Source organism: Rhizobium sp. 18055 (assembly GCF_902706285.1).
Lineage (GTDB): Bacteria > Pseudomonadota > Alphaproteobacteria > Rhizobiales > Rhizobiaceae > Rhizobium.
Genome location: NZ_CACSKD010000014.1, coordinates 55262 through 112326, shown reverse-complemented (window position 1 = coordinate 112326; position 57065 = coordinate 55262). Strand labels below are relative to the sequence as shown.

At 62.5% G+C, this 57065-nt stretch carries 53 protein-coding genes and 2 tRNA genes (2 of these 55 running past the window's edge); 31 read left to right on the top strand and 24 right to left on the bottom strand.

Annotated elements, in window-relative coordinates; genetic code table 11:
- Positions 1-237, bottom strand: partial view of a trimeric intracellular cation channel family protein gene (locus GVL52_RS21580; RefSeq protein WP_160010941.1) — the start only. The gene continues 399 nt to the left of window position 1, outside the view; 237 of the gene's 636 nt are visible here — the first part of the coding sequence; it begins with the start codon at positions 235-237; its stop codon lies beyond the left edge, outside the window.
- Between the two features lie 133 nt (positions 238-370).
- Between GVL52_RS21580 and GVL52_RS21575 the strand changes: the two genes are divergently transcribed.
- The gene (locus GVL52_RS21575) at positions 371-853 is read left to right on the top strand and encodes a hypothetical protein (RefSeq protein WP_160010939.1); all 483 of its coding nucleotides are present in this window, start codon (positions 371-373) and stop codon (positions 851-853) included.
- Between the two features lie 7 nt (positions 854-860).
- Here GVL52_RS21575 and GVL52_RS21570 read toward each other — a convergent pair whose 3' ends face one another.
- From GVL52_RS21570 to GVL52_RS21555, 4 genes are all read right to left on the bottom strand, one after another.
- Entirely contained in the window at positions 861-1646 is a 786-nt protein-coding gene (locus tag GVL52_RS21570) for a YdcF family protein (RefSeq protein WP_160010937.1), read from the bottom strand.
- A 64-nt stretch (positions 1647-1710) separates the two neighbouring features.
- The gene (locus GVL52_RS21565) at positions 1711-2427 is read right to left on the bottom strand and encodes a YoaK family protein (RefSeq protein WP_160010935.1); all 717 of its coding nucleotides are present in this window, start codon (positions 2425-2427) and stop codon (positions 1711-1713) included.
- Between the two features lie 229 nt (positions 2428-2656).
- A tRNA-Ala gene (locus GVL52_RS21560) sits at positions 2657-2732 on the bottom strand.
- A gap of 153 nt (positions 2733-2885) precedes the next feature.
- Positions 2886-3278, bottom strand: coding sequence for a TIGR02300 family protein (locus tag GVL52_RS21555; RefSeq protein ID WP_160010933.1), 393 nt, complete (start codon positions 3276-3278; stop codon positions 2886-2888).
- A gap of 258 nt (positions 3279-3536) precedes the next feature.
- On the opposite strand from GVL52_RS21555, the gene GVL52_RS21550 reads away from it, so the two are divergent.
- The 3 genes from GVL52_RS21550 (at position 3537) to rpsA (ending at position 6751) form a co-directional block, all read left to right on the top strand.
- Entirely contained in the window at positions 3537-4181 is a 645-nt protein-coding gene (locus tag GVL52_RS21550) for an FMN-binding negative transcriptional regulator (protein ID WP_160010931.1), read from the top strand.
- A 52-nt stretch (positions 4182-4233) separates the two neighbouring features.
- Positions 4234-4881 carry a (d)CMP kinase gene (gene cmk, locus GVL52_RS21545; RefSeq protein WP_160010929.1) on the top strand — a complete coding sequence of 216 codons (648 nt, stop codon included), beginning with the start codon at positions 4234-4236 and terminating at the stop codon, positions 4879-4881.
- Positions 4882-5050: 169 nt separating this feature from the next.
- Positions 5051-6751, top strand: coding sequence for a 30S ribosomal protein S1 (gene rpsA / locus GVL52_RS21540; protein ID WP_160010927.1), 1701 nt, complete (start codon positions 5051-5053; stop codon positions 6749-6751).
- A 115-nt stretch (positions 6752-6866) separates the two neighbouring features.
- Here the strand turns inward: rpsA and GVL52_RS21535 are convergent, their stop codons facing one another.
- From GVL52_RS21535 to GVL52_RS21520, 4 genes are all read right to left on the bottom strand, one after another.
- Positions 6867-8498: a hypothetical protein gene (locus GVL52_RS21535; protein WP_160010925.1), complete on the bottom strand. Its 1632-nt coding sequence runs from the start codon at positions 8496-8498 to the stop codon at positions 6867-6869.
- A gap of 229 nt (positions 8499-8727) precedes the next feature.
- Positions 8728-9354, bottom strand: coding sequence for a ribonuclease D (locus GVL52_RS21530; RefSeq protein WP_160010923.1), 627 nt, complete (start codon positions 9352-9354; stop codon positions 8728-8730).
- A gap of 104 nt (positions 9355-9458) precedes the next feature.
- Positions 9459-9902 (bottom strand): PACE efflux transporter, encoded by a 444-nt coding sequence (locus GVL52_RS21525; protein ID WP_160010921.1) that lies wholly within the window; start codon positions 9900-9902, stop codon positions 9459-9461.
- Positions 9903-10015: 113 nt separating this feature from the next.
- The gene (locus GVL52_RS21520) at positions 10016-10225 is read right to left on the bottom strand and encodes a SlyX family protein (protein ID WP_160010919.1); all 210 of its coding nucleotides are present in this window, start codon (positions 10223-10225) and stop codon (positions 10016-10018) included.
- Positions 10226-10404: 179 nt separating this feature from the next.
- On the opposite strand from GVL52_RS21520, the gene uxaC reads away from it, so the two are divergent.
- From uxaC to GVL52_RS21505, 3 genes are all read left to right on the top strand, one after another.
- Entirely contained in the window at positions 10405-11820 is a 1416-nt protein-coding gene (uxaC, locus tag GVL52_RS21515; protein ID WP_160010917.1) for a glucuronate isomerase, read from the top strand.
- On the top strand, positions 11817-13271 hold the full coding sequence (locus GVL52_RS21510) for a mannitol dehydrogenase family protein (protein WP_160010915.1): 1455 nt from the start codon (positions 11817-11819) through the stop codon (positions 13269-13271). The genes uxaC and GVL52_RS21510 overlap by 4 nt, the downstream gene beginning before the upstream one ends.
- 272 nt (positions 13272-13543) lie before the next feature.
- The gene (locus GVL52_RS21505) at positions 13544-14293 is read left to right on the top strand and encodes an SDR family oxidoreductase (protein ID WP_160010913.1); all 750 of its coding nucleotides are present in this window, start codon (positions 13544-13546) and stop codon (positions 14291-14293) included.
- Between the two features lie 192 nt (positions 14294-14485).
- Here GVL52_RS21505 and GVL52_RS21500 read toward each other — a convergent pair whose 3' ends face one another.
- The 7 genes from GVL52_RS21500 to GVL52_RS21470 all read right to left on the bottom strand — a co-directional run bounded on the left by GVL52_RS21500 (position 14486) and on the right by GVL52_RS21470 (position 23216).
- The gene (locus GVL52_RS21500) at positions 14486-16936 is read right to left on the bottom strand and encodes an FAD-dependent oxidoreductase (protein ID WP_160010911.1); all 2451 of its coding nucleotides are present in this window, start codon (positions 16934-16936) and stop codon (positions 14486-14488) included.
- Positions 16937-16940: 4 nt separating this feature from the next.
- Positions 16941-17813, bottom strand: a complete 873-nt coding sequence (locus GVL52_RS21495; protein WP_160010909.1) for a phosphotransferase — start codon at positions 17811-17813, stop codon at positions 16941-16943.
- A gap of 65 nt (positions 17814-17878) precedes the next feature.
- Complete coding sequence (locus GVL52_RS21490; RefSeq protein ID WP_160010907.1) at positions 17879-18958, bottom strand: ABC transporter ATP-binding protein; 1080 nt, start codon at positions 18956-18958, stop codon at positions 17879-17881.
- 24 nt (positions 18959-18982) lie between these two features.
- Positions 18983-20056: a Gfo/Idh/MocA family protein gene (locus GVL52_RS21485; protein WP_160010905.1), complete on the bottom strand. Its 1074-nt coding sequence runs from the start codon at positions 20054-20056 to the stop codon at positions 18983-18985.
- 34 nt (positions 20057-20090) lie between these two features.
- Positions 20091-20975 (bottom strand): carbohydrate ABC transporter permease, encoded by an 885-nt coding sequence (locus GVL52_RS21480; RefSeq protein WP_160010903.1) that lies wholly within the window; start codon positions 20973-20975, stop codon positions 20091-20093.
- Positions 20968-21924, bottom strand: coding sequence for a carbohydrate ABC transporter permease (locus GVL52_RS21475; RefSeq protein WP_160010901.1), 957 nt, complete (start codon positions 21922-21924; stop codon positions 20968-20970). The genes GVL52_RS21480 and GVL52_RS21475 overlap by 8 nt, the downstream gene beginning before the upstream one ends.
- Before the next feature lie 5 nt (positions 21925-21929).
- Positions 21930-23216, bottom strand: coding sequence for an ABC transporter substrate-binding protein (locus tag GVL52_RS21470; protein ID WP_160010899.1), 1287 nt, complete (start codon positions 23214-23216; stop codon positions 21930-21932).
- Positions 23217-23418: 202 nt separating this feature from the next.
- Between GVL52_RS21470 and GVL52_RS21465 the strand changes: the two genes are divergently transcribed.
- From GVL52_RS21465 to GVL52_RS21420, 10 genes are all read left to right on the top strand, one after another.
- Positions 23419-24087: a TetR/AcrR family transcriptional regulator gene (locus tag GVL52_RS21465; RefSeq protein ID WP_160010897.1), complete on the top strand. Its 669-nt coding sequence runs from the start codon at positions 23419-23421 to the stop codon at positions 24085-24087.
- Between the two features lie 133 nt (positions 24088-24220).
- Positions 24221-25369, top strand: coding sequence for a Gfo/Idh/MocA family protein (locus GVL52_RS21460; RefSeq protein ID WP_160010895.1), 1149 nt, complete (start codon positions 24221-24223; stop codon positions 25367-25369).
- A gap of 3 nt (positions 25370-25372) precedes the next feature.
- Positions 25373-26536, top strand: a complete 1164-nt coding sequence (locus tag GVL52_RS21455; RefSeq protein ID WP_160010894.1) for a dihydrodipicolinate synthase family protein — start codon at positions 25373-25375, stop codon at positions 26534-26536.
- Positions 26537-26557: 21 nt separating this feature from the next.
- Positions 26558-27385 carry a sugar phosphate isomerase/epimerase gene (locus GVL52_RS21450; protein WP_160010893.1) on the top strand — a complete coding sequence of 276 codons (828 nt, stop codon included), beginning with the start codon at positions 26558-26560 and terminating at the stop codon, positions 27383-27385.
- 53 nt (positions 27386-27438) lie between these two features.
- Complete coding sequence (locus tag GVL52_RS21445; protein WP_160010892.1) at positions 27439-28713, top strand: Gfo/Idh/MocA family protein; 1275 nt, start codon at positions 27439-27441, stop codon at positions 28711-28713.
- 203 nt (positions 28714-28916) lie between these two features.
- Positions 28917-29939, top strand: coding sequence for a LacI family DNA-binding transcriptional regulator (locus GVL52_RS21440; RefSeq protein ID WP_160010891.1), 1023 nt, complete (start codon positions 28917-28919; stop codon positions 29937-29939).
- A gap of 44 nt (positions 29940-29983) precedes the next feature.
- Positions 29984-31222 (top strand): sugar ABC transporter substrate-binding protein, encoded by a 1239-nt coding sequence (locus tag GVL52_RS21435; RefSeq protein WP_160010890.1) that lies wholly within the window; start codon positions 29984-29986, stop codon positions 31220-31222.
- 74 nt (positions 31223-31296) lie between these two features.
- Entirely contained in the window at positions 31297-32214 is a 918-nt protein-coding gene (locus tag GVL52_RS21430) for a carbohydrate ABC transporter permease (RefSeq protein WP_160010889.1), read from the top strand.
- Positions 32211-33074 (top strand): carbohydrate ABC transporter permease, encoded by an 864-nt coding sequence (locus GVL52_RS21425; RefSeq protein WP_160010888.1) that lies wholly within the window; start codon positions 32211-32213, stop codon positions 33072-33074. Before GVL52_RS21430 ends, GVL52_RS21425 begins: the two co-directional genes overlap by 4 nt.
- 52 nt (positions 33075-33126) lie before the next feature.
- Positions 33127-35052, top strand: coding sequence for a glycoside hydrolase family 127 protein (locus tag GVL52_RS21420; RefSeq protein WP_160010887.1), 1926 nt, complete (start codon positions 33127-33129; stop codon positions 35050-35052).
- A 94-nt stretch (positions 35053-35146) separates the two neighbouring features.
- On the opposite strand, the gene GVL52_RS21415 is transcribed toward GVL52_RS21420, so the two are convergent.
- Entirely contained in the window at positions 35147-35884 is a 738-nt protein-coding gene (locus tag GVL52_RS21415; protein WP_160010886.1) for a type 1 glutamine amidotransferase, read from the bottom strand.
- Positions 35885-35996: 112 nt separating this feature from the next.
- Here GVL52_RS21415 and GVL52_RS21410 point away from each other — a divergent pair, with 112 nt between their 5' ends.
- A complete protein-coding gene (locus GVL52_RS21410; RefSeq protein ID WP_160010884.1) occupies positions 35997-36293 on the top strand; it encodes a SelT/SelW/SelH family protein in 297 nt (98 codons plus the stop codon).
- A gap of 2 nt (positions 36294-36295) precedes the next feature.
- On the opposite strand, the gene GVL52_RS21405 is transcribed toward GVL52_RS21410, so the two are convergent.
- Positions 36296-36778, bottom strand: a complete 483-nt coding sequence (locus tag GVL52_RS21405) for a BA14K family protein (RefSeq protein WP_160010882.1) — start codon at positions 36776-36778, stop codon at positions 36296-36298.
- 184 nt (positions 36779-36962) lie between these two features.
- Here GVL52_RS21405 and GVL52_RS21400 point away from each other — a divergent pair.
- Together GVL52_RS21400 and GVL52_RS21395 are read left to right on the top strand one after the other, a co-directional pair.
- Positions 36963-37049 (top strand) — tRNA-Leu (locus GVL52_RS21400).
- Between the two features lie 458 nt (positions 37050-37507).
- Positions 37508-37726, top strand: a complete 219-nt coding sequence (locus tag GVL52_RS21395) for a hypothetical protein (protein ID WP_160010880.1) — start codon at positions 37508-37510, stop codon at positions 37724-37726.
- 42 nt (positions 37727-37768) lie between these two features.
- On the opposite strand, the gene GVL52_RS21390 is transcribed toward GVL52_RS21395, so the two are convergent.
- From GVL52_RS21390 to GVL52_RS21375, 4 genes are all read right to left on the bottom strand, one after another.
- Positions 37769-38404 (bottom strand): NrsF family protein, encoded by a 636-nt coding sequence (locus tag GVL52_RS21390; RefSeq protein ID WP_160010878.1) that lies wholly within the window; start codon positions 38402-38404, stop codon positions 37769-37771.
- The gene (locus tag GVL52_RS21385; protein ID WP_160010876.1) at positions 38391-38960 is read right to left on the bottom strand and encodes a sigma-70 family RNA polymerase sigma factor; all 570 of its coding nucleotides are present in this window, start codon (positions 38958-38960) and stop codon (positions 38391-38393) included. Before GVL52_RS21385 ends, GVL52_RS21390 begins: the two co-directional genes overlap by 14 nt.
- Positions 38961-39143: 183 nt before the next feature.
- Positions 39144-39485 carry a hypothetical protein gene (locus GVL52_RS21380; RefSeq protein WP_160010874.1) on the bottom strand — a complete coding sequence of 114 codons (342 nt, stop codon included), beginning with the start codon at positions 39483-39485 and terminating at the stop codon, positions 39144-39146.
- A 102-nt stretch (positions 39486-39587) separates the two neighbouring features.
- Positions 39588-41225: a GumC family protein gene (locus GVL52_RS21375; RefSeq protein ID WP_160010872.1), complete on the bottom strand. Its 1638-nt coding sequence runs from the start codon at positions 41223-41225 to the stop codon at positions 39588-39590.
- 133 nt (positions 41226-41358) lie between these two features.
- Between GVL52_RS21375 and GVL52_RS21370 the strand changes: the two genes are divergently transcribed.
- The 11 genes from GVL52_RS21370 to GVL52_RS21320 all read left to right on the top strand — a co-directional run bounded on the left by GVL52_RS21370 (position 41359) and on the right by GVL52_RS21320 (position 55997).
- Complete coding sequence (locus GVL52_RS21370) at positions 41359-42420, top strand: glycoside hydrolase family 5 protein (RefSeq protein WP_160010870.1); 1062 nt, start codon at positions 41359-41361, stop codon at positions 42418-42420.
- A 4-nt stretch (positions 42421-42424) separates the two neighbouring features.
- Positions 42425-43687, top strand: coding sequence for a hypothetical protein (locus GVL52_RS21365; protein ID WP_160010868.1), 1263 nt, complete (start codon positions 42425-42427; stop codon positions 43685-43687).
- A gap of 169 nt (positions 43688-43856) precedes the next feature.
- The gene (purU, locus tag GVL52_RS21360; RefSeq protein ID WP_160010866.1) at positions 43857-44741 is read left to right on the top strand and encodes a formyltetrahydrofolate deformylase; all 885 of its coding nucleotides are present in this window, start codon (positions 43857-43859) and stop codon (positions 44739-44741) included.
- Positions 44742-44861: 120 nt separating this feature from the next.
- Complete coding sequence (locus tag GVL52_RS21355; protein ID WP_160010864.1) at positions 44862-47789, top strand: aminotransferase; 2928 nt, start codon at positions 44862-44864, stop codon at positions 47787-47789.
- Between the two features lie 523 nt (positions 47790-48312).
- Positions 48313-48507 (top strand): hypothetical protein, encoded by a 195-nt coding sequence (locus tag GVL52_RS21350; protein WP_160010862.1) that lies wholly within the window; start codon positions 48313-48315, stop codon positions 48505-48507.
- Positions 48508-48667: 160 nt separating this feature from the next.
- Positions 48668-49663: a P1 family peptidase gene (locus GVL52_RS21345; protein ID WP_160010860.1), complete on the top strand. Its 996-nt coding sequence runs from the start codon at positions 48668-48670 to the stop codon at positions 49661-49663.
- Positions 49664-49707: 44 nt separating this feature from the next.
- Positions 49708-50652, top strand: a complete 945-nt coding sequence (locus GVL52_RS21340; protein ID WP_160010858.1) for a LysR family transcriptional regulator — start codon at positions 49708-49710, stop codon at positions 50650-50652.
- Positions 50653-50824: 172 nt separating this feature from the next.
- Positions 50825-52354 (top strand): ABC transporter substrate-binding protein, encoded by a 1530-nt coding sequence (locus tag GVL52_RS21335; protein WP_200847874.1) that lies wholly within the window; start codon positions 50825-50827, stop codon positions 52352-52354.
- Between the two features lie 392 nt (positions 52355-52746).
- Entirely contained in the window at positions 52747-53694 is a 948-nt protein-coding gene (locus GVL52_RS21330; protein WP_160010854.1) for an ABC transporter permease, read from the top strand.
- A gap of 1 nt (position 53695) precedes the next feature.
- A complete protein-coding gene (locus tag GVL52_RS21325) occupies positions 53696-54559 on the top strand; it encodes an ABC transporter permease (protein ID WP_160010852.1) in 864 nt (287 codons plus the stop codon).
- A gap of 46 nt (positions 54560-54605) precedes the next feature.
- Positions 54606-55997, top strand: a complete 1392-nt coding sequence (locus GVL52_RS21320; RefSeq protein WP_160010850.1) for an amidase — start codon at positions 54606-54608, stop codon at positions 55995-55997.
- On the opposite strand, the gene GVL52_RS21315 is transcribed toward GVL52_RS21320, so the two are convergent.
- Together GVL52_RS21315 and GVL52_RS21310 are read right to left on the bottom strand one after the other, a co-directional pair.
- Complete coding sequence (locus GVL52_RS21315) at positions 55990-56847, bottom strand: NlpC/P60 family protein (RefSeq protein ID WP_160010848.1); 858 nt, start codon at positions 56845-56847, stop codon at positions 55990-55992. The genes GVL52_RS21320 and GVL52_RS21315 overlap by 8 nt on opposite strands.
- 16 nt (positions 56848-56863) lie before the next feature.
- Positions 56864-57065, bottom strand: partial view of a MarR family winged helix-turn-helix transcriptional regulator gene (locus tag GVL52_RS21310; protein ID WP_160010846.1) — the 3' portion only. The gene runs 143 nt beyond the window's last position; only the last 202 of its 345 coding nucleotides appear in the window; its start codon lies beyond the right edge, outside the window — the gene reads right to left on this strand; it ends in the stop codon at positions 56864-56866.

The window sequence follows — 57065 nt, the reverse complement described above, 5'->3', positions numbered from 1 at the left end:
GGTGAAGAACACCACGATGCCGGCAGCGCAGCAGATCAGGAGATAGGTCGGGTTGAGCACCCAGAACACGGGCACCCGCCCGAGAACGATGTCGCGCACCGTGCCGCCGCCGGTACCTGTGATGACGGCGAAGAACAGGAAGCCGATCAGATCCAGCTGCTTGCGCGACGCAGCAAGCGCGCCTGTCGCCGCAAACAGGCCAACGCCGGCATAATCCAGATAAACGAACGGCGACATCCAGTGCTCCAGTGCCGGTACTCAGGTCCCGGCGCGATATTTCCCTCGAATAATCATGGCGGCAAGGGCGGCGCAAGCCGGATCATCCAAACTCGCCAACCAAGACCGTCCTTGTCCGACGAAAAGAGAACCTGTGAAAACGCTCCTGATCGCCCTGAACCTCGTTGCCCTGCTGGTCGCACCCGTTGCTGCCCATGCCCAGCAATCGCTGATCTCCGACCCGGAGATCTACGAAAAGACCCATTTCCAGAAGCAATGCACCAAGGCCGAGTTCTCGGACGACTTCGTCATCCGCAAGGACATCAACAATGACGGATTGGTCGATGCCGTCGTCAACGAAGGCGGCCTGACCTGCGATGGGGTGAAGGGGCCGCAGTGCGACGAGGATGGCTGCATCTACAATTTCTATCTGCAGGTCGCCGAAGGCGGTTACTTCATGATCGCCACCGCCAAGATCTATGGCTTCGATTTCGTCCAGCGTTTCGGCAACCAGGTACTGGCCATGAAAATGCATCCGCGCTTCTGCGAGCGGCCGGCCGGTGATGAAAACAAGGAACCTTGCATCGTCACCACCCGCGTCCGTGGAACGAAATTCGTGACCATCTCGAAAAAATAGCCGGACTTCACGCCGGATAAAGCGCCGAGGTGCGCCCGGCGAAATAATAGCCGACCAGGCCGAACCACTCGCGGATCGCTGTCGCCATGTTCTGCGAATTCCGGCTCGGCTGGGTAAAATCCAGCGCCAGTCGCTCGTGCCCGTCGGTCCGGTAGTCGGTCGGCCATGGCACGACATCGATGCCGAGCTTGCGGAAGATGCCGACCGAGCGCGGCATGTGATAGCCTGATGTGATCAGCAGGCAATTGGATAGTCCCTGGCTCGCCAGCAGATCCTTGGTGTTGACGGCATTTTCGAATGTCGTGCGCGACGTCGTCTCTTCGACCAGGCGCTCCTTGGCGACGCCGAACAGCGGGAAGAAGCGGCCGGACATCACCGCATCGCCCTCGTAGACCCCAGACATCGACCCATCGCCGCCCGAAACCAGAATGCGCGACTGAGGATATTTCTGCGCCAGCCGCAGCGTCTCGATGAACCGGTCGCCACCGGCATTCATCTCGATCCCGTGGCGCGCGGTGTTCACCTCGTTCTCGAAGCCGCCGCCGAGTACGATCATGCATGTCAGCGTTGCGGGATCTTCCGGCTTGGCAAAGCGATCCTCCAACCCCTGCAGCATGTAGTTGCCGACGGTCGTATAGAGCGTCACGAACAGGATCAGGCATGCGCCGGCAGTCGAGAGCAGACTGATCACCCGCAAGCGGATCAGGCCGGCGATCAGCGCCAGAAGCACCAACAGGAAGGCAAGCGACAGCGGCTGCCCGAAAACCCAGACGAGTTTTGAAAAGAGAAACACGCGATCCGCTCCATCATCCGTTTGGCGAAGGTCTAGCTGATTCGCAGGCTCGAGAGTGCGACGATCACCTGGCGCGCGCTACCGGCCGCGGCGTGGCATTCTGGTTGAAGCGCCGGTGCAGCGGCTTGGGGATCAACAGCGCCGCAAACGCGATCATTATCGCAAAGGCGGCGATCAGCCACAGCGTCGCAGCGCCGGCGATCTGCACCAGCAGCGCGCCGGTAATGGCGCCGGCCAGCATGCCGAGCCACGGAACGATCTGGATCGTCCATTCGAAATGCCGGTCGCCAAGCATCCAGCGCCCGATACCGCGCCCGAAGCGCGACAGCGCCCCGGTTACATAGGTCAGCCCGATCGGCAGCCCCTCGATGTGCTCGACCGCGGCGTTCACCATGCCCATCGACGCGACGATCAGGTAGAACCGCGGCAAAACCAGCCCGGCATTGGTCATCACCGATGCCAGCGCCAGCGTCAGCCCGACGCAGCCGAGCACCACGAAGATCCGCCTGTCGGCAAAATGCGCAATCACGATGCCGGCGGCATTGCCGAGCACGAAGACGGTGATGGCCGCAATCAGAACCGCCGCATGCTGGAAATTTCCGTCACCGAGCGACAGCGCCGTGCGCGTGGTATTCCCGGTCATGAACGAGACGAAATCGCCGCTCAGAACGAGCCCGGTCGCATCGGTCATCCCCGCCAAAAACGAAATCGCCCCCGCCAGCGCAAGCCCCGTGGCCCTCCGGCGCGTATGAATGATATGCCGTCGTCTCTGTCGTGTCACGGATGGGTTCCAGACTTTGGCCGCCCGACGCTCGCGCAAATCAGGCTTCGGCCTGCAATGCAGACGATCCGGCAGGACGCGAAATGCGTCGGGGGTTGCCGGAGCCCGCGGATTGAAACGGATTCTCTTAAAATGGATAGGCAAACCAGCATAAGACCTGCCGCACACGAAAATCAATTCGTGTATTTCACGCTTGTTAGTCTAGCCGCAATTTCATGGAAAAAAGATTTGGTGGAGCTAAGCGGGATCGAACCGCTGACCTCTTGCATGCCATGCAAGCGCTCTCCCAGCTGAGCTATAGCCCCATCAAGGTAGTCCCGGATTTCTCCGGTCCTGGGATGCTTCGCAAGGCGCTGTGCCTTGCGGAGTGGCGGCTTAATACGTGCGGTTTTCGCAGATAGCAAGCCTAAAAAATCGGCCCGGTGATTTTTCTCGCCCGGGCCGATCCGCAATCGAAATCAGACGTCTTCTTCGTCGCCGGTCACGCCGATGATGTCGCTCATGTCGTCATCATCGTCGTCTTCGTCGGCTTCGAGGAAGGTGTCGTCGTCGTCATCGCCTTCGATTTCGACGTCGTCATCGCCCATGTCAGGGATGTCGTCGCCGGATGCGCCTTCATCGGCGTCCTCGAGCGAAACCAGTTCGACTTCCGTGCTTTCGGTATCGACTTCGGCGACCTCTTCCTCTTCCTGGGCGGCTTCAGCTGCTGCAGCAGCCGAGGTTTCCACGAAATAGGAGAGGGGATAGGACTTGCCCGTGTAAGGAGAAACGATCGGGTTCCGGTTCAGGTCGTAAAACTTCTTGCCGGTTTCCGGATCGGTACGCTTGGTTCCAAGTTCAGCTTTCGCCACTGTTGAGCCTCGTGATCGTGAGAATAGCCGAACCTAAGATTCGGCAAATGCCGTTGAAACCGGCGTTCTATTCGGAATTTATAAGCCGGTCCCCATAATCGTTGCAGCCGTCCATGTCAAAGCCAAACTTCATATGCCGCCGATGCAGTGCCTGCCGCAGGCTGGATGACCGTGCCGGTGCTTTGTGCTAATGAGCCGCGAAATATCCATGTCCAACCCAATGCCGGCCGATCCGGCAGCCGAAACAGGCAGGCGACGATGTACCAGCCACCGCATTTCAGGGAAGACGATCTCAAGGTTCAGCACGCGCTGATCCGCGCCCATCCGCTGGGTTTGCTGATCACGGCAGGCGCCTCCGGGCTGATGGCGAACGCCGTGCCGTTTCACCTGGATGCCGATGCCTCCGAAAAAGGGACCCTGCGCCTGCATGTCGCCAGAGCCAATCCGCAATGGCGCGATCTCGAGGCGGGCGCCGAGCCGCTGGTAATCTTCCAGGGCGCCGACAGCTATGTGACGCCGTCGTGGTGCGAGACCAAGCGCGAGACCGGCAAGGTCGTGCCGACCTGGAATTATGCGATGGTGCAGGTGAAGGGCGTGGCCCGTGTCATCGACGACGCCGACTGGCTGCTGGCGCAGATCACCGCGCTGACCGCTGAGCACGAGGGCCCCCGCGAAAAGCCGTGGGCGGTCGATGATGCGCCCGACGCGTTCATCCGGGCGCAGATGCGGGGCATCATCGGCATCGAAATCGAGATCGCCGCGATCGAGGGCAAATGGAAGGTCAGCCAGAACCGACCGGTCGCCGACCGGGAGGGCGTGGCCGCAGGGCTCGGTGAAGCCGCCGATCAGGCCGAGATGACCGGGCTTGTCCGTCGTTACGGCGGCCTGCCGGATGCCGACTGAAAAACAAAGCCGACCGAACAATCGCGATAGAATAGAGAAACGACACACGCCGATGAATTCCAACGCCTTCGTCATTGCCATCGATGGACCGGCCGCTGCCGGCAAGGGCACGCTGTCGCGGCAGATTGCCGATGTCTACGGCTTCCATCATCTCGACACCGGCCTGACCTACCGCGCCACCGCCAAGGCGCTACTCGATGCCGGCCTGCCGCTCGATGACGAGGCCACCGCCGAAAAGATCGCCCGCGAGGTTGAACTCGCCGGCCTCGATCGCGATATGCTCTCGCAACACGAGATCGGCGAAGCCGCCTCGAAGATTGCCGTGATGCCGGCCGTGCGTCGTGCGCTGGTCGAGGCGCAACGCCGGTTTGCCGAAAAGCAGCCCGGTACGGTGCTTGATGGTCGCGATATCGGAACGGTGGTCTGCCCGCAGGCGCCGGTGAAACTCTACGTGACGGCGTCTGCCGAGGTGCGCGCCAGGCGCCGTTTCGACGAGATCCTTGGCCGCGGCGTTACGGCTGATTTCGAGGCGATTTTCGAGGACGTCAAGCGGCGTGACGAGCGCGATATGGGCCGCGCCGACAGCCCTTTGAAACCAGCCGAAGACGCGCACTTGCTTGATACGTCGGAAATGAGTATAGAGGCCGCGTTTCAAGCAGCAAAATCGGTCATCGATTTGGCCTTGAGCCGAAATACATGAATTCAAGCGATATGCCTGGGCCTTGCCCGGGTCGCTTTTAGAAGACAAGCCTGAAATTCCGTCCAAGCGCCGGATTGCCTTCCATGAGAGGGCGGACTGGGTTCAGGCTCATTCAACACGAACCAACCGGTGCATACGTGTCCAGGTTTTAGGACACGCAGGAGATTTCATGTCTGTAGCTACTCCATCTCGCGAAGATTTCGCGGCCCTTCTGGAAGAATCCTTTGCCAAGAACGATCTGGCTGAAGGCTATGTAACCAAGGGTATCGTAACGGCAATCGAGAAGGACTCGGCCGTTGTCGACGTCGGCCTCAAGGTCGAAGGTCGCATCCTGCTCAAGGAATTCGGCGCCAAGGCCAAGGACGGCACGCTCAAGGTCGGCGACGAAGTCGAAGTTTATGTTGAGCGCATCGAAAACGCGCTCGGCGAAGCAGTTCTGTCGCGCGAAAAGGCTCGCCGCGAAGAAAGCTGGATCAAGCTCGAAGCCAAGTTCGAAGCTGGTGAGCGCGTTGAAGGCGTTATCTTCAACCAGGTTAAGGGCGGCTTCACGGTCGACCTCGACGGCGCGATTGCCTTCCTGCCACGTTCGCAGGTCGACATCCGCCCGATCCGCGACGTTACCCCGCTGATGCACAACCCGCAGCCCTTCGAAATCCTCAAGATGGACAAGCGTCGCGGCAACATCGTTGTATCGCGTCGTACGGTTCTGGAAGAATCCCGTGCCGAGCAGCGTTCTGAAATCGTTCAGAACCTCGAAGAAGGCCAGGTTGTTGACGGCGTCGTCAAGAACATCACCGATTACGGTGCGTTCGTTGACCTCGGCGGCATCGACGGCCTGCTGCACGTCACCGACATGGCATGGCGCCGTGTGAACCATCCTTCGGAAATCCTGAACATCGGCCAGCAGGTCAAGGTTCAGATCATCCGCATCAACCAGGAAACCCACCGCATCTCGCTCGGCATGAAGCAGCTCGAGTCTGATCCTTGGGATGGCATCCAGGCCAAGTATCCGGAAGGCAAGAAGATTTCCGGTACCGTCACGAACATCACCGACTACGGTGCGTTCGTCGAGCTGGAGCCAGGCATCGAAGGCCTGATCCACATCTCGGAAATGTCCTGGACCAAGAAGAACGTACACCCCGGCAAGATCTTGTCCACAACGCAGGAAGTCGAAGTCGTCGTTCTCGAAGTCGATCCGTCCAAGCGTCGTATTTCGCTCGGCCTCAAGCAGACGCTGGAAAATCCGTGGGCGGCATTCGCTCGCAATCATCCGGCTGGCACTGAAGTCGAAGGCGAAGTCAAGAACAAGACCGAATTCGGCCTGTTCATTGGTCTCGACGGCGACGTTGACGGCATGGTGCACCTCTCCGACCTCGACTGGAACCGTCCGGGCGAACAGGTCATCGAAGAGTTCAACAAGGGCGACGTCGTCAAGGCTGTCGTTCTCGATGTGGACGTCGAAAAGGAACGCATCTCGCTCGGCATCAAGCAGCTCGGCAAGGATGCAGTCGGCGAAGCCGCTGCTTCTGGCGAACTGCGCAAGAATGCAGTCGTTTCCTGCGAAGTTCTCGCAGTCAACGATGGCGGTATCGAAGTGAAGCTCGTCGAGCACGAAGACATCACCTCGTTCATCCGCCGTGCAGACCTTGCACGCGACCGCGACGATCAGCGCCCTGAGCGCTTCTCGGTTGGCCAGACGGTTGACGCTCGCGTCACCAACTTCTCGAAGAAGGACCGCAAGGTCATGCTTTCGATCAAGGCTCTGGAAATCGCTGAAGAGAAGGAAGCTGTTGCTCAGTTCGGTTCGTCCGACAGTGGCGCATCGCTCGGCGACATTCTCGGCGCGGCTCTGAAGAACCGCAGCGAGTAATCGCTGGCCTTCAAGGCCTGAAGAATAAGAAAACCCGCCGGAGCGATCCGGCGGGTTTTCTGTTTGAAGCAATGTCAGGAAATGGCTGAGCCCGTTGGCCTGCGCTGCCGAAGACTTATTCCCAGCCGACCATGCGCTTGTAGCGGGCATAGGCCTCATCGATCACCGGCGTCATCGGCAGGCTGGGCGCCGGCAACATCAGCATGCCGCTGGCTGCAACGCGAGCGGGCTCTGCGGCGGTCGTGGCGATCTGTGCAGTCGGCTCGTCTTCGGCGTCGCCTGGTGCGGCGGAAAGCACCGGCTCCTCTTCATGCTCCGGTGCGGCCTGTGCCTCGGCTTCTTCCTCTTCCCCATCCTTGGGCAGATCGCCGTTGTGGTCCTCGCGGTTCATCTCGTGCGAGCCGCCATCGTCGGTTTCGTCCTTGGCAAAATCGTAAGGCTGGATCGCATAGGGCACGCCCTCGACAATCCGCATCATGACAGGCGCATAGGTGGCGTCGATCATCTGCCGCGCGGCCGACGGCACCGCGGCCTCGGTGGCCGGCTGATCGTTTGCGGCCGCCCGCGCTGCGGCAGCCTCCAGTGCCGAGGGTGCTGAGAGCGGGTTCGCCTGGCGGGTGGTACCGCCCGGCAGCAGTGTCTGGTCCGATGGCCGGGTCAGATTGTCCGGAATGTCTGCGATCAGCGTATCGTCGAGCAGCACATCGATCTCGATTGCCGGCTCCACATCGGCAGCCTCCAGCAAAACCTCGGACTGTTGATCGCGGATGATCACGACGATCATGTCCGTCTCATCCTTCGAGAGCGAGGCAGCGATACCGGCCCAGCTCTTCGGAATGATCGGATCGGATTTCGCCGTAGCCGACCGGGCGTCCGCTTCTGTCGTCTCGTCCACCGCTTCGGCCGCAACCGCCAGCGTTTCCGGCTCGGCAATCAGGGCCGCTTCGTCCGTCTCTGCCGCTTCAGCGGCCTTGTTGCTGCCTGTACTCGCCACGACGACGGCATCCGCCGCATCTGCTGCCTCGGCAGCGTTCAGAAGCGTGCCGGCTGATACCACAGGCTGTTCGGCGATATCGGCATCCGTAGCCGCGTCTCCCGCGATAGTCGCATTGCCGGCAGGCGCTTCGGCCTCGACATCAACGGGCAGGCTAGGTAGCGCACGCGCCGCCGCCGCAGGCACACTGTCGCGATGCAGGCTGATCTCAGGTCGTTGCTCCGGCCGCGCCGGTAGCGGCGAGCCGTCGTTCTGGCCGTAGGATCGCACAACGGCTCGTGTCGCGAGATCGCGATCCTTGAAGCCGATGGTTTCGAGGTAGGCGGCAATTCGCGTCGCTTCCGATCCGGCCGGGTTCTTCAGCGCTTCGGCAAGCAGGCGAAGCGGAATGGTGTGGCCCTGGGCGGCAAGCTGGCGCTCGACGGCCTCGATCTTGGCGGCCGGCAGCTTCTGGATCGCATCGGCAAGGCGTGCCGCAAACACCAGTTCCGGTTCGTCCCCGTCGCGCGGCTGCGCGATGGCGTCACCGGCCGCATTTAGCACATCGAGCAGCGCTTCGACCATGCGGGCGCGGACGGCGAGCAGCAGGATGTTGAGCTTGGCAGTCACGGCGGAGGTAAGATCCGGGCTTTCGACCTGATTGACCGGAGCGCTAGTCGCAGCAGTGCGCACGATATCATCGGCACCGAGCAGTGATGCCGATCCCTGCGATGGAAAGCTTGAACTTGACGCTGCACGAACTGGAGTCAACATGGCATGCTTCCTCTTTCGTAAAGTGCGATAAAGCAGGTTACAGGAAAGCCGCGCTCATCCGGCTCATGCATTCTCCGGCCATTTCTCGTGCCTGGAGGGCGCTGCATTGCGCCGCCGAATGCCTAGAAGTTAATGAGTATCCTAGCGATTCACCGTTAACGAAACACTAACGTTTCGGTGCATGCCGCCAAGCACCCGGTTCGGGCCGCGGGCAAGCGCGCAATTGCCCTCAGCTATGGGCAAAAATATCGGTCTCTTCCCAACCCAGCAGATCGAGCTTGGAGCGCGTCGCAAGAAACGCGAAGCAGGCGGTGGCATGCTCCATCCGGCCGTCGCGCACCAGCCGTTCGGTCAGCTTGTCGCGCAGCGCGTGCAAATAAAGCACGTCGGAGGCCGCATATTCGAGCTGCGCCTGCGACAGCTTCGCTGCTGCCCAGTCGGACGACTGCTGCGTCTTGGAGATATCGACCTCGAGCATCTCCTTGAGATTGTCCTTCAGGCCGTGCCGATCCGTATAGGTGCGGCAGAGGCGCGAGGCGATCTTGGTGCAGAAGATCGACTGCGTGGTGACGCCGAAGGCATTGAACAGCACGGCGATGTCGAAACGTCCATAATGGAAGATCTTCTGCTGCGACGCGTCGGCAAGCATGGCCGCAAGGTTCGGCGCCTCTTTCTGCCCGGCCGCGATGCGGATCACATCGGCGGTGCCGTCGCCGGAAGAGAGCTGTACGACGCACAGACGGTCGCGGCGCGGCACCAGGCCGAGTGTCTCGGTGTCGATCGCGATCGCGCCGGTGTAGCGGGCAGCATCGGCTGGGGAGATATCGCCCTCGTGGTAACGGATCTTGGCGGCCATCGCTCTCGTCTTTCGCTCAAACTTCTATTCTCGCGCTATAGCGCAAAGGCGGTCCCAGCGAAACCGCCTCGTGCCGAAACGCCACGCCAAACCAGCTGAAACGCTCAGCCGCGGGCAGCATCCGGCGCAGTCTGCCAGTCCGGCAGAGGAAACAGCCGGTCATAGGCCCAGTTGAAGGCGAAGGCGTAGACCAGATAGAAAGCCGCAAACGACACGTCCATCAGGAAGGCCTGCATCAGGCTGACGCCGAGATACCAGGCAATCAGCGGCAGCAGCGCCACCAGCAATCCGCCCTCGAACAGCACGGCATGCAGCATGCGCATTGCCATGCTCTTCTGCGTGCCGCCTGTCATGCGCTGCATGGCGTGGTCGAAGCCGAGATTGTAGAGATAGTTCCAGGCGGTCGCCACCGTGGCGCTGGCAATGCCGACGATGCCGATATCGGCGATCGGCATGCCAAAGGCCAGCGCGCCGAGCGGCGTGATGATGGCGAGGCCGATGATTTCGAAGCTGATGGCGTGACGGATGCGGTCTGGGACGGATCTCATGAATAACCCCTATGGGAAAATGTCGGGTCGTCCCGAATTCAAGCCCATACGGCGGAGGTCGTCCTCACATTGCTCATATAGGGATCGAAACTCTCGGGAGCAAGATCGGGAGATCAGTAGTGCGGCGGACGCGTCACCGCAGGCGCTTCGAGCGACTGTTCCTCCAGCGACAGAAACCGCTCCGTCAGCCGGTCGAGCTTGGCGCGCATCTGTTCGACCACCTTCCATTGCTCCGTCAGCTGGTCGGAAAGCTCCTCGATCGCCTTTGCCTGGTGGGCAATGATTTCCTCAAGCTGGGTGATACGGCTCGTCTCGTCGGACATCGGGCTCTCCTTTGCCGCAACCGGCCTTTTCCTGCGCTCTCCAAATCGGAAATAGCCGGCGAGGTCAATCATTTCGAGAGCCGCAAAGCGATTCGCAAAAGTGAACCGTTTGGTTACTAAAAGCCCTTGCCGCGACTTTTGTTGTGCGCTAGGCCGATAGCAGTCAGGGAGGAATACTGATGGATGTTGGCAATGGATTTCTTCATCCGGACCGGCTTTTTCCAGCCGATCCGGCCACGCGCAGCATCGCGCGCGACCTTTACGAGACGGTAAGCGGCCTGCCGATCGTCAGTCCGCACGGCCACACGGAGCCATCCTGGTTCGCAGACGACAAACCCTTCGAGGATGCGTCGTCGCTGCTGGTCATTCCCGATCACTATCTGTTCCGCATGCTGCACAGCGTCGGCGTCAAGCTCGACGACCTCGGCGTGCCGCGCCTCGACGGCAAGCCCGTCTCATCAGGCCGCGCCATCTGGCGCGCCTTCGCTGCCCATTATCATCTCTTCCGCGGCACGCCATCCAGTCTCTGGGTCGATCACGCCATGTCGGCCGTGCTTGGCTGCACCGAGCCACTAACGGCCGAAAATGCCGATGCGCTCTACGATCACATCAACGCCCAGCTGGCGCTGCCCGAATTTCGCCCGCGCGCCCTCCACAAGCGCTTCGGCATCGAAACCATCGCCACCACCGAAGGCGCGCTCGATCCGCTGGTGCATCACCAGAAGATGGCCGAAGACGGCTGGATCGGCCGCGTTCGCACCACCTATCGCCCGGATAGCGTCACCGACCCGGATGCCGTCGGCTTCCGCGACAATCTCGCTCGTCTGGGTGAGCTGACCGATTGCGACGTGGCGACCTGGGACGGCCTGATCGACGCCCATCGCAAGCGCCGCGCCTATTTCCGCCAGTATGGCGCCACCGCCACCGACCACGGCGTCCCGACCCCCTTCACCGCCGACCTGCCGCTTGCCGACAGCCAGCGCCTGCTCGACAAGGCCCACAAGGGCACCTTGAGCGCCGACGAAGCCGAGCTGTTCCGCGGCCAGATGCTGACCGAAATGGCCGGCCTGTCGGCCGAAGACGGCATGACCATGCAGATCCACGCCGGATCGCGCCGCAACACAGACCGCGAACTGTTTCAGACCCGCGGCCCGAACATGGGTGCCGATATTCCGGGCCCGACCGATTGGGTCGGCGGTCTGGCCGCCCTGCTGTCGAAATACGGCCATGCGCAGGGCCTGCGCGTCCTGCTCTTCACGCTCGACGAAACAACCTATGCCCGCGAGCTTGCGCCGATGGCCGGCCATTGGCCGTGCCTGATGATCGGCCCGCCCTGGTGGTTCTACGACAGTCCCGCCGGCATTCGCCGCTACCTCGATCAGGTGGTCGAGACCGCTGGCTTTGCCAACATGGCGGGCTTCAACGACGACACCCGCGCACTGCTCTCGATCCCCGCTCGCCACGATGTCTGGCGTCGCGAAGTTTGCGGCTTCCTGGCAGGGCTCGTGGCCGAGCACCGCATCTCCCGCAAGGATGCCGGGATCGTCGCCGGCGAACTCTCCTATGGCAACGCGAAGAAGGCCTACAAGCTGTGACCGAACGATTGACCAGCCTCACCGGCCTTGCGCCCGGCGCCAGACTGCCCGCCTTTGATCGCACGGTGCTGAAGCCGGGCATCCTGCATCTCGGTCCCGGCGCCTTCTTCCGCGCCCATTTCGCCCCCTTCACCGACGCAGCGCTGGCCCATGCCGGCGGCGATTGGGGGATCGAGGTGGCAAGCCTGCGCACCGCGGATGTCGCCGATCACCTGAACGAGCAGAACGGCCTCTACACCATGCTGGTGCGCGACACAGAGGGCACCGTAGCCCATGTGATGGGCCCGATCCTGAAGGCGCATGTGGCGACGCGCAATCCCGGCGACCTCCTGCAGCGTCTCGAAGACCCCGCCATCCGCATCGTCAGCCTGACCGTCACCGAAAAGGCCTATGGCTTCGACGCCGCCACCGGCGGCCTCGATCTCAAGCATGCCGATATCGCCGCCGACCTCGCCAGCCCGCACGCCCCGCGCGGCGTCATCGGCTATCTGGTCGAAGGCCTGTCGCGCCGCCACGCCAAGGGCATCGCCCCGTTCACGCCGCTCAGCTGCGACAATCTCCCGAGCAACGGCGCCGTGCTGAAGCGCCTGGTGCTCGATTTCGCCGAGCGCACCGATCCCGCGCTTCGCCAGTGGATCGATGCGAATGTCCCGTTCCCCTCGACGATGGTCGATCGCATCACGCCTGCGAGCACCGACGCCACCTATCGCGACGCCGAGACGCTGACCGGCCGCACCGACCTTGCGGCGATCGAGACCGAGCCCTTCACCCAATGGGTGATCGAGGATCATTTCGTGGGCGGCCGTCCCGCTTGGGAGAAGGCCGGCGCGCTGATGGTCGAGGATGTCTCGGCCTATGAGAAGATGAAGCTCAGGATGCTGAACGGCGCCCACTCGCTGCTCGCCTATCTCGGCTATATCGCCGGCTATGAATTCATCCGCGATGTCATGGACGATACCGGTCTCGCAGCGCTCGCCCATCGCCACATGAACGCCGCCGCGGCGACACTAGATGCGGTCCCCGGCATCGATCTCGATGCCTATGCCGACGAGCTGATGGCTCGCTTCGCCAACAAGGCGATCGCCCACCGCACCTACCAGATCGCCATGGACGGCACCCAGAAGCTGCCGCAGCGCCTGCTGGAACCGGCAACCGAAGCGCTGGCTCAGGGCAGCAAGGCCGAAACCTACGCCATCGCGGTGGCTGCCTGGATGCGCTACGCGCTCGGCACCGACCGCAAGGGCAATAGCTACGACCTCCGCGACCCCCGCGCCGCCGAGATCGCAGCACTCCTCGCCGACGTCCCCCGCAACGGCGGTGCCGTCTCCGCTGCCTTGTTCACGCTCCCCGGGCTGTTCCCAGCGGCGCTGACCGACAATGCGGCCTGGACCGAGGATGTGGCCAACAAGCTGGAGATCCTGATCCAGGACGGCAAGCTGCCGTTGTTTTGAGGGTGATGGGGAGGGCACGCGCTCTTCGGGGCGAGTGTCCCGCGCCGGCTTTCCTTGTGCCGTGGCTGTCGAACGTCTCGCCGTCCGGCGGTCGTGGCAGCGGTGCTATTGTTCTCGATCTGAACCTTCCCTTTGGCATCGTACCGAATTCCGTCGCTTCACGGTAGATTTCATCGCGACAACAGCACCCTGTGCGCTGAATTGCAGGAAACGGGTGGTCGCGCCGTTCGACGATTGCCTATGTCTTGGCTCCCCATTCAAGGAGATCATTCATGGGAATGCTAAAAGACAAGGTTGCTATCGTCACGGGCGCGTCATCTGGGATTGGCCGTGCAGCGGCAATGTTGTTTGGCGCCGAGGGCGCTGCAATTATCCTGAACGCCAGAGGTAGGCCGGGATTAGAAGAGGTAGCCGATGCAATTCGCGCCCGAGGCGGAAGAGCGCATGTCGTGGCCGGTGATGTAAGCCTGCCAGAAACGCACGACGAGCTTGTTGCTGATGCAATCAGATTATTTGGTGGTCTGGATATAGCCTTCAACAATGCGGCAGTGGTCGGACCAATAAGGCCGCTTGTGGAGGTTGCTCTATCGGAGTGGCAGGAGACACTTGCGACAAACCTGACGTCAGCCTTCCTGGCAAGCCGTAGCCAAATCCCTGCCATGCTGGAGCGAGGCAGCGGCGCGATCATATTCACGTCCAGCTTTGTCGGGACCAGTGTCGGTCTTCCAGGTATGGGGGTTTATGCCGCGGCAAAGGCCGGACTGATGGGACTCGTGAAAGCAATCACGGCAGATTATGCCAGTAAAGGCATAAGGGCGAATGCGCTTATGCCCGGTGGTGTCGATACTGCTATGGCTGGCGATGAGGCTCAAAAGGAGTGGGCTGCGGGTCTGCATGCTATGAAGCGAATTGCGCAGCCTGAAGAACTCGCTCAAGCGGCATTGTTCCTTGCCAGTCCTATGTCGAGCTTTGTTGCCGGTTCTGCCTTGTTCGCAGACGGTGGAAACTCCGCCGTGAAGTAGCGGCAAACTATCATTGCGCCCGTCACTGGCGGCGCCGTTCGGTTGTTCAACCGGATGGCGCTTTCGCACGAGGATACTCGTTAAAACGCGCAGGAAAATTGGAGCGTCAACGAAACGACAATCGCCAGCTGTGTTCTGATCACGCCTTGAAGGGGTTCCATGGAGGAAGACCGCCGATCCGCCAAGCTCCACCTACCCCTTAACCCGCACCATCTCCGCATCATACAATGGCTTCAATGACACCCGGCAGGGCACCCGCACCCGCGCCACATCGAGCTTATACGTCCCCGACAGCACGAACTCCTCGCTCACCCCATCCGCGTTGCGCACATAGCCGTAGCCGATCGGCTTGCCGATCGTGTAGCCGAAGCCGCCGCTGGAGAGCCAGCCGACGCGCTTGCCGTCGCGGTAGATCGTCTCGCGGCCGAGCAGCACGACATCCGGATCATCGGGCACGAAGCAGGCAAGCATCTTCTTCACGCCCGACGCCAGCTGCCGCTCGATTGCCTCGCGGCCGCGAAACGGCGTGGTCTTACGCGTCTTCACCGCCCAGCCGAGCCCGGCCTCGATGGGCGTATGATCCGGCCCGATATCGGACCCCCAGGCGCGATATCCCTTCTCCAGCCGGCAGCTCTCGATCGCCCGGTAGCCGGCGTTGACGAGCTGAAACGCCGCGCCCGCCGCCATCAGGGCATCGTAGACTGTGGTGGCATATTCGACGGGGACATGCAGTTCGTAGCCGAGTTCGCCGACATAGGTGATCCGCAGCGCCCGAACCGGGCAGCCTGATATGCCGATCGTCTTGACCCGGCCGAACGGGAAGGCGGCGTTGGAGACATCGCTTGACGTCACCGCCTCCAGCACGGAACGCGCATTCGGCCCCATCAGCGCCAGCACCGAGTAGGCCGATGTCACATCGACCAGTTCGGCATGCATATCGCCGGGAATATTGCGGGCGATCCAGTCGAAGTCATGGGTGGCAAAGCCGGTGCCGGTAACGACGTAATACTCGTCCTCGGCGATGCGGGCGCAGGTGACATCGCACTCGATGCCGCCCTTGTCGTTCAGCATCTGGGTGTAGACGAGCGACCCCACCGGCCGCGCCACATCGTTGGCGGCGATCCACGACAGCGCCGCCTCCGCGTCGCGCCCCTTCAGCGTGAACTTGGCAAACGACGTCTGGTCGAAGATCACCGCCGCCTCGCGCACCGCCTTGTGCTCGCGCCCGACGGCGTCGAACCAGTTCTGCCTGTTGTAGCTGTAGACGTCCTTCGGCTCCTCGTTGGCGAAGAGGTCGGCAAACCAGTTCGGCCGTTCCCAGCCGAGCTTTTCGCCGAAGCAGGCGCCCTGCGCCTTCAGCCGGTCGTAGAGCGGCGATTTGCGGCAGGGGCGGCCGCTGGCATATTCCTCGAACGGGAAAGCCAGCGTGTAGTGCTTGCCATAGGCCTCCAGCGTGCGGGTGCGCACCCAGTCGGTGTCAAAATGCGGGCGGCCGAAGCGGCGGATATCGACCGGCCAGAGGTCGTAGGGCGGCTCCCCCTTGGAGACCCATTCCGCCAGCGCCATTCCGGCACCGCCGGCCGAGGCGATGCCGAAGGCGTTGAAGCCGGCGCCGACGAAGAAGTTCGAAAGCTCCGGCGCCTCGCCGAGAATGAAGTTGCCATCGGGCGTAAAGCTCTCCGGCCCGTTCAGCAGCTGCTTGACCCCGACATTCTCCAGCGCCGGCACGCGGCCGAGCGCCTGTTCCATGATCTGCTCGAAGTGGTCGAAATTGCTGTCGAGCAGGCTGTAGTGGAAGCCGTCGGGAATGCCGGATTTCGCCCAGGCAATCGGGTTCGGCTCGTAGCCGCCCATGACGATGCCGCCGACCTCTTCCTTGTAATAGGTCAATCGGTCGGGATCGCGCAGCGTCGGCAGGTTGGACGGTACGCCGAAGGATTCGGTGATGATGTATTGATGCTCGACCGACACCAGCGGCACGTTGACGCCGAAGCGCGCCGCAAAGGCCCGGGTCCATTGCCCGGCGCAGACGACCACGCGCTCGCACTCGATCCGGCCATGCTCGGTGATCACGGCCCGAATACGCCCCTTGTCGATCTCCAGGTCGATCACCTCGGTATCCTCGAAGATCGAAACGCCCGCCATCCGCGCACCCCTTGCCAGCGCCTGGGTGATGTCGGAAGGGTTGGCCTGGCCGTCGGTCGGCAGGAACGCCGCGCCGACCAGATCATCGATCGTCATCAGCGGCCAGAGATCGAAGGCCTCCTGCGGTGTCAGCAGCTGCATGTCGAGGCCGAAGGATTGCGCCGTCGTCGCCTGCCGCTTCACCTCCGTCCAGCGTTCCTCGTTGCAGGCAAGCCGCAAGCCCCCGTTCATCTTCCAGCCGGTCCCAAGCCCGGTCTCGGCCTCCAGCCTCTTGTAGAGATCGACGGAGTAGCCGAGCAGCTGGGTGATGTTGGCACTGCTCCGCAGCTGGCCGACGAGGCCGGCGGCATGGAACGTCGTGCCTGACGTCAGCTTCTTGCGCTCCAGCAGCACGGTGTCGGTCCAGCCGAGCTTGCCGAGATGGTAGGCCGTCGAGCAGCCGATGATACCGCCGCCGATGACCACGGCCTTGGCGGTCCTGGGCAATTCCTTCGTCATATGATCAGTCCTGTTCGAATTCCGTATAGGCGCGCTCGAAACGCGCCCGGTTCTCGGCGGTGTAGCCGGCATAGTCGAAGTCGATGGTCGAATGGATTTCCGACACCATGCTCCAGAGCATCTCGCGCAGCAGCGAGGCGCATTTCATCGCCCGGTAGCGCCGCCACAGATCCGGCGTCAGTGACTTGAGGTAGTAGGTCTCGAGCATCGTCTGCTCGGTGTCCTCGGAAAATGCGTTGTTGGAAGCCAGACCGCCGAGATCGAACAGCGGCGTGTTGAAGCCGGCATAGTCCCAGTCGATCAGCCACAACCGCTTGCCATCGTCGAGAAAGTTCGCGGCCAGCATGTCGTTATGGCCGAAGGCGATCTCGAACGGCCCGCCGGCCGCTTCCAGCCGCTCGGCCTTCTCGAGCAGATCCGCAAACAGCGGCCGGTAGGGGCTGCCCGCCGCTTCAAGACTGGCGATGTAGTCGCGGATCACATGAAACACCCAGAATATCGTCGCCGCCCCGCGAAATTCGCGGGCGATATCGTGATGACAGGCACGCACCATCGGAATGACGCGCTCGAGAGTTTTGGGCTGACGCAGGTCATCCGGTGTAAGCGCCCTGGCGTCGATATAGTCGAGCACCAGCACGCCAGGCGTATGATGGATCACGGCAGGCGAGAGCCCGGCCGCGTGCGCGGCCCGGCTGGCGGCCAGTTCGTTCTGCCTGTTGATGTGGTGAACGGGAATGTCCTCGCCCAGCCGGACGACGCGGCGGACGCTGCCGTCGCGCACCAGATAGTTCCGGTTGGTGATGCCGCCGGTGATCGCGGATATGTCGATCGGACCCTGCCATATGCCAAGCGCATGAATCCGGTCTTCAGGCGTCACGCTTTTCCCCCTCGCGGCCTATCCTATTGGAAACATGGCCAGAGCAGGATCGGCTGTCAAGCGCTCTAGATGGATGCGCCTGACGCGTCGAAGATGTGACAGCGGGCCGGGTCGAACGAGACCTTCACATTGGCCCCGCGCTCCACCTTCTGCTGCCCGTCGAGCGCGACGGTCAGCTGCTGCTTATCCGGCGTCGTCGTGTAGAGCATCGTCGCCCCGCCGAGGTTTTCCACGAGATCGACATTGACGGTCGACAGTCCGATGCCGCTGTTATCCAGCACCGAAAGATGCTCCGGACGAATGCCGAAGGTCGCGCTCTCGCCGGCCTTGGCGTTCACCCGGCGCGGCAGCCGCACGGCATTGCCGCAGACATTGATCGTCGTCTCGGCGGCGCCAACCTGCTCGATCTTGCCCTGCAAAAAGTTCATCTTCGGGCTGCCGATGAAGCCGGCGACGAAGCGGTTGACCGGATTGTTGTAGAGGTCGAGCGGCGCTCCGATCTGCTCGATGCGCCCGGCGTTCAGGACCACGATCTTGTCGGCCATGGTCATCGCCTCCACCTGGTCATGGGTGACGTAGATCATCGTGTTGCCGAGGCTGCGGTGCAGCCGGGAAATCTCCACCCGCATCTGCACCCGAAGCTCCGCGTCGAGGTTCGACAGCGGCTCGTCGAACAGGAAGATGCGCGGTTCGCGGACGATGGCGCGGCCGATCGCGACGCGCTGCCGCTGCCCGCCGGAGAGCGCCTTCGGCTTGCGCTCCAGCAGCTTTTCGATCTGCAGGATCTCGGCTGCCCGCTTCACCTTCGGCTGGATCTCCGCCTTCTTGAAGCCGGCTGTCTCCAGCCCGAAGGCGAGGTTCTTGTAGACGGACATGTGCGGGTAGAGCGCGTAGGACTGGAACACCATGGCGATGCCGCGCTTGGCCGGCGCCACCTCGTTCATCCGCTCGTTGTCGAGCATCAGCGCCCCGCCGGTGATTTCCTCCAGCCCGGCGATCATCCTAAGCAGCGTGGACTTGCCGCAGCCGGACGGGCCGACGAACACCACGAACTCGCCGGGCTCGATTTTCAGGTCGATGCCGTGAATGACGTCAAGCGCGCCATAGCGTTTCTCGACCTTCTGAAGAACGACGCTCGTTGCCATCTTCTTGAATTCCTCTCTGGTCCGTTATTGCGTTTTTGCACGCCAGTCGGCGTATTTCGGGCTGTCGGCGCCGATCGGCAGCTGGATATCCTGGCCGCTGTCGGACGATTGATAGATGGCGGTCACCAGTTCCAGCGCCCGCCGCGCATCCTGTGTGGTGACGGGCAGCGGGCCGTGGCCGCTGAGATAGGCGTGGAAATGTTCCATCTGCGTGGTGAAGCGCGGCGCCACAGGCTGCCAGTTGCCGATCACCGCATCGATCTTTTTCTGTACATCGTCATTGGCGGCGAGGATTGTCCAGGGGTCCTTGCCCGGCGAATAGGCCTGGTGATTGCTCTCGAAGGTGACGTTTTCGAAATGCAGCCGGATGCGGCTGATTTCCTGCTGTGAGCCCAGCGTGCAGGACAGCGACACGAAGGCGCCGTTCTCCATCAGCAGGCTCGCCGAGGCACAGTCCTCGACCTCGATGGCGTTGACCCGGGTGGCGACGCGGCCGAACACGCGCGACGCCGGCCCCATCAGGTGCAGCAACATGTCGTGCAGGTGCAGCGCATGCGTCACCAGCACCCCGCCGAGTTCCGTCGCCCACTTGCCGCGCCACGGCACCGCGTAATAATCAGGCGTGCGCAGCCAGAACGTCTCGACCGAGCCCATGTATGGCTTGCCGGCGATCCCCGCCTCGATGATCCGCTTTGCCTTCTCGATCCCGTCGCCATAGCGATACTGGAAGATCGGCATCAGCACGCCCTTGGCGGTCTTTTCCGTGGCCATGATCGCGTCGACCCCTGCCAGGGACCCTGTCAGCGGCTTCTCGCAGATCACATGCTTGCCCGCGGCAAGCGCCGCCACCACCTGCTCCAGGTGGATGCCCGGCGGCGTGCAGATATCGACAATGTCGATGCTGTCATCGGCAAGCACCTCTGCAAACGACGTGGTGCGCTTCTCGATGCCAAACTCGTCACCGATCTGCGCCAGCCGCTCCTCGTTCAGGTCGCAGAGTGTGGTGACCTTGAACTTGTCCGGATGCGGCAGGTAGCCTTCGACGATATGGGAGCGGCCGATGCCGCAGCCGATGATCGCAACAGTCTTGATGCTCATGTCATGTGTCTCTTTGGGGTCCCGGTCACAGCCATCAGCGCTTCATGCCCGTCGTGGCGATGCCGTCGATCAGCAGCCGCTGGAAGAACAGGAAGAACAGAAACACCGGCACCAGCGTCAGCGTCGACATCGCAAACAGCCCGCCCCAATCGGATGCGCTGGTCGAATCGACGAAGGTGCGCAGGCCGAGCTGGATCGTGTAGGTGTTCATGTCGTTGAGGTAGATCAGCGGACCGAAGAAATCGTCCCAGGTCCAGATGAACGAGAAGATCGCAGCCGTTGCCAGCACCGGCAGCGACAGCGGCAGCATGATCTTCCAGTAGATCCGCCAGGCGCTGCAGCCGTCCATCATCGCCGCCTCGTCAAGTTCGCGCGGAATGCCGCGGAAGAACTGCACCATCAGGAAGATGAAGAAGGCATCGCTGGCGAGAAACTTCGGAACCACGAGCGGCAGGATGGTGTTGACCCAGCCAAGGTTGAGGAACAGCACATATTGCGGGATCAGCGTCACGTGATAGGGGATCATCAGCGTGCCGAGCATGATCGCGAACCAGAAGTTCCGGCCGGCAAAGCGCAGCCGCGCGAAGGAATAGGCAGCCAGCGAACAGGCAACGACATTGCCGATCACCGTCAGCACCGAAATGACAAGCGAGTTCCAGAAGAACCGCCCGAAGGTGATGTCGAGCCCGACCCAGCCGCGCACGTAGGATGAGAAATCGATCGACGACGGGATGAGCGAGGTCGAGGAGAAGATCTCGTTCTCCGGCCGCACCGATGCCGAAACCATCCAGAGCAGCGGATAGAGCATCAGCAGCGAGGCAAGCATCATCAGCGCGTGGATGACGACGGAGGCCGGCCGGCTGCGCTTGGTGATATCGGATGGCGGCGCCGAAACGGCGGTGGTGATCCCGTTAGTCATCGTAATGCACCCAGTAACGTGAGGACAGGAACGAGAAGGCGGTGAACACGGCGATGATCAGCACCAGTATCCAGGCGAGCGCCGAGGCGTAGCCCATGCGGAAATTCCCGAAAGCCTCCTGATAGAGATAGAGCGTGTAGAACAGCGTCGAATTGATCGGCCCGCCCGTCCCACCGGAGATGATGAAGGCGGGCGTAAACGCCTTGAAGGCATCGATCGTCTGCACCACCGCGTTGAAGAAAATGACAGGAGTCAGCAGCGGCAGGGTGATCTTGTAGAACTGCCGGAACTTCGAGGCCCCGTCGAGACTGGCTGCCTCGTACATGTCGGTCGGGATCTGTCGCAGGCCGGCGAGGAAAATGATCATCGGCGAGCCGAACTGCCAGACGCTCAATGCCACAAGCGTGTAGATCGAATAGCTCGGATGCGAGATCCAGCTCGGGCCCTGAATGCCGATCTGCGCCAGCGCCGCATTGACCAGCCCGTCGCCGGCAAACAGCTGGCGCCACAGCACGGCGATGGCCACGCTGCCGCCGAGAAGCGACGGAAGATAGAAGATGGCGCGGTAGACAGGCAGGCCACGCACGCCCTTGTTGAGCGCCATCGCCACCAGCAGCGCGAAGGTCAGCTTGAATGGGACTGAGAGAACGACATAGGTCAGCGTCACCTTCATCGCGGCTGCGAATTTCGCGTCGGCCGTGGTGATGCGCACATAGTTTGCCATGCCCACCCATTCGGGTGAGCGGATCATGTCGAAATCCGTAAACGACAGGTAGAGCGAGATCAGCGCCGGCCCGAGCGTCAGCCCGAAGAAGCCGATAAGCCAGGGCAGCAGGAAGAGATAGCCGGGTGCATTGGCAGCCCAGAGGCGCTTGAAGCGCCCCTCGGCCACCACGCCCGCGCCGCTCCGGACTGTGTCCGGAGCCGTCGTGTGCATCGCATTGCTCATCCGCATCAGCCTCGTGCGAGGAGCCGGGTGATTTCATCGACGATCTGCTTGCCACCATCGGCAGGCGTAAGCTGGCCGAAGGCCACCTGCTCGGAAGCGGTACGCAGCACAATTTGGCCTTCGCCGGCGCCGGATGGCGGTGGCGGCGGCAGCTTGCCGGCGAGATCGCCAAGACCGGAAACATAGTCGAGCGGAATCTTGCCCGTGGCGTCGAGCTTGGCAGCCACGACATCGCGCATCGCCTTCGATTCCGGAATGCCGCGCTCGACGTCGAGGGCGACGGCTGCATCCGGATTGGTCACGAAGAAGTTCACATAATCGACTGCCTGTTCCAGCGATTTCGACTGGGCCGAGACCGAGAAGAACATCGACGGCTTGCGATAATGCCCGCCCTTCGAATCCGACTTGATCAGCGGGTAGTTGGTCAGCGCCAGCTTGTCCTTGCTGACAGCCTGGAAGCCGACAAACTGATTGCTGTGCGCGTAATCGGCGGCAGCCTTGCCGAGCGTCAGCGGCGCGGTGTCGATCGTGTCCTTGTAGAGCGCCTGCACGTCGGGCGGCACGCAGGCGCCGGCTTCCCGGAACTTGCTCCACATGTCGAGCCATTCCGATGCATCCTCGGCAGCGAAGGCGATCTTCGAATCGGCCGTGTAAAGTGCCTTGCCCCGCTGGCGCAGATAGTTCTCGAATAGCGGCTCGTTGCCGGAGCCGTCTGCAAATCCGAAGAAGCCCTTGCGCTTTCCGGCCTTGCTCATCTCGGCGCCGATCTTGCCGAATTCTTCCCATGTGGTCGTGCGCGTCGGCAGGTCGATGCCGGCTTCCTCGAAGGCCGTGGTGTTCAGCACCGTCGAGGCGGCATTGGCCCCGAGACTGACGCCGTAGAAGTGGCCATCAACGCTGCCGCCCTCGATCTGTGCCGGGTCGAAATCCCCGAGACTGAGCTTGGCCGGCATGTAGGATTCCAGCGGTGCCAGGGCTCCGCGGCGCGCATATTCGACGATATAGCGGTAATCCATCTGGATCACGTCGGGCGCATTGCGACCGGCAACCTGGGTTGCGAGCCGCGGCCAGTAATCGCCCCAGCCAAGGAACTCGCCGGTGATCGAAGTCCCGGCATTCTTCGCCTGGTAAAGCTGCGACACCTTGTTGGTGCGTTCGGCGCGCGGTTGCGAGCCCCACCATAGAAGTCGCAGGCGGGAATCCGCGGCAAAAGCCTTGGAACCCAGTGCCGACATCGAAAGAAGCGTGGCCCCTCCCGCAACGAAATTGCGTCTGCTCACACGGAATGTCATCTGTTTTTCCTCCTCCCTTGGGGAGCGCCTCCACACGCTCCTTGCTGGTTTCTCTTGCAACAAATAACCAATTGGTTACAAGTTATGGACAAGCGCTGAACCTGTCAAGCGTGATGTTGGCAGTGCCCGCCGGGTTCGGTTTTTACAATTTGTTCATAAACAACTATGAGCGGGTGGGGTTACGGGGAAAGGTAGCAGGCGGATGGACGGCAGCGGGGAAAAGAAGACAATCAAGCGGCGTCCGGCCGAGCGCGTGTTGCAGCGCGATCCCGAGCGGACGCGCGCCGCCATTCTCGAGGCCGCGACCAAAGAGTTTGCCGAAAACGGCATGGGCGGAGCCCGTGTCGATGCCATTGCCGAGCGTGCCGGCACCAACAAGCGCATGCTCTACCACTACTTCGGCGACAAGGAGCAGCTCTACCTGCATGTCCTCGAAGAGGCCTATGTCGGCATCCGCACTGCCGAGCGCGAACTGCATATCGGCGACCGCAGTCCGGAGGAGGGGATTGCCGAACTGGCGCTGTTCACCTGGCGCTATTTCCTCAAGCACCCGGAATTCCTCAGCCTGCTCGGCACCGAAAACCTTCACCGCGCCCGCTGGCTGCGCCAGTCGGTCCGGCTGAAGGAACTGCATTCGCATCTGATCATCGAGCTGACACAGGTACTCGATCGCGGCAGGGCGTCAGGCGTCTTCATCGAAACCGCCGATCCGCTGAACGTCTATCTGACGATCGCATCGCTTGGATATTTCTACATTTCCAACCAGTACACGCTCTCGACCATCTTCGGCCGCGACCTTGCCGATACGGCCAATCTCGACGCTTGGGAGCGTCATATCGTTCACGTCACGCTCTCTTCGATCAAGGCCTGATTTCCGAAATTTGATCTCGGCTATTGACAGCGACGCTTTTCGTCTGTCATCAAGTAACCGTTTAGTTACCGGCCGGGAGGAGCCGCTCACTTGAGTGCGTCCGGCCTCGCAAGACATTTGCAGGGAGAGAAACATGGCTCGTCTAGGGATAATTCTGCACGGCGTAACCGGCCGCATGGGCTACAATCAGCACCTCGTCCGCTCGATTCTGGCGATCCGCGATCAGGGCGGTTTGACGCTGAAATCAGGAGAAAAGCTGGAGATCGACCCGATCATCGTCGGCCGCAACGCCGCCAAGATGGAAGAGCTGGCGAACAAGCATTCGATCAAGCGCTGGTCCACCGATCTCGATGCCGCACTCGCCAATCCCGACGATCACATCTTCTTCGACGCCGGCACCACGTTGATGCGCGCCGAGCTGCTGTCGCGCGCACTTGATGCTGGCAAGCACGTCTATTGCGAAAAGCCGATTTCCGACGACCTGCAGGTGGCGGTCGATCTCGCCCGCAAGGCGCGCGCCTCAGGCCTCAAGCATGGCGTCGTCCAGGACAAGCTGTTCCTGCCCGGCTTGCGCAAGCTGGCGCTGCTGCGCGACTCCGGCTTCTTCGGCAAGATATTATCGGTGCGCGGCGAATTCGGCTACTGGGTGTTCGAGGGCGACTGGGGCGTGCCGGCCCAGCGCCCGTCTTGGAACTACCGCAAGGCCGATGGCGGCGGCATCATCCTCGATATGCTGTGCCACTGGCGCTACGTGCTCGACAACCTGTTCGGCGAGGTCAAATCCGTCTCCTGCCTCGGCGCAACCCATATCGGCACCCGCGTCGATGAACAGGGCAAGCCTTACAATTGCGATACCGATGATGCGGCCTACGCCACCTTCGAGCTCGAAGGCGGTGCCATCGCCCATATCAACTCCTCCTGGGCGGTGCGCGTCCGCCGCGACGATCTCGTCACCTTCCAGGTCGATGGCACCCACGGCTCCGCCGTTGCCGGCCTGACCAAATGCTGGACCCAGCACCGCGTCAACACCCCGAAGCCGGTGTGGAACCCCGACCAACCGCAGACCATCGACTTCTACAAGACCTGGGACGAAGTGCCGGATACCCAGTCCTTCGACAATGGCTTCAAGGTGCAATGGGAGATGTTCCTGCGCTACGTCGCCGAAGATGCGCCTTGGCCATACGGCATGGAAGCCGGCGCCAAGGGCGTGCAACTGGCCGAACTCGGCCTGAAATCCTGGGCCGAACGCCGCTGGCTCGATGTGCCCCGGCTGGAGTTCTGAGCGATGACCACGATCAACCTACCCCTCGATGGTAAGATCGCCCCCTATACGCTGACCGGCACGCCGATCGCGGTGGTCAAACGCCAGCCGAAAGACTTCTCGCGCATCGCCTATGCCGCCGCCCACGTCGTGGCCGATCCGTTCGCCGACAACGATCCGTGGCTGACGCCGGCGATCGACTGGGACCGCACACTCGCCTTCCGCCATAGGCTATGGGATCTCGGCCTCGGCGTTGCTGAAGCCATGGACACCGCCCAGCGCGGCATGGGCCTCGGCTGGCCGGAAGCGCAGCAGCTGATCAAGCGGGCGCTTGCCGAAGCCGCCAGCCGCAGCGACGCGTTGATCGCCTGCGGCGCCGGCACCGATCACTTGGCACCAGGCCCCGACGTCACGATCGACACCATCATCCGGGCCTACGAGGAGCAGATCGAGACGATCGAGGCCTCGGGCGGCCGGATCATCCTGATGGCAAGCCGGGCGCTGGCCGCAGCCGCCAAAAGTCCTGATGACTACGTCAGGGTCTACGATCGTATCCTCCGACAGGTAAGGGAGCCGGTGGTCATCCACTGGCTCGGCGAGATGTTCGATCCCGCCTTGGAAGGTTATTGGGGCAATGCCGATCACATCGCCGCCATGGCCACCTGCCTTGAGGTGATCGAGGCGAACGCCGCCAAGGTCGATGGCATCAAGGTCTCGCTGCTGTCGAAGGAGAAGGAGATCACCATGCGCCGGCAATTGCCTGCCAGCGTGCGCATGTACACCGGTGATGACTTCAACTACGCCGAATTGATAGCCGGCGATGAAAAGGGCCATTCCGACGCGCTGCTCGGCATTTTCGATGCCATTGCGCCGGCCGCCTCCGCTGCCCTCGAGGCGCTCGGCCACGACAGGAACGGCGAGTTCTTCGAGCTGCTGGAGCCGACCGTGCCGCTCTCCCGGCACATCTTCAAGGCCCCGACTCGCTTCTACAAGACCGGCATCGTCTTCCTCGCCTATCTCAACGGCCTGCAGGACCACTTCACCATGATCGGCGGCCAGCAATCGACGCGGTCGCTGTCGCACCTGGCCGAACTCTTCCGCCTCGCCGACAAGGCCCGCGTGCTCGATGATCCCGATCTGGCGGTAACCCGCATGAAACGGGTGCTCGCCGTGCACGGCGTTGCCTGACGATCAAGGGAGGAGAATTATATGGTCGAAGGTCTTTCCATCAACCTCGCGACGATCCGCGAGCAATGCGGCTTTGCCGAAGCGGTCGATCTCTGCCTGAAGCATGGCATCACCTCGATCGCCCCCTGGCGCGATCAGGTCGCCAAGGCAGGACTTGACGAGGCCGTGCGCATCGTCAGATCCAACGGCATCAAGCTCACCGGGCTCTGCCGCGGCGGCTTTTTCCCGGCGCTGGAAGCTGTGGATCGCCAGACAGCGATCGACGACAACAAGCGCGCCGTCGATGAGGCCGCAGCCCTTGGCGCCGATTGCCTCGTGCTCGTCGTCGGCGGTCTTGCCGGGAACTCGAGGGATCTCGCACTTGCCCGCCAGATGGTGGCCGACGGCATTGCCGCGACGCTCCCGCATGCCCGTGCCGCCGGCGTGCCGCTGGCGATCGAGCCACTGCACCCGATGTATGCGGCCGACCGCTCCTGCGTGAACACGCTCAGTCAGGCGCTCGACATCTGCGAGCAGCTGGGCGAGGGGGTTGGCGTCGCCATCGACGTTTACCACGTCTGGTGGGACCCGGATCTCGCAGAACAGATCGCCCGCGCCGGCCGCCTGCAGCGCATTCTCGCCCACCACATCTGCGATTGGCTGGTCCCGACCAGGGATATGCTGACCGACCGCGGCATGATGGGCGATGGCGTCATCGACCTGAAAGGCATACGACGGATGGTCGAGGCTGCAGGCTTTGATGGTGCCCAGGAGGTCGAGATCTTCTCGGCGGAGAACTGGTGGAAACGCCCGGCCGACGAGGTGATCGCCACCTGCGTCGAGCGCTTCCACAGCTGCTGCCAGGCCTGACCAAAAGCATAAAGATCAAGTTTGTTTCCGCACGCATGAAGGAGGATCATTCGATGGAGAAGCGCCGTTTTGCACTGATAGGAACGGGAAACCGCGGCACCACCATGTGGGGCAAGGAGCTGCTGGATGGCTGGCGCGAGCATGTGGATCTGGTCGCCATCGTCGATACCAACACGCTGCGTGCCGAGCGCGCCCGCACCATGATCGGTAGCAACGCGCCTATCTACGAGACCATCGACGCCATGCTCGCCGAGCAGCAGGTCGACATGGTGATCGTCTGCACGCCCGACTATACCCATGACGAGATCGTGGTGCGCGCGCTCGAAGCCGGCATCGACGTCATCACCGAAAAGCCGATGACCACCGCGGTCGACAAGATCCGCCGCATCCTCGATGCCGAAAAGCGCACCGGCAAGCGCGTCGACGTCTCCTTCAACTATCGCTACGCGCCGACGGCGGCGAAGATCAAGGAACTGCTGAACGCCGGCGAGATCGGCCGCGTCACGTCCGTCGATTTCCACTGGTACCTGAACACCCAGCACGGCGCCGATTACTTCCGCCGCTGGCACGCCTACACGGAAAATTCCGGAAGCCTCTTCGTCCACAAGGCCACCCACCATTTCGATCTTCTGAACTGGTATCTCGATAGTGATCCGGAGGCGGTCACCTCGTTTGCCGATCTGCAGAACTACGGCCGCAAGGGCCCGTTCCGCGGCCCGCGCTGCAAGCTCTGTTCGCACACGCAGGAGTGCGATTATTATCTCGACCTGGAAGCCGATCCCTTCCTCGATGGCCTCTACGAGGATCCCTCGAAGCTCGACGGCTATTTTCGCGATGGCTGCGTCTATCGCGAGGATATCGACATCCCCGACACCATGGTCGTCAGCCTGCGCTACAAGAACAACGTCCACGTCTCCTATTCGCTCAACACCTTCCAGCCGATCGAGGGCCACCACATCGCCTTCAACGGCACGGAGGGCCGGATCGAGCTGCGCCAGTTCGAAAAGCAGCCGTGGGAAACACCTGACGAGGACACCATCCTGCTGATCCGCAATTTCCCCAAGGGACGGGAGCCGCTCGAACGCATCGTCGTGCCGCATTCCGCAGGCGGCCACTATGGCGGCGACAACCGCATGCGCAACATGATCTTCAAGCCCGGCATGGAAGACAAGCTCGGCCAGCGCGCCGGCACCCGCGCCGGTGCCATGTCGGTTCTCTGTGGCATCGCGGCACTCAACAGCTCCCGCACCGGCAAGGTGGTGAAGATCGCGGATCTGATGCCGGAACTGGTCGGCGGCGATGCCGCGCCCGGCCTGAAAGCCGGCTAACTTATTCGGCCCACCAAATTGTCCAGGGCCTCCCGGCTGGACATCGAAACGAGCGGTTCGCCTTCGGGCCTGCCGCTCGTTTTCGTGTGTGGCACCTTCCCTGAAATTTCGGGGTCTCTCAGTAAACTTGAGTGAGAAAACCTTTTCTCACTTGACGAAATCCCGGAGAAAACGTTTTCTCATGCAAAATACGGGAGGTCGCGGTGAATATCGCGGGAGGAAAAAGAGGGCGGATCACCATCCACGATGTCGCGGCTGCGGCAGGCGTCAGCATCTCGACGACCTCGAAGGCACTCAACGATACCGGCCGGATGAGTGTCGAGACCCGGGCACGCGTCAAGCGTATCGCCGGCGAGGTTGGCTTCCGGCCGAATGCCTTGGCTCGCGGCCTGCTCAGCAAGCGCAGCTTCACCATCGGCCTCCTGACCAACGACACCTACGGCCGCTTCACCCTGCCGCTGATGGCCGGCGTGTCCGAAGCCCTCGTCGATCACGGCGTCTCGGTCTTCCTCTGCGCGATCGAGGACGATCCGGCGCTCGGCCAGATCCATGTCGAGGCGATGCTGGAAAAGCAGGTGGACGGCATTATCGCGTCGGGCAAGCGCGTCGATGGACAACTGCCGGTCGATCTGTCGAAGCTGCCGGTGCCTGTCGTCTACGCCTTCACCGAGGGCGAGCCCGGCAGCGTCACCTTCCGCTCCGACGATGCGCAGGGCGCCCGGCTGGCGGTGGAATGGCTGGTCAGGATCGGCCGCCGTCGCATCGTCCATATCACCGGGCCGGATGATTTCTTCTCGGTGCGCGAGCGCGCCGGAGCCTACCACGCTGTCATCGGTGGCGAGGGGGTGGTGATGTACGGTCGCTGGGCTGAGGCCTGGGGGCATGAGGCGGTCGAGCGCATCTGGAGCGGCGAGGGCGAGAAGCCCGACGCGATCTTCTGCGGCAACGACCAGATCGCCCGCGGCGCCGTCGATACGCTGCGCGAACGCGGCATACGGGTGCCGGAGGATGTCTCGGTGGTGGGCTTCGACAATTGGGAGATTGTCGCCGGCCAGACCCGGCCGCCGCTGACATCCGTCGACATGGAGTTGAAGGAACTGGGGCGCCAGGCCGGTCTGACCGTGCTGGCGCTTGCGGAGGGACGCCCAGTGGAGCCGGGCGTCAGGACATTGCCGTGCCGCCTTGTGGTGCGGCAGTCATGCGGGGGCAAAAGCCCCATCGAGTGAGGAACCGGCGCGGAGGAGATGCGCCACTTTTGGGAGGAAGAGCCATGATCAAGCGTCTATTGGCAGCAACCAGCATTGCCACACTATGCCTCGTTTCGGGAGCGTCGGCTGCCGAGAAAGTCGAAATGTGGGTTCGCTCCGGCATCGGCGAATCTTTCAAGAAGGTGGTGGAAGCCTATAATTCCAGCCATGAGAACCAGGTGGTCGCCACCGAAGTGCCGTTCTCCGAACTGGTGCAGAAATACGCCACCTCGATCGCCGGCGGCCAGGCGCCCGATGCGCTGTCGATGGACCTGATCTACACCCCGGCCTTCGCCGCTGCCGGCCAACTCGAGGACCTGACGGACTGGGCAAAGAAGCTGCCCTATTTCAACTCGCTGTCGCCCTCGCACGTCAAGCTCGGCACCTATCAGGACCACATCTACGGCCTGCCGCTCTCGGTCGAGACCTCCGTCTTCGCCTGGAACAAGGATCTCTACAAGAAGGCCGGTCTCGACCCCGAAAAGGCGCCGACCACCTGGGAAGAGATCACCGCCAATGCCGAAAAGATCCGCAAGCTCGGTGACGACACCTACGGCTTCTACTTCTCAGGCGGCGGCTGCGGCGGCTGCATGATCTTCACCTTCACGCCGCTCACCTGGGGCGCCGGTGCCGATATCCTCTCTGCCGACAGCAAGACCGCGACCCTCGACACGCCACAGATGCGCAAGGCGGTCGGCTATTACCGCGACATGGTCAAGAAGGACCTCGTACCGGCAGGCGCGGCCAGCGATAACGGCGCCAACTTCCTCAGCTTCACCAACGGCAAGATCGGCCAGCAGAGCCTCGGTGCCTTCGCCATCGGCACGCTTGTCACCGAGCACCCTGACATCAACTTCGGCGTCACCCTGATTCCCGGCGTCGATGGTAATCCGTCCTCCTTTGCCGGCGGCGACAACTTCGTCATCACCAAGGGCAGCAAGAACATCGACGCGGTGAAGGAGTTCCTCGAATACATCTATTCGATGGACGGCCAGAAGATCATGGCCAAGTATGGCAGCCTGCCGACCCGCGGCGATATCGCCGACAAGGTGCTCGAAGGTCTCGATCCCCGGCTTGAGGTCGGGCTGAAAGCCATCGGCGTCGCCAAGACGCCCTACACCCTGCAGTTCAACGATCTGATCAACAGCGCCAACGGTCCATGGGCAACCTTCACCAACGCCGCCATCTTCGGTGATGACGTCGATGGTGCCTTTGCCAATGCACAGTCGGAAATGCAGTCGATCATCGATAGCGGCCAATAATCTCCCAAGGCCGTGGTCGGGGGATGGTGGCAGTCCCCCGACCGATTTCACCACTGGAAATGCGGAGTGTCTTCATGGCCGTTTCAGGTCAAGCCCAGCCCATGCGCGTGCGAAAACGACAACCAGGACCGGAATGGCAAGGGCTTCTCTATATCGCGCCGGCGATGCTGCTCGTCATCATGTTCTTCGTGTTGCCCGTCATCTTCACCGGTTGGATGAGCCTGCACAACTGGCCGCTGATGGGCGCCCAGCGCTGGATCGGCTTCAACAACTATGTCAGGATGTTCCACGACACCCGCTTCATGTCGGCGCTGAATTTCACAGCCTACTATACAGTCATCGTCACCATCGTCATTTTCGCGCTGGCCTTTCCGCTCGCTTTGTTCGTCGAGCGCGAGCGTGCCTTCGTCAGCACCTATCGTACTATCATTTTCCTGCCCGTCGTCGTCGGCCTGGCCTCCGCATCGCTGCTCTGGGTCTGGCTCGCCAATGTCGATAGCGGCTTTATCGGCCCGGCGCTTAAGGCGCTCGGCCTCGTCGATCGTCCGCCCAACCTGCTCGCCACCTTCGACAGCGCCTTCCTCACCATCATCGTCATGGTCGTCTGGAAGATAGCAGGCTTTACGATGATCATCCTGCTCACCGGCCTGCAGGCGATCCCCGCCGATCTCACCGAGGCCGCCGTCGTCGATGGCGCCAGCTGGTGGCAGCGGTTCCGCTACATCACCCTGCCGCTGATGCGCCGCACCATCGCGCTGGCACTGATCATCTCTGTCACCGGCTCGATTCTTGCCTTCGACCAGTTCTACATCATGACCGCAGGCGGTCCGCAGAACCGGATGATCTCGGTGGTCTACTACATCTTCAACCAGTCCTTCGTGTCCTTCAATCTCGGCTATGGCGCAGCGCTCTCGATCGCCCTTCTCGCCATCCTCGTGGTCATCAGCATTGCCCAGCTCTGGCTGCTCCGGGTCGGGGAGGAGCGCTCATGAGCCTCGTCACCGGACGCCGCAAGAGCAGGGAACGGCGCAACCAGGCAGCCTTTCATGGCACCGGGCTCTGCATCGCCATCTTCTTCCTCGCCCCCTTCGTCATCACGCTGCTGGCGTCGTTGCGCCACGGCACCGAAGCCCGCCTGCCGCCGCTGCCGCCATGGCCGACCACGGGCATCAGCTTCGATTCCTACCGCTCGCTGGATAGCTTCGGCGCCGGCATCTGGCAGCATACGGTGAATTCCCTGATCGTCTCGGTGGCAACGGTGGTGCTGACGGTGGCGATCAGCCTGCTCGCCGGCTACGGCTTCTCGCGCTATCGGTTTCCGTTCAAGAACGTCTTCTTCGTGCTGATCATCGCCACGCTGATGATCCCGTTCCAGTCGATCCTGACGCCGCTGTTCATCATCCTGGCCAAGCTCGGGCTCAACAACTCGCTGTTCGGCCTCACGCTCGTCTACGTCACGCTGCAGCTGCCCTTCTCCGTCTTCATGATGCGCAACGCCTTCGATGCGGTGCCCAAGGAGATCGAGGAGGCCGCCCGTATCGATGGCGCGCAGGACATGAAGCTGCTGGTCATGGTGCTGTTGCCGCTGGTGCTGCCGGGTGTCGCGACGGTGGCGATCTTCGCCTTCCTCAATGCCTGGAACGAGTTCCTGGCCGCCCTCGTGCTGCTCTCCAGCAATGAGAAATACACACTGCCGGTGCTGATGATGGCGGTGCGCGCCGGTCGCCTCGGCGCCATCAACTGGGGCGCCGTCCAGGCCGGCGTCGCCGTCATGACCATCCCCTGCCTGATCGTTTTCCTGCTGCTGCAACGCTACTACCTGCGCGGGCTCATGGCCGGCGCGGTGAAATAGCCGAAATCAAATAACCAAGTGAAATGAATTTCTTAGAAAGATGGACCACGCCATGACCAAGCTGAAAAGAGACCGCCAGTTCCGTCCGCTCCCCGTTCCCAATGTCGATGTCCACGGCCTGTTCGGCGATCGCCAGGACGCGATCTGCGATTCCACCGCCGAAACGCTGCTCGACCGCTGCGTCGAAGCAGGCATGGTGCGTGCCATCGATACCAGCAAGCCGAGCCCCGGCATCGTCATCCCGCTACAGGCCTGGGCCGGCTCGACCCAGATGTTCTGGGACAGCGACCTCGGCAAGTCGATCGAGACGGTGGCCTACTCGCTCTACCGCAAGCCCAATCCGAAGCTCGAAGCCCGCGTCGATGAGATCATCGACATGTACGAGACGATGCAGGACGAGGATGGCTATCTGAACGCCTGGTTCCAGCGCGTCCAGCCCGGCCGCCGCTGGACAAACCTGCGCGACCACCACGAACTCTATTGCGCCGGCCACCTGATCGAAGGCGCCGTCGCCTATTTCCAGGCCACCGGCAAGCGCAAGCTGCTCGACGTCATGTGCCGCTTCGCCGATTACATGATCAAGGCTTTCGGTCATGGCGAAGGCCAGATGCGCGGCTATTGCGGCCACGAGGAACTCGAGCTTGCCCTGGTCCGGCTCGCCCGCGTCACCCGCGAAGACAAGTATCTCGACCTCGCCAAGTTCTTCATCGACGAGCGTGGTGTCGAGCCGCACTATTTCACCGAGGAAGCCCTGCGCGATGGCCGCGATCCGGCAAAGTTCGTGCACAAGACCTACGAATACAATCAGGCACATCTGCCGGTGCGCGAACAAACCAAGGTCGTCGGCCACGCGGTGCGCGCCATGTACCTCTATTCCGGCATGGCCGACATCGCCACCGAGTACAATGACGATACGCTCACCGCAGCCCTCGATATTCTCTGGGACGATCTGACGACCAAGCAGATGTATGTTACCGGCGGCATCGGCCCGGCCGCCTCCAATGAAGGCTTTACCGACTATTACGACCTGCCGAACGAAAGCGCCTATGCCGAAACCTGCGCCTCCGTCGGCCTGGTCTTCTGGGCCAGCCGCATGCTCGGCCGCGGCCCAAATCGCCGCTATGCCGATATCATGGAGCAGGCGCTCTATAACGGCGCCATGTCCGGCCTGTCGTTGGATGGCAAGACCTTCTTCTACGAGAATCCGCTGGAGAGCTCAGGCAAGCATCACCGCTGGGTCTGGCACAATTGCCCCTGCTGCCCGCCCAACATCGCCCGCCTGTTGGCCTCCATCGGCTCCTACATGTATGGCGTCGCCGAGGACGAGATAGCCGTCCATCTCTACGGCGAAGGCAAGGCCCGCTTCGAGATCGGCGGCACCGCGGTCGCGCTGGCGCAGAAGACCAACTACCCCTGGAACGGCGCCATCCACTTCGACGTGACGCCTGAACGGCCATCCCGTTTCGCCATCTCGCTGCGCATCCCTGAATGGGCAGACGGCGCAACGCTGAAGGTCAACGGCGAAGCGATCGACCTCGTCTCCGTCGAGATCGACGGTTACGCCCGCATCGAGCGCGAGTGGACGAGCGGCGACAAGGTCGATCTCGACATCCCGCTCGCCACCCGCGCCCTCTTCGCCAATCCGCTGGTGCGCCAGGATGCCGGCCGCGCCGCACTGATGCGCGGCCCGCTGGTCTACTGCGTCGAAGCGACAGACAACGGTGCCGGTCTCAACGGCATCCGGCTGCCAGGCAATGTCGGGGAGGCAAAGACCACGGAGATCGCCGACCTGCGCGGCGCTGTGGCGCTCGACATCCCGGTCGTCAAAGAGACGCAGGACTGGGGCGCAGCGCTTTACCGCACAAGCCCGCCGGCTGCAAAACCGGCAACAGCCCGCTTCGTCCCCTATCACCTCTGGGACAACCGCGCGCCCGGCGAAATGCTGGTCTGGATCCGCTCGGAAAAGGCGCAGGCGTGACGCCCCGCTATCCATAAATCCGAAAGGCCTTCGGGCGGCACAGCCGCTGCCCGGCGGCCGCATCGCTCAGGCCGTTGCCCAGCCCGTCGTCCGGTCAGCCGCTGGCGGCCTGCCTGTCCGTGGCGGCGGCAACCTTGATCATCGCCACCCAGTTGCGCGCAATCGCAACGCCGTTGGCGTCCGCCTCGGCTGCATGCGCGGAAACGAAATCGCGATAGCGGCTGAGCCAGCCCGGCTCCATTCGCTCGATCGTCTGCTCGAACCCGGCCGTCCACCCCTCGACCACTTCGGCATTGGCCTCGAAGTGGAATTGCGCGCCGTAGGCCGCCGGCCCGACGCGAAACGCCTGGTTCTCGACAAGCGGGGTGCTGGCCAGCAGGCTGGCGCCTTCCGGCAGCGTAAACGTGTCGCTGTGCCACTCGAACGTCGTGAATTCGGCCTCCAGTCCCGCAAGCAGCGCATCCGCCTTGCCGTCGTTGGTCACCGAGACTGGCTTCCAGCCGAATTCCAGCGTCCGGCTCAACAGGTTCTCCGCCCCATAGGCCCGCGCCAAAATCTGTGCGCCGAGGCAGATCCCGAGCACCGCCTTGCCTGATTCGGAAAAGCGCTGCATCAGCCGCGCCAGAGCCGGCAGGTAGGGATAGGCCTCGTCATCGAGCGCGTCCTGCTCGCCGCCGAGTACGACCAGCGCATCATGCTCGAAAATGCTGCGCGGCAGCCGTCCGTCGATATAGGGCCTGAAATAATCGAGCTCGGCATTGGCCTCGGCAAGTGCCACGCCGAGCGATCCGAGCGGCGTGTTCTTCATGTTTTCGACGACGGCAACCCGCATCAACGTCTCCTGCATTCTCTGTCGGCTCACAGGAACACCAAGCCGTCGGCGATTGCAATATCCGTTGCGCGACACCCCGGCAGTTCGCAAATCTGAGCGAAAGGAAACCGCCATGACCGAGAACAAACCCCGCATAACGATTTTATATTGCACGCAGTGCAACTGGCTGCTGCGCGCCGGCTGGATGGCGCAGGAGCTGCTGCAGACCTTCACCGATAGCCTCGGTGAAGTGGCGCTCATTCCCGGCACCGGCGGCAATTTCGAGATCCGCGTCGATGACGCGCTGGTCTGGGAGCGCAAGCGCGATGGCGGATTTCCCGGCCCGAAGGAGCTGAAGCAGCGCATCCGCGACATCATCGAACCGGACCGCGATCTCGGCCACATCGACCGGGCGTCGAAGGAAAGCTGAACCTAGTCGTAGGGCGAGTTGCAGGTCTTGGAGGTCCCTTCATAGGTGATGAAGCGATCGGTCCTCGGATTGTAGCTGCGATACTGGCTCCGGCACCATTCGGTGTGGAAGCTCTTGTCTGCCTGCTCGACGCGTGGCTGCGTTTTCGGTGCACGGCGCACGGGCGGCAGCTTGTAGCTGCCCGGCGGCTGGTTGTTGTAGTAGCTTGGCGCCGGACCCGCTTCCCGGGGCCTGTAGTAGGTCGGCCCTGTCGCCGTCGGCGGCCGGTAATTCGGCTGCACATAGGAGGGCGTGAACGATTGCGTGCGGCCGTACGTAAAGCAGCCGCGGAAATCGCAGCTCGTCTGAACCTTGATGATAGCGGGGTTGCCCGCCATCTGCGGCCCGGCGACGAACGGCCTGGCGACGCCCTGCATTGCCGAAACCTGCCCCAGGGGCAGAAGCGATAGAATCACGATCAGGGGCAGTTTCTGCAAACCGGTCATCAAAGCCTCCTTGTCCATGCAACTGATATAGTGCGTGGCACGCCGATCGGCATCATGCCAACGGCGCAATTGTGCAAAAAGCCTGCTTCCGTCGCCCCATCCCCCGACTTTTTTGCGCGCTGTCAGAAAAACTTCAAAAACCCTGTTGACACCAACGGGCCACCCCCGTACATCGCTCTCCGTCGCCCAGATGGCGGAATTGGTAGACGCGCCAGCTTCAGGTGCTGGTACCCGAAAGGGTGTGGAGGTTCGAGTCCTCTTCTGGGCACCATTCCATTTTGAGAAAGCCAATTTCTCAACGATTGTAAGATATTAGGCGTTCCGCAAACCTCGTCAGAGTTGATATTGCCGGAACGCCGAAAATCTCTTCCCAACACCTGAAACGGAATTTTGAGCCTTGAGCTCCGATCTTCCGGCATGTCCGAAAGCGCGACCCTGCTCGCGTCTCGATCAGAATATCGCCTGTGCTTGTCGCTCGAAGAATAACGTCGCGTTGCGGTTAACATTGCGCAATGTTTGCGCAGGCCGAGCAACGATCTTGGCATGTCTTGAAGCAAGTTTTCGTGCCGCTGATGTGAAAGCATGCATTGAAAACACCTATCCCTTGCTAATGCACAGTATTGTCATCGAAGCGGCTGAACGCCAAGTCTGAAGCTCTTTCATTTGGGCGCGAATGATGCTTAGTTCGTCCCATTGGGAGATCGATGGCATTTAAGGGTCCAGCGCTGCATGAAAAACGCGACTTCTTCTCTTGAAGGGAAGTTCAGCCGGGGTGTTACACTGAGGGTTGATCTCACCGGTATTCTTGCATGTCTCCTCATGGTTCTGCTTGTCGCCAGTGCCGCCGTAAGCTACGGCAGCCGCCATCGGATCGATGGCGTGGCGCAGCCGATCGGGCCGAAGGCGACCACTCAACAGGCCACCGATGAGGGCGCCAAAAGCATTTGATACTTCAGGCTCGGCGCGTCTCGTTTCCGGTTTCGAAAATTCCTACCAGCGCAGATATCGGCGGCCGAGCACGGCGCCGATAGCGGTCACGGCGGCGATGGCGATCGTGTACCAGGTGGCGACGAAAAGCGGGCTGTCATCGACGCAATGCCAGGCGTAGAGCGCGGCGGCGATGGCGCCGGAAGCAAGGCCGGCTGCAGCACCCGCAAGCGTTGGTCGCTCGGGCGCACCATTCCTGAGCGCCAGCATGAAGCCGGCCAGCGGCGCCAATGACAGCACGGGAATGAACATCAGGCAGAAGCGCGCATTGTGGCCCATCAACTGGCTCTCCCAGGCCTGCGAAGGCAGTACGGAGAGCTCGATGGCAACGGCGGCGATGAGCAGCCCAAGCGGAATGAGCAGCGCCAATGCGGCTGGCCTCAGCGAGACGCCGGGACGGCCTATCCGGAACACCGCTGCCGCGGCAACCACGACGAGCGTCAGCATCAATCCGACCTTGAAGAGCACGCGCGCTGTTTCAATCGCGCTCCATATGTCGTGGCGAATGCCGACCGTTGACAGAAGCATCACTGCCGAAATGGCGGTGCCGGCAATGAGCGCAGTCGTCAGCACCCGGCCGAGCCGAATCCGCACCGGCGTGTCTTCTGTCAACAGGCTTATCAGCTCATTCGTCTTCACCAGGTCCACTCCGATATAGGGCCGCCAGCGTTTTCAGCGCGCGATGCAGCGCCACGCGCACCGCCCCTTCGCTCATTCTCAGTCGTTCTGCCGTCTCGCGTATGCCCGCACCATCCATCGATATCGAGCGCACGATATCGCGTTGCGGATCCTTCAGGCGTTCCAGCAGATGCTTGGCGTCGAGGCGATCCATCGCATCTTCTGTCTGCTCGCTGCTCTCAAGCGTCTCGATGACGTCCTCGATCGGCACAGTCACATGCCGGCCCCGGCGCCGCAGGCTATCGATCAGCTTGTTGCGCACGATGGTCGATAGCCACGGCCCGATCGGGCGTGCGGTATCCCAGGTTCCGCGCTTCAGGTGTACCGCCAGCAGCACCTCCTGTACCACGTCTTCCGCTTCGCTCGCCGGCGCGCCGAAATGGTCGCAGCGCCGACGCGCCATGGCCCGCAGATGCGGCGTCACGGCCAGAAGAAATCGCTGATAGGCATGCGCATCGCCATCAAGCGCTTGCCGCATCCAGCCTGCCCATTCTTCCTCACGCGCCGAATAATTCACCCGACATTATCCTCTACGAACGGGCACAGGCTGTTGTTACCGGGCTGCTGAAATATTTTGGAATGCGGCAATGCACGGCTCGTAGCCCTTGTCTCTTGCCTTGGAGGATGCTGCAAGACCGCGCCGCTAAAAAAATCCGGCGTCGCGTCGCGCGGGCACCGTGTGCCAACGCTCGCCAATCGGTCAGCGGACCGGCTGGTAGTGGCCGCGCAGCGGAACCTGGCTGCCGGAGGATATGACGCCGTCGCGGTCGCAGACATAGACTGTCATCGGCATCCCACCGGAACGGAAGATCTCGTCGTAGCGCCGGCGGACATATTGCGTCTCCGTGCGACATTTGAGGTCAGGCTCGAGCGACTTGTCGGTCTGCGCCTTGACACCCGGCAGATTGGCATAGGGATAGGCCGATTGCACCCGGCCTTCGCCGGCACGCTTCCAGTCTGTTGAAAAACCCGATGTCGGCAGCAGGCCGCTCGAAAGCGCCAGCATGATCAAAACCGCCCTTTTCAAATTACCAAGTCGCATCAGTGCCCCTGGCCGATCCCGGCCTCTCCATCAATGGCGTGGATGTAAGCATGGCGCCATCAGCCATCAAGCCGACGCACCGCTGCTCCCGCAATCGTGACCTCAGCCCGGCTTGCGGAAATAGCTTCTGAGTGTCGGGTGGGCGATGAGGGTGGCCATGATCGCAAGACCGACACCAGCCAGGAAGCCGGCAAGGAAACCGCCGATGATGCCGGCGATCAGAAGCACCTTCCTGCCCGGCCCATTGGCCTTCAGCGGCGGTTCGGCCTGCGAGATCACCCGGATGTTGCTGCGCGACAGGCTCTGCTCTTCGCTGGTCTGGCTCGAGCGCTTCAGCACGGTCTCGTAGATGTCGCGCGCCGCTGTCGCCTTGCGCTGCAATTCGTTGAGTTCGACCTGCTTGTCCGATGTGTTGACCTGCAAGGCCTTTTGAACTGCCAGCTCCTTGGAAATGGCGTCTTCGGCCTTCTTCGCCTGGTCGTATTCGCCTTGCGCGGTGCTTGCCAGTCGTTGCAGTTCGCCGCGGATTTCGTCTGACACGCTCTTCAGCGAGGAACGCGCGGCTTGCAGCCGCGGATGGCGTGTGCCCATCTGGCTCTCGAGGCTGCCGACGATCGCCGCCTGTGTCGAATATTGTTGGCGCAGGCTGGCAAGTGCGGTCGAAACGCCGCCGCTCTGCGGATCGCCGCCGACAATGTCTTCGAAGCGCAGGTTCGCCACGGCGTCGGCTCTGGTTTTTGCCTGGATCGTCTTGTCCTGCGCCGTCACCAGCAGCGTGTTCAGCGATGCCAGCCGCTGGTCGGAGATCAGGCCGTTCTGCGTCGAGGCCATGTCGTTATCGGCGCGATAGGTCTCGACCGCCTGCTCGGCTTCCTGGACCTTCTGCCGAAGATCGGTCAGGCGGCTGTCGAGCGTGGTGGACGTATCCTGGTAGAGACCGGAGCTGGCGCTGTCTTCCTCCTGCAGGAAGGAGGCGACGACCTGGTTGGCCAGGCGCGCGGATTTCTCCGGGTCCTTTGTGGTTGCCGTCATCGACACGACATAGGTGCCGCTCTGGCGAGCAATCAGCACTGCCTTCTGCAGCGCGCTGATGACGGCGGCACTATCGGGTCGCCCGCCCGTGAATTCCGGGTCCTGGTCGAGCTTCATCGCATCGGCGACACGACGCATCACATTGCCGGAGGTCAGGATCTGTACCTGGCTGTCGATCATTGCCGAGATCATTTCCGGCGATGGGCCGGAAGATTGCGAACTCGGATCGCTGAGGCCGACCTGGCGCGGGTCGAAATAGAGCGTGGTTCCGGCGGTGAATTTCTGCGTCGACATCGGCAGCACCACGCCGCCGGCGACGGCACCGAGCGCCGAAAGTCCAAGCACGATCAGCCGCCAGCGCCAGACGGCCTGGATAACGGAACGAATGTCGAGCAACGGCCCTGATGGCTCGGTGGTCTGGATATAGACGGGGGCGGCGGTGACCGGCGTCTCGACAGGCTCATGCCGGAAAGGAAGCTGCGCTGCTATCGTCTGAGGTGTTGAGGGCGTTGCCATTTCGGCGGTGGGCGGCTGCGGCGCAACGGTGGCGTCGGGCGCAATCGATGCGGGCGCTGGCTTGGCAGGCACGAAGTCGGACGGACGCAGCACCGGTCCATGCGCGCCGGTCCGGTCGGGCTCGGCGTTCGGTGGCTCATAGCTGCGCCATTGCGGCAGCCGGCCTACCTTATTCCTGTCAAACTGGTTCATTCGCGCGCTCGTTGTCCGCCCTCAAAAACGCGTGGCGGCGTAAGCGTGACTTTAGAAATTCTTAGCTAACGGACCGTTAAGATGCGGCAACGACAATGGAATCAACGATCAGCCGAACCCGGAAGCGGTAAAAATGACCTATATGTCTTCATCCTGGCGGCGCCTTGCAGCGGCCGCCCTGGCAACGGTCGTGCTCCAAACGGGTGTCGCCAATGCGCAGGGCACCTGCCTGCAGGGTATCAATCTCTCCGGTGCGGAATTCGGCGATCCCGGCGGCGAATACTTCAAGGCCTATGACTACCCCTCCGAGGAAACCATCGCCTACTTCGCCGGGAAGGGCTTCAACACCGTGCGCCTGCCGTTTCTTTGGGAGCGCCTGCAGCCGCAGCTTGGAAAGCCGCTCGACGAAGCCGAGGTCAAGCGCCTGAAGGATACGGTCGATCTACTGCGCAAGCAGCATCTCACCATCGTGCTCGATCCGCACAATTACGCCTCCTATAACAAGACCAAGATCGGCAATGCGCCGGTCACCGACACGGCCTTTGCCGAATTCTGGGCACGGCTTGCCGTCGAGTTCGCCAACCAGGAGGATGTGATCTTCGGCCTGATGAACGAGCCGAACGACATCGCAACCGATGTCTGGCTGAAGGCTGCCAATGCCGCTATCCGCACCATCCGGGCCACAGGAGCGAACAATCTGATTCTGGTTCCCGGCACAAAGTGGACCGGCGCCCATTCCTGGGAAACGGACGGCCCGGGCGGCGCCAACGGCACCGTCATGCTGGGCATCCGCGACCCGCGCAAGAACTACGCCTTCGAGGTACATCAGTATTTCGACGACGATTCCTCGGGAACGAATAGCGAATGCACCGGCAACGACAAGGCGCTGGATGCGGTAACGGCGATGACCGCATGGGCAAGGAAAAACAATACGCGCGTCTTCCTTGGCGAGTTCGGCGTCTCGCAGGACAAGGCCTGCGTTGCTGGGCTGTCGCACGTGCTCAACCACCTGCAGGCAAATCCGGATGTCTGGCTCGGCTGGACCTACTGGGTCGCCGGCGACTGGTGGCCGGAAAGCGAAACGCTGAATGTCCAGCCGCACGGCGGCAAGGACCGCAAGCAGATGACGGCTCTCGAAAAGGCGCTGAAGGCGCCGCCGCCGAAGAAGTCCACCTGCAAGACGCTGGTGGACTGACCTCATGGCAAGCAAGGTCAAATCAGCCAGGGAGCCGATCGACTACGGCATTCTGGCCGCCAGCGTGCTTGGTGTGACCTACAACGCCATCCTTGCCTTCATCAACCACAACATCATGCCGCTGACGCCGAGCTATGTGGTGCTCAGCGAAATCCTGATCCTGACCTTCAGTTTCGGCTTCATTCTGAAGAAGGGCCTGTTCGAAGAGGACCTCGCACCGCTCGGCTATCTGCTGCTGACCATCGTGCTGACCGTCTACGTGATGGTCATCAACAAGGCCGGCTATATAGACCATCTGCGCAATGTGCTGATCATCTTTGCCTTCGTGGTCATGGGTCGCTGGACCAACGAGCGAACGCTGCGGCTTGCCTTCAAGATCTGCTGCATCGCGGTTCTGGCCGCACTGGTCTGCGAAATCCTTTCGACCGCGGCCTATGTGGCCCTGTTCCATCCGGCCGAGTATTTCCAGAACACCCGCGGCGTGCCGCCCGCGACCTATAGCGACAGCGGCCTGTTTCGCGGCGCGCTCGGCTTCGAGGGGCGCTTCTCCTTCGGCCTGATCGACCACCGCTCCTCGTCGATCTTCCTGGAGCAGGTATCGCTCGCCAATTTCTGCGGCGTCATCGTCATCTATCTGGTCTCGTTTGCCAATCGCATCAGCATGTTCGACCGCCTGATATTCATGTCGACGATCGTGCTCATCCTGGTGACCAACGACACCCGCACCATGCTGATCTTCACCATCGTCAGCGCTGCCGGCTATCTCATCTATCCGTTTATCCCGAAGATCTGCGATTTCCTGATGATGCCGATGATCGTGGTCGGCGGCTTCGCCATTCATGCCTTCAAGCCGGACGCGCATGAGGACGATTTCGTCGGCCGTATCAGCGGCACCGTCAGAAACATCATCGACATGGATCTCGCCTCGACGCTCGGCCTCGAACTCGACAAGGCAACCACCTTCGTCGACAGCGGCTACGTCTACATCACCTACGGCGCCACGATCTTCGGTCTCATTCTCTTCTGGCTGTTCGTCTCCTTCTATCCGGCCGGCCGGACGCCGAACCAGAAGCGGCTTTGTCATTCCCTGTCGCTGTTCATGTTCCTCAACCTGATGATCGGCTCGACCGCGATCTTCTCGATGAAGACGGCAGGCCTGGTATGGCTTCTCGTCGGCTTTCTCAAATTCAACGAGGGCTCCACGGCGGGGATACGCAGTTCCACGGCGCAAGCGGAACGGCCTCCTGTTGTATCTGCCGTAAGCTGATGGACGATGAGACGTGGCCCCAAGCCAGCTGTTCTCCAGAAAATTGATGCAGGGATGAGCGAGCTTCGCTTGATCGGCCAGGTTGCTTTGATCTAAGCAGGCTTGCCGGCTCTATGCCGAAAAAGGATGACGCCTGAAAGGGCCGATGCCTAAACAAGGAATGTGACGCATGACGCAATACGTACTGACGGTAGCCTGCAAATCGACGCGCGGCATTGTCGCAGCGATCGCCACCTATCTGGCCGATCAGGGCTGCAACATCATCGACAGCTCGCAGTTCGACGATCTGACCACCGGCATGTTCTTCACCCGCGTCAGCTTCATCTCCGAAGAGGGCGTCAGCCTCGCGGCCATCAAGGAGGGCTTCACGCCGATCGCCGAGAAGTTTGCGATGGTCTCGGAAATCCACGATGGCGATCAGCGCATGAAGGTGCTGCTGATGGTCTCGCGCTTCGGCCACTGCCTGAACGACCTGCTTTACCGCTGGAAGATCGGCGCCCTGCCGATCGATATCGTCGGCGTCGTCTCCAACCATTTCGAATACCAGAAGGTGGTCGTCAATCACGACATCCCCTTCCACCACATCAAGGTGACCAAGGAAAACAAGCCGCAGGCCGAAGCGCAGATCATGCAGCTGGTCGAAAGCTCCGGCACCGAGCTGATCGTGCTGGCCCGCTACATGCAGGTTCTGTCGGATGCGATGTGCCAGAAGATGTCGGGCCGGATCATCAACATCCACCACTCGTTCCTGCCAAGCTTCAAGGGTGCCAATCCCTACAAGCAGGCCTATGAGCGCGGCGTCAAGCTGATCGGCGCGACGGCCCATTACGTCACCGCCGATCTCGACGAAGGCCCGATCATCGAGCAGGACACGGCGCGCATCACCCATGCCCAGAGCGCCGACGATTACGTCTCGATCGGCCGCGATGTCGAAAGCCAGGTGCTGGCCCGCGCCATCCACGCCCATATCCACCACCGCGTCTTCATGAACGGCAACCGCACGGTCGTCTTCCCGGCAAGCCCCGGCGGCTACGCGTCCGAACGCATGGGCTGAACCAGCGGCAGCACCGACGTGGCAATTCCCCGGAATGACCGACGATCTGCCGCTTGCCGATAGCAAGCAGCCTATTATCTGCTTATTGTGCAAGATCGAATCGTGCGGTGGGGGATTACCATGACCGATGAAACGCTCGCTCAGCGTCTTGAGCTTCCGCGCCCTGACGTGACGGCTGCGGAAGCCGGCGACATTCTCCTGTCGCATTACGGCCTTTCGGGCACCCTCAGCGAACTCGGCAGCCAGCAGGACCGCAATTACCGCATCGATACCGGCGAGCAGCGCTATGTGCTGAAGATCTGCCACATGGTCTACGAGACGCTCGAACTCGAAGCCCAGAATGCCGCCATCCGCCACCTCTCCGCCATTGCGGACGCGCCGCGCGTGCCGCGGGTGATCGCCTCGACGGACGGCCAGGATATCGTTGCCGTCGGTATCCGCGACCGGACCTATCAGGTGCGCGTGCTCGAATATCTGGAAGGCGAGGGGCTGTCGAAGCCCGCCTATCTGCCGAAGCAAACCGTCGCAGCGCTTGGCGCCCTATGCGCAAACCTGGCAAAATCGCTGGCCGATTTCGAGCATCCCGGCCTCGATCGCAATCTGCAATGGGACCTGCGCCGCGCCGGCCCGGTCGCCGTACAGCTTCTTTCGGCAATCACCGACAGTGCCGCCCGCGACCGCATCGCCAAGAACATGGTCGCCGCCGTTCGCCGCGTGCAGCCTTTCGCCCCGGCGCTGCGCCTGCAGGCGGTCCACCACGACGTCACCGGCGACAATGTCGTCAGCCGCCGCGACAAGCACGGCCGCCTGATCCCCGATGGCGTCATCGATTTCGGCGACATCATCCGCGGCTGGCTGGTCGGCGATCTCGCCGTCACCTGCGCATCGCTGCTGCATCAGGCCGATGGCGACCCCTTCTTCGTGCTGCCCGCCATCAAGGCCTATCACGATGTCTATCCGCTGAAGGCAGAGGAGCTGAGGGCGCTCTGGCCGCTGGTCGTCGCCCGCGCCGTCATTCTGGTGGCCAGCAGCGAACAGCAAATCTCCATCGATCCCGAAAATGAATACGTCCGCGGCAATCTGGCGCTCGAACAGCGCATCTTCGACACGGCCGTCGCGGTCCCCTTCGATCTGATGGAAGCAGCGATTCTGACGACCGCCGGCGTCGCGGTCCCCGCGGTCGCAACGGACGACTGGCATCCGCTGCTGCCTGATCTTGATCTGCAGAAAATGCTCTATGTCGATCTTGGCGTCGAAAGCCAGCATTTTGCCGCGGGCAACTGGGCGCAGGGCGACATGGATTGGCGCCTGCTCGCCCGTGCCGCCTCCGAGGCCGACGCTGCTGCCACCCGTTACGGTGAATACCGGCTGTCGCGCGCGCACCAGCTCAGCGCCAAGCCATCCGCCACCTACGCGCTGCACGCCGACATCTGCCTCACCGCCGGCCAGACCATCGCCGCCCCCTTCGCCGGCAAGGTCAGCTGGCAGAACCATCATCTCGTGCTGGCAGGCGAAGCGATCAGTCTGCATCTCGACGGTCTTGATCTCGCGGTCGAGGACGGCGCAGAGCTCGAAGCCGGCCAGACGATCGGTACCGTCTCCGGCGAGCCCTCATCCCTGGGTGGCCTGCGCGTCCAGCTCTCGACGCTGAAAGGCGCCGAGCCGCCGCTGTTTTGCATCCCCGCGGAAGTCTTCGCCTGGTCTACGTTATGCCCGTCGCCGGCAGCGCTGCTCGGCGCAGGCGTCGAGGCACCAAAGCCGTTGACCGCAGAAATCCTAGCCGCCCGCAACGCCCACTTCGCAGCACCGCAGAAGCATTATTACACCACCCCGCCGCAGGTCGAGCGCGGCTGGAAAGAGCATATGTTCGATGTCGAGGGCCGCGCCTATCTCGACATGGTCAACAACGTCACCATCCTCGGCCACGGCCATCCCAGGCTTGCCGATGCCGTCAGCGAGCAATGGCTGCGGCTGAACACCAATTCCCGTTTCAACTATGCCGCCGTTGCCGATTTCTCCGCGCGCCTGGCAGACCTTGCCCCTGATGGCCTCGACACGGTGTTCTTGGTCAACTCCGGCTCGGAGGCCAATGATCTGGCGCTGCGGCTTGCCTGGGCCCACACCGGCGCCCGCAACATGCTGAGCCTGCTCGAAGCCTATCACGGCTGGTCGGCCGCCAGCGACGCGGTCTCCACCTCGATCGCTGACAATCCACTGGCCCTAACCACAAGGCCGGACTGGGTGCATCCGGTGATGTCTCCAAACACCTATCGTGGCGATTTCCGTGGTCCGGGTTCGACCGGTGATTATCTCCACAGCGTTTTTGCGGCACTCGAACAGATCGATCACCGGGGCGAGCGGCTTGCCGGCTTCATCGCCGAACCTGTCTATGGCAACGCCGGCGGCATCACCCTGCCCGATGGCTATCTCGCTGCCGTCTACGGCCAGGTGCGCGCCCGCGGTGGCGTCTGCATCGCCGATGAGGTGCAGGTCGGCTATGCCAGGCTCGGTCATCATTTCTGGGGCTTCGAGCAGCAGCAGGTGGTCCCCGATATCATCACCGTCGCCAAGGGCATGGGCAACGGCCACCCGCTCGGCGCCGTCATCACCGCGCGGGCGATTGCCGATTCGCTGGAGAAGGAAGGCTATTTCTTCTCGTCATCGGGCGGCAGCCCCGTCAGTTCCGTCGTCGGCAGTACCGTGCTCGACATCATGGCCGACGAAGGCCTGCAGCAGAACGCTCGCGATATCGGCGATCACCTGAAGTCCCGCTTGGTGGCGCTGATGGATCATCACCCATTGGTCGGCGCCGTCCACGGCATGGGCCTTTATCTCGGCGTCGAGTTCGTCCGCGACCGCACGACGCTGGAGCCGGCGACCGAAGAGACCGCGGCGATCTGCACCCGCCTGCTCGATCTCGGCGTCATCATGCAGCCGACCGGCGATCACCTCAACGTGTTGAAGATCAAGCCGCCGCTCTGCATCACGTCGCAAAGTGCCGATTTCTTCGCGGAGATGCTGGAAAAGGTCCTCGCCGAAGGCTGGTGAAACATGGTCTTGCAGTGTTAACCATTGCGGTCATTTCGAGGCCCGGGGTGTTTTAATCAAAAGCCCCATTGCCGGAATCAGGCGCACTCCCTATCTCTGGCATCGAGCGACGGAAAGGCTCGGATCGTCACACCATATGCACAAAGACTTGTTATTGGTCTTCCAGTGTATTCGGCTTTGGCGGAATGATATTTTCCTAATCGCCGACATTTTGACATGTTTCGGAATATGTTTCCGACGAGCTGTCATGTATTGTCTACAAATAAGGTAGATTATAACAAGGCAGCCATCACCGGCCCGGAGACCCCGGGCCATCGAAGCAGGCAGACGCAGATAGAAAGGAATGAGACATGAACGACATTGAAATTCTTGCCACGCTCCTGATGCGATCCATGCCTGGCAGTGACCGTCCGGGCGCTCTCTCCCGCCCGAACTGTCGAATGTGACCTTCGTCGCCCTTTAACGGAAATGACCAAGTCAATTCGCCATCGCCTGCGCAATCCGCGCGGCAGGAGTTCTATGCATGAAAAAAGAAGTTATCGAATACGCAGGCATCCCGGTCGGGATTGTCGTTCCGGATGAAAACCGGCTGAAATTCATCGCCGTGAAGTATCACGTCCATGATCTCGACGAGCAGCACTTCAGCTCGCCCGCCGAGGTCAAGCACGCCATTCACGATCTGATGACCCGCCGCCATCCAAAACCCATCCATGCCTGAGGGCATGGATCGAGGCCGGCCCGAAAGTGCTGGCCGAAAAAGTCCTGAGGATTTCTGACCGGTCCCGCCAAAAGCGGGGCCGGTCTTGTTTTTTTCCCACCCTTGCGCTCCTATCGCGCGCTCCCGATTCTCGGGATCGCATCAGCGAAGGACGCCGCCCTTGCTCAATCTCCTCACCGATATCGAAGGCCTCTCCGTCGGCCACGCTACCGATCTCAGTCTCGGCTCCGGCGTCACCGCCATCATCTTCGATGAGCCGGCCGTGGCTTCCGGCGTTGCGCTCGGCGGCGCGCCGGGTGGCCGCGACACCGCACTGCTCGACCCGTCGATGACGGTGGCCGAAGTCGATGCCTTCGTTCTGTCAGGTGGCTCCGCCTTCGGCCTCGATGCCGCCGGCGGCGTCCAGGCCGGCCTGCGCGCCATCGGTCGCGGCTTTCCTGTCGGCAGCGTGCGCGTGCCGATCGTGCCGCAGGCGATCCTGATGGATCTCCTCAATGGCGGCGACAAGGCCTGGGGCCTGCAGTCACCCTACCGCGATCTCGGCTACGAAGCCTTTCGCGCCGCCGCCAAGGGCACATTCGCGCTCGGAACCGTCGGCGCCGGCACCGGCGCCACCACCGCCACCTTCAAGGGCGGCCTCGGTTCCGCCAGCGCCAGAACCAGCACCGGCCACACCATATCGGCCCTCGTGGCCGTCAATGCGCTCGGTTCGGCCACGGTCGGTGCAGGCCCGCACTTCTGGTCGGCGCCCTTCGAGCGCGATGCCGAGTTCGGCGGTCTCGGCCTGCCACTGACGATCGGCGAAAGCGATACCGCCATGCGCCTGAAGGGCATGAACACCACCGCCACCACCATCGGCGCCATTGTGACAGACGCCGTGCTGACCAAGGCCGAAGCCCATCGCCTCGCAATCATGGGCCATGACGGCTTTGCCCGCGCCCTGCTGCCGGCGCACCTGCCGCTCGATGGCGACACCATCTTCGCCGCCTCGACAGGCAGGAGACCATGCGCCGGCCTGCCCGATTTCCTCGAACTCTGCCATCTCGCCACCCTGGTCATGGCCCGCGCCATCGCGCGCGGCGTCTACGAGGCGACAGCGCTGCCGGTCGATGGCGCCCAACCGGCATGGCGAGACCGCTATGCTGACGGTCGTTGATCGCTTAGAGATAGCAAATTGGCCTGAACGGCGGAGACGATGACATGCAGCTACGCGCCCTGATGTATTTCGACGAGCTGGTGCGCACCAGCTCGATGCGCCAGGCCGCCGAAAACCTCAACGTCGCGCCAACGGCGATCAGCCGCCAGATCGAGAACCTCGAATATCATTTTGGCGCCCCGCTGGTCGAGCGCAGCGCCCGCGGGGTGAAACTCACCGCTGCCGGCGAGCTGCTCGCCGCCCGCGCCGGCCGCACGCTGCGCGAACTCGATCACGTCGGCCAGCTGATCGAGGACCTCAAGGGCCTGCAGCGCGGCCGCGTCAGCATCCACGCCAATGGCGCCACCGTCGCCAATCTGCTGGCGCCGGCGCTGGCCGAGTTCAGCCTGAAATATTCGAAACTGCACTTCGAAGTGACCATCTCCAGCGCCCGCCAGGCCGTCGAAGCGGTCAATAGCGGCGAGGCCGATATCGCAGTCACCCTGTTTGCCCCGCCGGTTTCCGGCACCAAGGTGCGGCTGCGCTCCGAGATCGCCTACGACCTGATCGTCGCCCCCGGCCACCCTGCGGCAACGAAGCCGGAGGTCCAGCTGAAAGATATAGCCGACTATCCACTGGCGCTTCCCGACCAGTCCTTCGGCTTCCGCCAGGCCTTCGATGCCCTGTTCGAAAAGGCAGAGCTCAGCTTTGATGCCGTCTTCGTCACCAGTTCGCTGGAAATGCTGAAGGAGCTGGTGCTGAGCGGCGCTGCCGTAACGCTGCTGCCGGCGCTGACGGTGCGCCGCGAAATCGACGCCGGCCAGCTCTGCGCCGTGCCGCTGGCTCCCAAAAGCGCCATCCGCACCCATGTCGATCTCTGCGTTGCTCCGGATCGCCAACTCTCCTTTGCCGCCACCAAGCTGCTCGATTTCATCGAGCGCTTCATGCGCGAGCGGGCCGGCGGCGTACCGGCAGCAACGATTGCTACAACCGAAATGGCGACAGATTAGGCGCCGTACTGGCGATCGATTGGGCAGCTGGACTTGCATCGGGCAGCAAATTCCGGTGTAGCTTTTTCGGCTACACTGAGCACACAAAATCGTCATTGTGTGTGCACATCCGGAATGACAATCTATCGGCAATCGGTCAGTTGCAACAAGCAGCGACCAGACAGGGGACATGATGATCAAGCTTCCGCTCGCGCCATCGGCGCGTCTCGTTCGACGCCTTTCGCTCGGTGCCGCCGTCTCGGCCGGCCTTGTCATGCTGAGCCTGACGCCGGCTGAAGCGGCAAAGACATCGCTCAATCTCGGCATGACCGTCGAACCGACAGGCCTCGATCCGACCATCGCCGCACCCGTCGCCATCGGCCAGGTCACCTGGCAGAACGTCTTCGAAGGCCTGGTGATGATCGATGAGGCAGGCAAGGTGCAGCCGCAACTGGCCAAGAGCTGGGAGGTATCTCCCGACGGTCTCACCTATACGTTCAAGCTGCAGCCGGGCGTGAAATTCCACGATGGCGAGGCGTTCGATTCGGCCTCGGCCAAGTTCGCGCTCGACCGTGCCCGCGGCAAGGATTCCGTCAATCCGCAGAAGCGCTTCTTCGCCTCCATCGCCTCGATCGACACCCCCGATGCCGAAACGCTGGTGCTGCATCTCTCCGCCCCGACAGGCAGCCTGCTCTACTGGTTGGGCTGGCCGGCCTCGGTGATGGTGGCGCCGAACGCGACCGCCGACGACAAGACCAAGCCCATCGGCACCGGTCCGTTCAAGTTCGTCAACTGGGCGAAGGGCGACAAGGTCGAGCTGGAAAAGAAAGCCGACTATTGGAACAAGTCCGTATCGGTGAAGCTCGACAAGGTCACCTTCCGCTTCATCGCAGATCCGCAGGCGCAGGCCGCCGCGCTGAAATCGGGCGACGTCGATGCCATCCCCGAATTCGCAGCCCCTGAGCTGATGACCTCGTTTGAAGGCGACGCCAGGCTGATGACCAAGATCGGCAACACCGAGCTCAAGGTCGTTGCCGGCATGAACAATGCCGTCAAGCCGTTCGACGACAAGCGTGTCCGTCAGGCTTTGATGATGGCGATCGACCGCAAGACCGTCATCGACGGCGCCTGGTCCGGCCTCGGCACCCCGATCGGCAGCCACTACACGCCGAACGATCCTGGCTATGTCGACCTGACAGCCAAGCTTGCCTACGATCCCGAAAAGGCCAAGGCGTTGCTGGCCGAAGCCGGCTACCCCAATGGCTTCACCTTCACCATCAAGTCGCCGCAGATGGCCTATGCGCCGCGCAGCGCCCAGGTGATGCAGGCAATGTTCGCTGAAATCGGTGTGACGATGAACATCGAGCCCACCGAATTCCCGGCCAAGTGGGTGCAGGACGTGATGAAGGATCGCGCCTACGAGATGACCATCGTCGCCCATGCCGAGCCGATGGACATCGATATCTACGCCCGCGATCCCTACTATTTCAACTATAAGAATCCGGCTTTCAATGCGCTGCTGAAGAAGGTGCAGGAAACCGCCGATCCGGCCGAACAGGCAAAGATCTACGGCGAGGCCCAGGCGATCCTGGCCGACGACGTGCCGGCGCTTTTCCTCTTCGTCATGCCCAAGCTCGGCGTCTGGGACAAGAAGCTCAAGGGGCTCTGGGAAAACGAACCGATCCCGTCGAACGTTCTGACCGATGTCTCCTGGGAAGACTGAGTGAGCGGACGGGTGACGACGCGTAGCATGAGGTTTGGACAGTCGACTATGGTTTATATCGGTTCCGATCCTGGTGTTGATTGTGTCTCCTCTGCGGGGAGGGTCTCGACAAATTCGTCCGTCGCTTGGCGCTCCGGCCGTGCGCTCCTGCCGTCGCACCCCCCCTCATCTGCCCTGTCGGACATCTTCTCCCCGTTGGGGAGAAGGGGGGCGCCCGGTATGCGCATCTTGCCACGAATGGCCGGTTGCGGCTCCGATCTTCCCTTCTCCCCAGCGGGGAGAAGGTGGCCCGAAGGGTCGGATGAGGGGGCCGCTGGCGCAGGCGGCGAATTTAAGCGGCGGTCTCGGATAGTCTGCCACGCCAACGTTTCTCCCACCCCCCGAGCCGCCGCATGATCGCCCTCCTGCCGCGCCGCCTCGCCGGCCTCGCGATCACCCTAGTCGTCGTCTCGCTGCTGATCTTCGCGGTCATGGACATGCTTCCCGGCGATCCGGCCTCGATCATGCTCGGCACCTCCGCCTCGCCGGAAACGCTGGCAGCGCTCCGCCACGAGCTCGGCCTCGACCAGCCGCTGCTGCTGCGCTACGGCCAGTGGCTGGCAGGCGTCTTCTCAGGCGACCTCGGCAAATCCTACACTTACGGCGTCCCCGTCGCCGGCCTGATCGTCGAGCGCCTCGCCGTCACCCTGCCGCTCGCCCTGATCGCCATCGCGCTGTCGATCGCCATCGCCATCCCGCTCGGCGTTCTCGCCGCCTCCCGCCGCGGCGGCGTCTTCGATGTCATCGCCTCGGTCTTCTCGCAGATCAGCATTGCCGTCCCGGCCTTCTGGGTGGCGCTGCTGCTGATCATCCTGTTTTCCACCACCCTCGGGCTGATGCCGGCAGGCGGCTTTCCCGGCTGGAGCGCCGGCATCTGGCCGTCGATCAAGGCACTGCTCATGCCGGCCGTCGCCCTTGCCCTGCCGCAGGCGGGCGTGCTCACCCGTGTCACCCGCTCGGCGGTGCTCGACACCATGCACGAGGATTTCACCCGCACCGCCAGGGCCAAGGGCCTCTCGGAAAGCACCGTGCTGTGGCGCCATTCGGTGCCGAATGCGCTGGTCCCGATCCTCACCATCCTCGGCCTGCAGTTCACCTTCCTGGTTGCCGGCGCCGTCCTCGTCGAGAACGTCTTCAACCTCCCCGGCCTCGGCAAGCTCGCCTATCAGGCGCTGTCGCAGCGCGACATCGTCGTCATGCAGGACGTCGTGCTGTTCTTCGCAGCCCTCGTGATCATCATGAATTTTATCGTCGATCTCTCCTATCTGGCGATCGATCCACGCCTGCGAAAGGCTGCTTGAGATGGCACCCGTCGTTGCAACCGAGATCAATGTTCGTCGCCGCCGGATGCGTCTGACCCGTCGCATGAACCTCGTCGTCGGCACGGTCGTCGTTGGTCTGCTGGTCGCGGTCGCGTTGCTGTCATTGGTCTGGACGCCGCTGCCGCCGGCCAAGATGCAGATCATCCACAAGCTGCAGCCGCCATTCTCGTTCGGCCTGCTCGGCACCGATCAGTTCGGCCGCGACGTGCTGTCGATGCTGATGGTCGGCTGCTGGAACTCGCTGTCGATCGCCGTTGTCGCGGTCGCCATCGGCGGCACGCTTGGGGCCATCGCCGGCCTTTCGGCCGCAGCCTTCCGCGGCGTCTTCGAGAGCCTGCTGATGCGCATCTGCGACGTCATCTTCGCGCTGCCGCCGATCCTCTCGGCGATGATGCTCGGCGCCTTCCTCGGCCCTGGCCGGCTGACGGCGATCATCGCCATCGCCACCTTCATGATCCCGGTCTTCGCCCGCGTCACGCTGGCGAGCGCGCTACAGGCCTGGAGCCGCGACTACGTGCTGGCCGCCCGCGCGCTGGGCAATACCCGCTTCACCATCTCGGTCAGGCATGTGCTGCCGAACATCATGAGCCAGATCATTGTCCAGGCGACCATCCAGCTCGGCCTCGCGGTGCTGACCGAAGCCGGCCTCAGCTTCCTCGGCCTCGGTCTCGCGCCACCGGCACCGACCTGGGGGCGGATGCTGGCGGACGCGCAGACCTATCTCGCCCTTGCCCCCTGGCTCGCCATTCTCCCCGGCCTTGCCATCGCGCTCTGCGTCTTCGGCTTCAACATGCTCGGAGACGGTCTGCGCGACCTGCTCGACCCGCGCGAGGCCAGCCGCTGAGCGCACGCTGATTTTGATAGAGACGACATTTCGAAAGAGCACTGCAATGACCGAGATCGATCTGACCATCCGCGAGCTGAAGCGGCGTTTTGCCGACAGGAGCCTGTCTCCGCTGGAATACTGGCTGGCGCTGGAAACCCACATCGTCGCCTGGGAACCGTCGATCTGCGCGCTCTACGCCTATGACCCCGAGAGCGCCCGCAGCCAGGCCCGGGCCTCCGGCGAGCGCTGGATGAAGGGCGAGATGCTCGGCCCGCTCGATGGCATCCCGGTGACGCTGAAGGAACTGATCGCCACCAAGGGCCAGCCGGTACCGCTCGGCACCAAGGCGGTCGAGCTCAAGCCCGCGCTGGAGGACGCCCCGATCGCAGCACGGATGCGCGAGGACGGCGCCATCATGTTCGCCAAGACCACATGCCCCGATTACGGCATGCTGTCGTCGGGACTGTCGAGCTTCCATCATCTGAGCCGCAACCCCTGGGACATCACCCAGAACCCCGGCGGCTCCAGTGCCGGTGCGTCAGCCGCCGCCGCGGCCGGCTACGGCCCCCTGCACATCGGCACCGATATCGGCGGCTCCGTGCGCTTGCCCGCCGGTTGGACCGGCATCTTCGGCTTCAAGCCGAGCCAGGGCCGCATCCCCGTCGATCCCTATTATGTCGGCCGCTGCGCCGGGCCGATGACCCGCACCGTCGAGGACGCAGCACTCGCCATGGCGACGCTGTCACGGCCGGACTGGCGCGATGGCACCAGCCTGCCGCCCAACGATTTCGACTGGACCGATCTCGATATCGACGTCCGCGGCATGCGCATCGGCCTGATGCTCGACGCCGGCTGCGGCCTCGATGCCGAGGACGAGGTGAAGGCTGCGGTCGTCGAGGCGGCCAAGCTGTTCGAGCGGGCAGGAGCGGTGATCGTGCCCGTCGGCCCGGTGCTGACCCGCGGCATGCTCGATGGCCTCGACAATTTCTGGCGCTCCCGCTTCTGGGGCGATATCGAAAACCTCAGCGAAGAACGCCGCGAAAGCATCCTTCCCTATATCTACAGTTGGGCCAGGGGTGGCGCCGATGTCACCGGCGTCGATGCGGTCAAGGGTTTCAACCAGACGATCGAGATGCGCAAGACCTGCGGCGCGCTGTTTACCGGCGTCGATGCCGTGCTGTCGCCGACCAATCCGATCGTGTCCTATCCGGCCGAATGGGCCTCGCCGACCAATGATCCCGCCAGGCCCTTCGAGCACATCTGCTTCACCGTTCCGTGGAACATGTCGGAGCAGCCGGCCTCGTCGATCAATTGCGGCTTCTCGAAATCCGGCATGCCGATCGGCTTGCAGATCGTCGGCCCGCGCTTCGATGACATGCTGGTGATGCGCCTGTCGAAAGCCTTCGAGACCTGGTCCGGCGGCGTCGCGTCCTGGCCGCGGCCGCCGGTCAGATGATCGGGCGGCGATAGCCGTTCGGCTGCTCGTAAAGCCAGCCGATCCGTTTGACGGCCTCCTCGAAATTCTCCCGCACCACGGTCATCGTGTGGCCGGTGGCATGGATGATCGTCTCAGTATCTTCCATGACAGCCACATGCCCCTTCCAGAACACCAGATCGCCGCGGCGCAATTCGGCGCGGTCGATGGGCGCGCCGAGTCTTGCGGCCTGCATGTCGGTATCGCGCGGCGCTTCCCGCCCGGTCATCAGCATCGAAAGCTGCACCAGCCCGGAACAGTCGATCCCCAGCCCGGAGCGCCCGCCCCAGAGATAGGGCGTTTCCAGAAACCGCGCCGCGATCTCCACATAGTCCTGGTCTTGGCTGGCGTCGATCGGCTGCACATGCTTGGCGAAGATCGCCGTCCCATCCTCCAGCATCGCATAGTGATTGCCCCGCGCCTCCGTAGCGCCGACAACCCGAATCCGGCTACCCATCGAGAGGATGCTCTTGTAGGGCTTGCGCAGTTCCGGCTCCTGATAGAGGAACGTCCGCTGCACGGTGACGATGTGGGTCGGTTCCAGCGCGCCGTCGCTGACAGCGCTGTCAGGGAGATAGCCGACGTAATCGTCGGAAACGGCCTTCACCCAGCACCAGCCGTCAGCCCGGTCGAAGATCGTGACGGCCTCACCGAACAGCAACTCGGTATCGATCCCGGACGTCATATCCGGCTTCGGCCGGAGACCGATCACCGGCACCGCGATCCGCGCCGGCGTGCCATCGACGAAGCGTGTCGCCTCGACCTGTCCCTCCAGCCGGCGCTCGGCGAGATCGGCCCGGTAGGCGTTCAGGCGGCGGTCGGGCGTGGTCATGGCAGTGTCCTCGAATTCATAGCCGGCGTCCCTGCTCGCGCACGCGATCGCCGAGTTTTTCCAGATAGAGCGCGCCGCCGACGGTGCGCTTGATCAGCACGTTGCGCTTGTCGCTGTTGTCGCGCACCCGGTCCACCAGCCCCATTTCGCCCATCGTATCCAGCGCCCGGGTGATGACGGGTTTGGTCACGTTGAGTTCAGCGGCAAGCCCCCGCACG

What these genes read in the sequence shown, in the direction of transcription:
- GVL52_RS21550 (WP_160010931.1), top strand. Translation starts at nt 3,537, where the DNA reads ATGTACCAGCCACCGCATTTCAGGGAAGACGATCTCAAGGTTCAGCAC.
- cmk (WP_160010929.1), top strand. Translation starts at nt 4,234, where the DNA reads ATGAATTCCAACGCCTTCGTCATTGCCATCGATGGACCGGCCGCTGCC.
- rpsA (WP_160010927.1), top strand. Translation starts at nt 5,051, where the DNA reads ATGTCTGTAGCTACTCCATCTCGCGAAGATTTCGCGGCCCTTCTGGAA.
- GVL52_RS21535 (WP_160010925.1), bottom strand. Translation starts at nt 8,498, where the DNA reads ATGTTGACTCCAGTTCGTGCAGCGTCAAGTTCAAGCTTTCCATCGCAG.
- GVL52_RS21530 (WP_160010923.1), bottom strand. Translation starts at nt 9,354, where the DNA reads ATGGCCGCCAAGATCCGTTACCACGAGGGCGATATCTCCCCAGCCGAT.
- GVL52_RS21525 (WP_160010921.1), bottom strand. Translation starts at nt 9,902, where the DNA reads ATGAGATCCGTCCCAGACCGCATCCGTCACGCCATCAGCTTCGAAATC.
- GVL52_RS21520 (WP_160010919.1), bottom strand. Translation starts at nt 10,225, where the DNA reads ATGTCCGACGAGACGAGCCGTATCACCCAGCTTGAGGAAATCATTGCC.
- uxaC (WP_160010917.1), top strand. Translation starts at nt 10,405, where the DNA reads ATGGATGTTGGCAATGGATTTCTTCATCCGGACCGGCTTTTTCCAGCC.
- GVL52_RS21505 (WP_160010913.1), top strand. Translation starts at nt 13,544, where the DNA reads ATGGGAATGCTAAAAGACAAGGTTGCTATCGTCACGGGCGCGTCATCT.
- GVL52_RS21500 (WP_160010911.1), bottom strand. Translation starts at nt 16,936, where the DNA reads ATGACGAAGGAATTGCCCAGGACCGCCAAGGCCGTGGTCATCGGCGGC.
- GVL52_RS21490 (WP_160010907.1), bottom strand. Translation starts at nt 18,958, where the DNA reads ATGGCAACGAGCGTCGTTCTTCAGAAGGTCGAGAAACGCTATGGCGCG.
- GVL52_RS21485 (WP_160010905.1), bottom strand. Translation starts at nt 20,056, where the DNA reads ATGAGCATCAAGACTGTTGCGATCATCGGCTGCGGCATCGGCCGCTCC.
- GVL52_RS21480 (WP_160010903.1), bottom strand. Translation starts at nt 20,975, where the DNA reads ATGACTAACGGGATCACCACCGCCGTTTCGGCGCCGCCATCCGATATC.
- GVL52_RS21475 (WP_160010901.1), bottom strand. Translation starts at nt 21,924, where the DNA reads ATGAGCAATGCGATGCACACGACGGCTCCGGACACAGTCCGGAGCGGC.
- GVL52_RS21470 (WP_160010899.1), bottom strand. Translation starts at nt 23,216, where the DNA reads ATGACATTCCGTGTGAGCAGACGCAATTTCGTTGCGGGAGGGGCCACG.
- GVL52_RS21465 (WP_160010897.1), top strand. Translation starts at nt 23,419, where the DNA reads ATGGACGGCAGCGGGGAAAAGAAGACAATCAAGCGGCGTCCGGCCGAG.
- GVL52_RS21460 (WP_160010895.1), top strand. Translation starts at nt 24,221, where the DNA reads ATGGCTCGTCTAGGGATAATTCTGCACGGCGTAACCGGCCGCATGGGC.
- GVL52_RS21455 (WP_160010894.1), top strand. Translation starts at nt 25,373, where the DNA reads ATGACCACGATCAACCTACCCCTCGATGGTAAGATCGCCCCCTATACG.
- GVL52_RS21450 (WP_160010893.1), top strand. Translation starts at nt 26,558, where the DNA reads ATGGTCGAAGGTCTTTCCATCAACCTCGCGACGATCCGCGAGCAATGC.
- GVL52_RS21445 (WP_160010892.1), top strand. Translation starts at nt 27,439, where the DNA reads ATGGAGAAGCGCCGTTTTGCACTGATAGGAACGGGAAACCGCGGCACC.
- GVL52_RS21435 (WP_160010890.1), top strand. Translation starts at nt 29,984, where the DNA reads ATGATCAAGCGTCTATTGGCAGCAACCAGCATTGCCACACTATGCCTC.
- GVL52_RS21430 (WP_160010889.1), top strand. Translation starts at nt 31,297, where the DNA reads ATGGCCGTTTCAGGTCAAGCCCAGCCCATGCGCGTGCGAAAACGACAA.
- GVL52_RS21425 (WP_160010888.1), top strand. Translation starts at nt 32,211, where the DNA reads ATGAGCCTCGTCACCGGACGCCGCAAGAGCAGGGAACGGCGCAACCAG.
- GVL52_RS21420 (WP_160010887.1), top strand. Translation starts at nt 33,127, where the DNA reads ATGACCAAGCTGAAAAGAGACCGCCAGTTCCGTCCGCTCCCCGTTCCC.
- GVL52_RS21415 (WP_160010886.1), bottom strand. Translation starts at nt 35,884, where the DNA reads ATGCGGGTTGCCGTCGTCGAAAACATGAAGAACACGCCGCTCGGATCG.
- GVL52_RS21410 (WP_160010884.1), top strand. Translation starts at nt 35,997, where the DNA reads ATGACCGAGAACAAACCCCGCATAACGATTTTATATTGCACGCAGTGC.
- GVL52_RS21405 (WP_160010882.1), bottom strand. Translation starts at nt 36,778, where the DNA reads ATGACCGGTTTGCAGAAACTGCCCCTGATCGTGATTCTATCGCTTCTG.
- GVL52_RS21395 (WP_160010880.1), top strand. Translation starts at nt 37,508, where the DNA reads ATGAAAAACGCGACTTCTTCTCTTGAAGGGAAGTTCAGCCGGGGTGTT.
- GVL52_RS21380 (WP_160010874.1), bottom strand. Translation starts at nt 39,485, where the DNA reads ATGCGACTTGGTAATTTGAAAAGGGCGGTTTTGATCATGCTGGCGCTT.
- GVL52_RS21375 (WP_160010872.1), bottom strand. Translation starts at nt 41,225, where the DNA reads ATGAACCAGTTTGACAGGAATAAGGTAGGCCGGCTGCCGCAATGGCGC.
- GVL52_RS21370 (WP_160010870.1), top strand. Translation starts at nt 41,359, where the DNA reads ATGACCTATATGTCTTCATCCTGGCGGCGCCTTGCAGCGGCCGCCCTG.
- GVL52_RS21365 (WP_160010868.1), top strand. Translation starts at nt 42,425, where the DNA reads ATGGCAAGCAAGGTCAAATCAGCCAGGGAGCCGATCGACTACGGCATT.
- purU (WP_160010866.1), top strand. Translation starts at nt 43,857, where the DNA reads ATGACGCAATACGTACTGACGGTAGCCTGCAAATCGACGCGCGGCATT.
- GVL52_RS21355 (WP_160010864.1), top strand. Translation starts at nt 44,862, where the DNA reads ATGACCGATGAAACGCTCGCTCAGCGTCTTGAGCTTCCGCGCCCTGAC.
- GVL52_RS21350 (WP_160010862.1), top strand. Translation starts at nt 48,313, where the DNA reads ATGAAAAAAGAAGTTATCGAATACGCAGGCATCCCGGTCGGGATTGTC.
- GVL52_RS21340 (WP_160010858.1), top strand. Translation starts at nt 49,708, where the DNA reads ATGCAGCTACGCGCCCTGATGTATTTCGACGAGCTGGTGCGCACCAGC.
- GVL52_RS21335 (WP_200847874.1), top strand. Translation starts at nt 50,825, where the DNA reads ATGATCAAGCTTCCGCTCGCGCCATCGGCGCGTCTCGTTCGACGCCTT.
- GVL52_RS21330 (WP_160010854.1), top strand. Translation starts at nt 52,747, where the DNA reads ATGATCGCCCTCCTGCCGCGCCGCCTCGCCGGCCTCGCGATCACCCTA.
- GVL52_RS21325 (WP_160010852.1), top strand. Translation starts at nt 53,696, where the DNA reads ATGGCACCCGTCGTTGCAACCGAGATCAATGTTCGTCGCCGCCGGATG.
- GVL52_RS21320 (WP_160010850.1), top strand. Translation starts at nt 54,606, where the DNA reads ATGACCGAGATCGATCTGACCATCCGCGAGCTGAAGCGGCGTTTTGCC.
- GVL52_RS21315 (WP_160010848.1), bottom strand. Translation starts at nt 56,847, where the DNA reads ATGACCACGCCCGACCGCCGCCTGAACGCCTACCGGGCCGATCTCGCC.